Below are 57,441 nucleotides of genomic sequence, written 5' to 3' on the forward strand. Positions count from 1 at the left end.
TGACGTTGGCAATGTCCACTCCCGTGCCATCGCTCTTGACGCGCACTTTCACGTTGTAGTCCACCACGCGCTTGACGGGTACCAGTACTTTCATAGTCGCTATCCTCTAAAGTTAATCATCAAGATCATCAAGAAGCCTGTCATCACCCATCCATCAAGCGAAAACAGCTATCAAGTCAGAAGCATTCATTACGCAGAATCACTCGGGCAGCGTCAGCACGCCCTGCGCCTTCAAGGCCTGCAGTTGCTCGTCGGTCATGTTCAGCAGATTCTGCAACACTTCGCGCGTGCCTTCACCCAAGGTGGGCGGCGCATGGCGGATCGGAAGGCGCTCGCCATCCATGCGGTAGGGAGGCGCCATGACATGGGTCGATCCGGCTAACGGGTGCGGCATCTGCTGCACCACGCCGCTGTCCTGCGTGCGTTGCGAGGTGAGCGCCTCATGCAGTCCCAGCACTTCGCCGCCCGGGATTCCGGCTTTCTGCAGGCGGGAGAGCAAGGTGGCGCGCTCGAACGTGCCCAGCAGCTCGATGATCATCGGCAGCAGCAGCTTGCGGTGCTTGGCGCGTTCCACATTGGTGGCAAAACGTGGGTCTTCGACAATGTCGGGGCGCATCACCACTTGGCGGCAGAACTTCTCGAACTGCGCGTTGTTGCCCACAGCGATGATCAGCGGCCCGTCGGACGCATAGAACATGCCGTAGGGCACGATGGATGGATGGGCATTGCCGTAGCGCTCCGGATCCTTGCCCATCAGCAGGGCATCGAGCCCGTAGTAGCCGGTCACCATCACGCCGCTGTCGTACAGCGACATTTCTATCTGGCGACCCCGGCCGGTGCGCTCGCGCGCAAACAACGCAGCCAGCACGGCCTGCGCGGCGTACAGGCCGGTGGTCATGTCCACCACAGCCATGCCGAATTTCAGAGGCGGCTGGCTGGCCTCACCGTTCATCGCCATCAGCCCTGCTTCGCCCTGCACCAGAATGTCGTAACCAGGGCGCGCGGCCTCTGCCGTGGCGGTGTTGTAGCCGGTGACCGAGCAGTAGATGATGTCGGGCTTGACGGCCTTGATCTGCTCATAGCCCAGGCCCAGCTTTTCGGCACCACCGAACTTGAAGTTGTGGATCACCACGTCGAACTGCGGCACCAGCTCCAGAATCAGCGCCAGCCCTTCGGGCTTTTGCAGATCGACGGTGATGGACCGCTTGTTGCGGTTCATGCTGTTGTAGTAGGTGGTTTCGGTCTTGCCGATGCGCAGGCCCCAGTCGCGCGTGTCGTCACCTCGGCCAGGGTGTTCTACCTTGACCACATCGGCGCCGAAGTCGCCCAGCACCATGCCGCACAGGGGGCCGGCAAATACGCGCGAGAGGTCGAGCACCTTGACGCCGGTCAACGGCAAATCGGCATCGGCTTGAGTTTGGGGTTCACCCATTTGCATGTCTCCTTGTGATGAAATCGCGCGTTGGCGCTCGTCCCACCTACGTTATCAGCTATGGTTTTCGAATCTTCACGTAGTCTGCAGGGCGTTTTTCCAGAAAGGCGGTAATGCCTTCCAGCGCCTCGTCCATGCCCTGCGCGCGCACCATCAGCTCGGCTTCCATGTCGAGCTGCGCTTCCAGCGTCTGGCTGTAGGCGGCGCGGCACAGTTGCTTGATGCTGCCCATGGCCATCAGCGGCCCGCTGGCCAGCTGGGTGCCCAGGGCCACGGCCTCCTGCAAGGCGGCGCCGGGCTCGGTCAGGCGGTTGACCACACCCAGTTGCTGCATGCGCTCGCCGCTGACGCGGTCGCCAGTCAGGCACATCTCGGTCAGCAGCTGGCGCGACAGGTGTTCGGCCAGGAATGCCGTGGCACCGCCATCGGGCGAGAGCCCCACTTTCACATAGGCCACCGAAAACACGGCGTTGCGCGCCACCACCATCATGTCGCAGGCCATGGCCAGCGACAGGCCCGCACCGGCTGCCGCGCCTTCGACGGCTGCAATCACCGGCTTGGGGCAGTCGCGCAGCGCGCGTACCAGATCGTGCAGGCCTTCGAGCAGTTCGCGGCGCTTTTCGATGGGTTGCTCGCGGCGCGTGGCGATGCGACGCAGATCGCCGCCAGAGCAGAAATGCCCGCCCGCGCCGGTCAGCACGATGGCGCCCACCGTGTTGTCGGTGGCTGCGGCTTTGAGGGCCTCGGTCAGGCCCAGATAGAAATCGGGCGAGAGCGCATTGCGCGCGGCCTCGTTGTTGTTGGTGAGCACCAGCACGCCGCCTTCGCGGCGCGCCAGCAGCGCGGGTGGTGCGTTGCTGGCGGTGCTCATCACGCAGCCTTCCGGGTATTTTGCGCGGCGCGTTCCTGGGCCTGCAGTTCCATGTAGCGCGCCAGGTGGTGGTCCATGTCGCCCAACTGGTGGTCGATCATGATGAGGCGCTTGGCATAGTGCGCCAGGGGCAGTTCCCAGGTCACGCCGATGCCGCCGTGCATCTGGATGGCTTCTTCCGCCATCAGGGTGCCGATCTGGCCCACGCTGTACTTGGCGGCCGACAGCGCTTTCTCGCGCTCGATGGCATCGGGGCTGTCGATCGCCGCAGCCGCATTGATGACGGCCGAGCGCGCCTGCTCCGCTTCCAGCAGCAGGTCGGCCATGCGGTGCTGCAGTGCCTGAAAGCTGCCGATGGGCACGCCAAACTGTTTGCGCGTGCGCAGGTATTCGAGCGTGTGGTTCTTGGCTACGTCCATTGCGCCCAGCGATTCGGCAGCAAGCGCCAGCAGGCCGAAGCCGGTAATGCGCTCCAACAGGGCGTGGCCTTCGCCCGCCTTGCCCAGCAGCGCATCGGCGCCTACCTTCACGTTGGCCAGCGCCACCTCGGCGGCATGACCTCCGTCAATACGGCCATAGCCACGGCGGGTGATGCCTGCAGCATCGCCCGGCACCAAAAAGAGCGAGATACCGGCCTGGTCGTCCACAGCGCCCGCCGTGCGTGCAGACACCAGCAGCAATTGCGCCTCGTCGCCAAACAGCACCACGGCCTTGCTGCCGTTCAGCACCCAGCCGTCGCCGTCCTGCCTGGCCGTGGTGGTCACGCGGTTCAGCTCGTAATGGTTGGCAGGTTCGTCATGCGCCAGCGCGGCAATCGTCTCGCCGCCGATGATGGCTTCAAGCTGTGCCTTTTGCGCGTCGGTGCCCGCTTCGGTCAGCGCGCGACCCACCAGCAGCGCGCCCAGCAGGGGCTCGGCCACCAGATGGTTGCCCAGCGCCTCGAACACCACGCTGATGTCTACGCCTTCGCCGCCAAAGCCGCCATCGGTTTCTTTGAACAGCGCGCCGATGGCGCCCAGCTCGGCCAGCTTGGCATAGGTTTCGGCGCTGAAGCCCTTGGCCCCGTATGCAGCCTTGTTGCGGTATTCGGTGCCGTACTGCTCGCTCAGGTAGCGGCCCAGCGCATCCGCCAGCATGCGGCGGTCTTCGTCCAGTTGAAAGTTCATAACAATCTCCTTATCTATCCATGGCGCTTGCCCAGATCTCAGCGCATGAAACCTGCGGGGCACAACTAAGGGACGCCAGCAAGGGCCGCCCCGCAGCAAAGGCGTCGTCCCCCTACCAGGGGGAAGGCGCGCAGCGCCTCAGGGGGTGGTTCATTTCATAGACCCAAGATCATCTTGGAGATGATGTTGCGCTGGATTTCGTTCGAGCCGCCAAAGATCGACAGCTTGCGGTAGTTGAAGTAGGCCGCCGCCGCAGTGGCCGCCTCCTTGGGGCCCACCGGTTCATCGGCGTATTCGGCAAACTGAGCTTCTTCGATATACGGCAGCGCATAGGGGCCCATGGCACGGCGAACCAGCGACAGCAGTTCCTGGCGGATGACGGTGCCCTTGATCTTGAGCATGGAGCTTTCTGCGCCTGGCACACCGCCGCCCGCCACCGAGGCAATCACGCGCAGGTTGGTGGTGGCCATGTTCAGCAGCTCGATCTCGACCTTGGCCATGCGGGTGGCGAACTGCGGGTCTTCGATCAGCGGCTTGCCATTGCGCTGCACGCGCTGGGCGATCACCTTGAGCTTTTCGAGCCCGGCCATCGAAAAACCCACGCCAGCGATGCCGGTGCGCTCGTAGGTCAGCAGGTACTTGGCGTAGGTCCAGCCCTTGTTTTCCTCGCCCACCAGGTTTTCCAGCGGCACCTTCACGTCGGTCAGGAAGACTTCGTTCACTTCCTTATCGCCGTCCAGCGTGCGGATGGGGCGCACTTCCACGCCGGGTTGCTTCATGTCGATCAGCACGAAGCTGATGCCCTGCTGCGATTTGACCTCTTTGTTGGTGCGCACCAGGCAGAACATCATGTTGGCGTGTTGGCCCTGCGTGGTCCAGGTCTTCTGGCCGTTGACGATGTAGTGGTCTCCATTGCGCACGGCCGTGGTCTTGAGCGACGCGAGGTCGGAGCCCGCACCGGGCTCGGAGTAGCCCTGGCACCACCAGTCGTCGCCATTCAGGATGCGCGGCAGCCAATGGTTTTTCTGCGCGTCGTTGCCGTACTTGATCAGCACCGGGCCGAGCATGGACAGGCCAAACGGCACCAGGCGCGGGCCGCCTGCAATGGCGCATTCGTCGTCAAAGATGAACTTCTGCACGGGCGACCAGCCGGTGCCGCCATGTTCCTTGGGCCAGTGGTAGGCGAGCCAGCCTTTCTTGTTCAGGATGGCGTGCCAGTTTTCCTGGTCAAAGCGCGTCAGGCGCTGGCCCGCCTTCACCTTGGCGGCCAGTTCCTTTGGCAGGCTTTCTTTCAGAAACGCACGCACTTCGGCGCGGAACGCTTCTTCTTCGGGGGTAAATTGCAAATCCATTGCTATCTCCTCAGTAACCGTGGGCAGGCAAGGCCCGCACATCTCACACTCTCCGCTGCACGATCCAAGTGGCGCCCAGCAAGGGCCACCCCGCAGCGGTGGCGCCCCCCTGGGAGGAAGGCGCGCCGCACCTCAGCGGGTCAATAAATCTCGAACAAACCGGCAGCGCCCATGCCACCGCCCACGCACATGGTCACCACGCCCCACCTCACATTCTCGCCACGGGCCTTGCGGCGCTGGCCTTCGAGCAGGATGTGGCCTGTCAGGCGCGCGCCGGTCATGCCAAAGGGGTGGCCAATGGAGATGGCGCCGCCGTTGACATTGAGGCGATCCATCGGAATGCCCAGCTTGCGCTGGCAGTACAGGGCCTGCGAGGCAAATGCCTCGTTCAGCTCCCACAGGTCAATGTCCTGCACGGTCAGGCCGTGGCGCGCCAGCAGCTTGGGCACGGCAAACACCGGGCCGATGCCCATTTCATCTGGCTCGCAGCCAGCAATGGCCATGCCGCGGAAGGCGCCCAGCGGCGACAGCCCGAGCCGGGCGGCCTCCTTGGCTTCCATCAGCACGCAGGCGGCCGAGCCGTCCGACAGCTGCGAGGCATTGCCGGCGGTCACGAACTTGCCCGGCCCCTTGACCGGCTCCAGCTTGGCCAGGCCTTCGAGGGTGGTCGAGGGGCGGTTGCAGTTGTCCATGGTGGCCACCACGTCCTTATAGGTGACTTCGCCGGTTTCCTTGTTCTTCTCGGCCATGCGCGCGGCGCAGGGCACGATTTCGTTGTCGAAGGTGCCATTGGCCTGGGCGGCTGCCGTGCGTTGCTGGCTCTGCAGCGAGAACGCGTCCTGGTCTTTGCGGCTGATGCCATAGCGCTGTGCCACCACATCGGCAGTGTCGATCATCGCCATGAAGAGTTCGGGTTTGTGCTCCACCAGCCAGGGGTCGGCATCTGCCGGGTTGGTGTTGCTGGAGCGGATGAGCGAAATGCTCTCCACACCGCCTGCCACCATGGCGGGCGCGCCATCCACAATGATGCGCCCCGCCGCAAATGCAATCGCCTGCAGACCCGAGGCGCAGAAACGGTTGACCACGGTGCCGCCCACGCTGATGGGCAGGCCCGCACGCACCGCCGCCTGGCGGCCGATGTTGCGGCCGGTCGTGCCCTCGGGGTAGCCGCAGCCCAGCACCACGTCTTCGATCAGGGCCGGGTCGATGCCGGAGCGCTCGACCGCAGCGCTGATGGAATACGCAGCCAGCTGCGCACCCGGGGTGGCATTGAATTCGCCACGGTGCGATTTGGCCAGCGGCGTGCGGGCGGTTGAAACAATGACGGCTTCACGCATTGCGTTGTCTCCTTGGGTCTGTGCGACCGTTGATTTTGATGTTTGATGCCGCCAGCACTTGTTACATGCGCGCCAGCAGCTATTCTTTATATAGCAACCCAGGGTTTGGCGATTTGGAACGCCTCCGGGTTGCACCTCGGCGTCCTGGCCCGGTCATTCCATGGGCTCCATCCAACGAGCACGCGCAGGCAGAGCCGACAAGGTGATCGTTTGATCTAGCTATGGAATCAGACCGCCTTGTTCAGGCTCTCGAAGTTCTCGCCCTTTTCCACCAGCTCCACCAGCAGGGGCGAAGGCTTCCAGAACAGCGCATCTTCCTTGGCGAACTCGCGGATGTCGGCCAGGATCTTGTCCAGGCCCACCATGTCGGCCCACTTCATCGGGCCGCCACGGAAGCGCGGAAACCCGTAGCCGTACAGGAAGGTGACATCCACATCGAGCGGGCGCAGCGCAATGCCCTCGCGCACCACGTTGGCGCCCTCGTTCACCATGGCGGCCATGTAGCGGCGCATGATCTCCTCGTTGGTGAAGCTGCGGGGCGTGACACCGGCGCGCTGGCGTTCGGCATCGACGATGGCGAGCACTTCCGGGTCTTGCTGGCCGATGCGCGCGCCTTGCGGATACAGGTAGTAGCCGCGCTGGGTCTTCTGGCCGAACCAGCCTTTTTCGGCAATCCGGTCGGCAATCTGCACGTAGCGGGCCTTGGGGTCGCGGGTGGCGGCCTTGCGCTTGCGCGTGGCCCAGCCAATGTCGCCGCCCGCCAGATCGGCCACCTGGAACGGCCCCATGGGGTAGCCGAACTCGCGCACGGCTTCGTCAATCTGGTAGGGCGATGCGCCGTCTTCCATCAGGTAGTTAGCCGCCTCGCGGTACACGGCCAGAATGCGGTTGCCGATGAAGCCATCGCACACACCGGCGCGCACGGGTATCTTCTTCATGCGCTTGGCCAGTTCGAAGGCGGTGGCCACCACATCGGCGCTCACCTTGGCGGGCACCACAATCTCCAGCAGCTTCATGATGTTGGCCGGGCTGAAGAAATGCAGGCCGATCACATCCTGCGGACGCGAGATGCTGGCGGCAATGGCATCGATATCGAGGTACGAGGTGTTGGTGGCGATCACCGCGCCGCCCTTACAGACCTTGTCCAGCTCGGCAAACACGGCCTTCTTGACGCCCATCTCTTCAAACACGGCCTCGATCACCAGATCGACCTGGGCGAGCGCTGCGTAATCGGTGCTGCCGCTGTATCGCGCCATGATGGCGGCCTTTTTCTCGGCCGTCATGCGGCCCTTGGCGATCAGGCCGTCATAGACCTTCTCCACATTGGCCCGGCCCCGGGCAATGGATTCGTCGTCGCGCTCCACCATCACCACAGGAAAGCCTGCATCCAGCGCGGCTACCGTAATGCCCGCGCCCATGGTGCCGCCGCCCACCACGCCAATGGTGTTCAGCGCGCGGGGCGCTGCGGCCTTGGCCTCGGGAATCTTGGCCGTTTCGCGCTCGGCAAAGAAAGCGTGGATCAGCCCTGCACGCTGGGGGCTCTCCAGGCACTGGACGAACAGCTTGCGCTCGTTCTTCATGCCTTCGTCAAATGGCAGATCGAGCGCGCCCTGCACGCACTCGATGATCTTGCCGGGCGAGAACAGGCCACGGTTCTTCTTGGCCGATTCGGCTTTGGCGGCGTCCAGCTCGGCCTGCGCAGCTGCCTTGTCGGCCAGCGCTGCGGCCTCGCGGGTGCGGCGCACGGGGGCTTTGTCGTCCAGCAGCTGGTTGGCGTAGGCGAGGCCCGCGCTGCGCGCATCGGTACCCGCAGGCGCCACCTGGTCCACCAGGCCCATGGCCAGCGCCTCTTCGGCCCCGGCATGGCGGCCCGACAGCATCAGGTCTAACGCAGCCTTGACGCCAATCAAGCGTGGCGTGCGCTGCGTGCCGCCAGCGCCGGGCAGCAGGCCCAGCTGCACTTCGGGCAGACCCAGCTTAGCGCCCGACACGGCCAGACGATAGTGGCAGGAGAGCGCCACCTCCAGGCCGCCGCCCAATGCCGGGCCATGGATGGCGGCGATCACCAGCTTGTCGCTGCTCTCCAGCTGCATCAGCACATCCGGCAGGCTGGGCGGCATGGCGGGCTTGCCGAACTCCCGGATATCGGCACCCGCAATAAAGGCCTTGCCGCTGCCCACCAGCAGCACTGCCTTGATCTCGCCGTCGCCCTGGGCCTGGGCCACGGCATCGGCCAGCCCCTGGCGCACCGCCTGGCTCAGCGCATTGACGGGGGGATTGTTGATGGTGACGACCAGCACGCGCCCTTCACGGGCAGTGGTCACAACGGCGTTCTCTGCGCTCATGCATGTCTCCTGGGTATGAATGGAACCGAAGTTTCAACCCATTGTCAGCCACGGCAGGCTCATTTGACAATCACATAGATCATTGACAGACTGTCAAAGAAATTTGAACAATTGCTTGTTTTTGTTGCATGGATCACTCCGCCCTGACACTGCTCGTGGAAATCATCGACGCTGGCAACCTGAGCCGCGCCGCTTCCAAACTGAAGATGAGCCGCGCCAATGTCAGCTACCACCTGACGCAGCTGGAAAAGACCGTGGGCGTGCAGCTGGTGCGCCGCACCACGCGCCGGGTGGAGCCCACCGAAGTCGGTCTGCGCCTGTACGAACACGGCCACGCCATCCGCAACGAGCTGGCTGCGGCGGGTGAAACCATTCGCAGCCTGGGCAAGGGGCTGCAGGGCCGCGTGGGGCTGGCCGTGCCCAGCGGCTACGGCCAACTGGTGATGACGGACTGGCTGATCGCCTTCAAGCGCCAGTACCCCGACATCGTGCTGGACCTGATCTTCGAGAACCGCGTGGACAACCTCGTGCGCGATGAAGTGGACATTGCCGTGCGCGTGCTGCCCACACCGCCCGACAACCTGGTAGCGCGCCACATGGCCGAAATGAACTACGTGGCCTGCGCAAGCATCGACTACGCCCGCCAGAACATGCTGCCCCAGCAACCCGAGGACTTGCGCCATGTGCCGCTGATCACCAGCGGCGTCGTCGGCAAGCAGCTGCTGGTGCGCGCCTACCAGGGCGAGCTGCGCAAGGAAATCCGGCTGGAACCCACCTTGATCTCCGAGCACTTTCCGTTTCTGCGCCAGGGCATCATGGCGGGGCTGGGCGTGGGCATCGTGCCTGATTATGTGATCCGCGCCGAGGTGGAACGCGGCGAAGTCGTCACCACCCTGCGCGACTGGCGGCTGAGCATCTTTGGCAACAACATGTACTTGCTGTGGATGCCCAACCGCCACCAGACCAAGGCCGTGCGAACGATGATCGACTTTCTGCTGGAGCGGGCTGAGGTGGAGCGCCCTGCCTGAGTCTGCGAAATTACTATCAAAACAATAGCATCAAGCGTACACTGACACGGAATAAGCACCAGGATTGTTTTTTACATAAGCCCTGGTTGCACTCACAGCAGAATGCAGTCCTTCACCTCGGGTTGGGCCGTGCGCGGCGGCTCGCCCACCATCTCCAGCACCGATGACTCGATCGTGTAGCACAGGCTGCCCAGGGCCAGATCGTTGGCGGCCAGCCCAAAGGGGTGCTCCAGCTCGGCGCCCAGAGCCTCCAGCGCAAAAAAGGTATAGCCCAGAAAACAGACGATGACCGGCGTCATCGGGCCAATCGTGTCCAACAGGCCAAATGGCAGCAAAAAGCAGTAGATATATACGCAGCGGTGCAGGATGACCGAATAGGTGAACGGAATCGGCGTGCCCGAAATGCGCTCGCCCCCCCCCACCGCATTGCCCAGGCGCGCGAGCGACTGCTCCAGCGCAGGCACCACGGCCGCCGCCACCTTGCCGCTGCGCAACTGCTCGCCCACCCACTCCTGCACCAGCAGCAGCGCCATCGCGGCGGGAAAGCGCGCACCGGCAATGCGCTCCACATCGCCCGGCGGCAAGAAAGCCGACAACTCGGCGCGCGCATCGCTCTCGCGCAGCTGGTGCTTGAGCGCATAGGCCAATGCACACAAGCGCTGCGCCAGCAGCTTTGCATGGGCCCTGTCGTCCGCCTTGTCACCCACCACCGCCAGCGCCTGCGCCGTCAGGTGGCGGCTTTCCACCAGCAGCACGCCCCACAGGGTGCGGGCTTCCCAGAAACGGGCATACGAGGTGCTGTTGCGAAAGCCCAGAAAAATCGCCAGCGTCAGGCCGATCAGCGAGAAAGGCACAAAGTTCAGCGACACCTTCCAGTCCAGGATCGAGCCGTGGATCACGGTCACGACGATGGCCAGCACCGTGATGGTGATCAATTGCGGCAGGATCACCGGCAGGATGGAGCCGCGCCACACAAAGAGCATGCGCAGCCAGTGCACGGAAGGACGAACGATCATGGCCGGTATTGTCCGCCTTGCCGCCCACCTGCTGCGCAGAAATTGCAAAAAATCTGATGCTTTTGGCGGGCGCAGCCAGCGCCCTGGCTCCACTTCAGTCCTGCACGTCATCCTCAGCGGGCTTGGCAGCCACGTTACGCGCGCGCAGCTCATCCAGCTTGGCGCCGATCTTGATCTCCAGACCGCGCGGCACCGGCTGGTAGAAGCTGGGCGGCTCCATGTCATCTGGAAAGTACTTTTCACCGGCCGCAAAGCCGCCCTCCTCGTCGTGCGCGTAGCGGTAGGCCTTGCCGTAATCGAGATCCTTCATCAGCTGGGTGGGCGCATTGCGCAGGTGCAGCGGCACGGGCCAGGTGCCGTCCTGTTTGACGAAGGCTTTGGCCTGGTTGTAGGCCATGTAGCCCGCATTGCTCTTGGGGGCCACTGCCAGGTAGAGCACCGCCTGGGCCAGCGCCAGCTCGCCTTCGGGGCTGCCCAGGCGCTCGTAGGTGGCGGCGGCGTCGTTGCACATCTGCATGGCGCGGGGATCGGCCAGGCCAATGTCTTCCCAGGCCATGCGCACAATGCGGCGCGCGAGGTAGCGCGGGTCGGCGCCGCCGTCGAGCATGCGGCAGAACCAGTACAGCGCGGCGTCTGGGTCTGAGCCACGCACCGACTTGTGCAGCGCGCTGATGGTGTCGTAGAACTGCTCGCCACCCTTGTCGTAGCGGCGCATGCGCTCGCCCAGCACCTTGAGCAGCCACGCATCGGTGATGGTTTCAACCTTCGCCTGCTCGGCGGTGATGGCCAGCGTCTCCAGCGTGTTCAAGAGGCGCCGTGCATCGCCATCCGCGTAGGCAATCAAGCGCTCCATCGCTTCGCTTTCGATCGCTGGAACCGCTTGCAGCGCCTGCGCCTTTTCCACAATCTGCCGCAGATCGTCTGCCGTCAGGCTTTGCAACACATAGACGGCGGCGCGCGAGAGCAAGGCCGAGTTCACCTCGAACGAGGGGTTTTCGGTGGTGGCGCCGATGAAGGTGAATAGCCCGCTTTCCACATGCGGCAAGAACGCATCCTGCTGGCTTTTGTTGAAGCGGTGCACCTCGTCCACAAACACGATGGTGCGCTGCTGCATCAGGCCATCACGCGCGGATTGCGCCTGTTCCACGGCTTCGCGGATGTCCTTGACGCCGCCAAGCACGGCGCTGATCGAGATGAACTGCGCGTCGAAGGCATCGGCCATCAGGCGCGCAATCGTGGTCTTGCCAACGCCGGGCGGCCCCCACAGAATGCAGCTGTGCGGGCGGCCTGATTCAAATGCCAGCCGCAGCGGCATGCCTTCGCCCAGCACCTGCTGCTGGCCCACCACATCAGCGAGCGTGCGCGGGCGCAGGCGCTCGGCCAGGGGTTGGTGGGATGGATGCAAAGAAGGGCTACTCATAAAGTGTGCAGCGGGTGCAGTGCGCAGCGCCCGCCTTGGTTCAGAACATGGGTCTGGGTTGATGGTACGGTGTATCGTAGCGTGCCTGCAGCATTAGCGCGGCAAAGCAAGGTTCCGCACCCATCGCCAGGCCCGTGCAGTAGGCAGCGTTTTTCGCCACCTGTCGCACAAAACTCCGGCTCAGCCTCGTCGATTGACCGGTGTCACGGGCTTCTTTAGCATCAGACACGCCCCTTTGCGGCATTCCAAGGAGATACCCATGAGCGCAGATACCCCGGTGAAAGGCCCGGCTTCGTACTTTCCGTCCATCGAGAAGACGTACGGCCAGCCCGTCGCGCACTGGTTCGGGATTCTGGATACGGTCAAAGAGAAAAAGCACATGGAGCAGGTCGCGTTTCTGAAGGAGCACCACCAGCTCGGCCATGGGCATGCCAATGCGCTGGTGGCTTTCCATCTGGCCCGGCAGAAGGGTTAAGAACGTGTTTACGATCTCCCACAGAGCTGCTTGCCTGGGGTCTGCAGAGAGCCCCTAGCCGCCGTCCGGCATCCCTTGCCCGCGTGGGCCGGTTTCTCTATCATGCCGTCTGCCCTCGCGCACCAATGCGCAAACGTATACACGCACAAACGGGCCGTAAGCGTTCAACGTCAAACAACGCGCCACCATCTCCGGCGATGCCGGGGTGCTTGCCCTGCATGGGCGAAAGGCGCCTTTGCTTGACCGGTTCTTTGATATCGATATGAACGCTTTCAACAAATCAACCATTTTCTTTGGCATTCCCAAGCTTCCTGCGCGCTATGGCTCGCTGGTGATGCCCCTGCTGCTGTCCATTCTGATGACGTGCATCGTCTCGCTGATCAGCACCTTCAACGGCATCGGCCTCACCCCCGACTTTGCGTCCAAGTGGCTCAGGGCATGGGGCGTTTCGTGGCTGGTTGCGTTTCCGGTGCTGCTGCTTGCGCTGCCTGTGGTCCGCAAGGCAACGGCGGCACTGGTGCACACCTACTGAGCACTGCGCGTTTCTGGGCGCCAGCGCTTTCCCAACAGGCGCTGGCAGCTATATTTAGAATAGCACCACCTTTATCTGCCCATACATGATGCTGCACATCCAGGAAATTCCCGCCCAGGACGCGCCGATGGCGCTCCTGCTGCTTGCCGACCCTTCAGAAGACAAGATCCGCGCGTACCTGCCCGGGTCACGATGCTTTGTGGCGTCCAACGGTGCAGAGATGGTTGCTGCATGCGTGGTCAAGCCCCTGGGTGGCGGCTGTCATGAGCTGATGAGCATCGCCGTGCCGCCCACCCACCAGAAGCAAGGCCATGGCGCGGCACTGCTGCAATGGGTGATTGCCTTCTTCCGCAAGGCAGACGCGCATCAGCTGGAAGTGGGCACAGGCTCGTTCGGCTACCAGCTCGCCTTCTACCAGCGGTACGGTTTTCGGGTTTCCAGCATCGAGCGGGATTTTTTCGTCAACAACTACCCTTTGCCCATTATTGAAGACGGCATCGCGCTGTTGGACATGCTGCGCCTCACACTGCAATACCCTCGCCAGGCCTGATGATGGGCTTCTGCGATTGAAGCGACCCGTGATTTGCTGCTGGAAACCAGACTTTTCGGCAAGGATGAATGCATTTTGGGCCTGAGGAGCACATTTTTCACGGAAAATAAGGGTTTATACGGATCCATGAGCGCCCTGCAAAAGGTGGGCCACTCACCCGCAGGAAACTGTTCGAGGTGATGCCGCCACTGCACGGCCGCCCACTTTGGCGGGATTGCCGCTGGCTCCTGCAAAACAATGTGCCCTGCCAAGCCGGCAGCGTGCACGGCCTCCGTGAATGAATCTTTGAGGCGCTGCCGCTGCCAGCGTGCACCGCCCGATCTGCTTTGGAACCACCATGAAAACTCTCAAGACCAGGGATATCGTTGCCCTTGGGTTCATGACCTTTGCCCTGTTTCTGGGCGCTGGCAACATCATTTTTCCGCCGATTGTCGGCATGGCAGCGGGTGGCAATCTGCTGGGCGCCGCCATAGGCTTCCTGCTCACCGGCGTGGGATTGCCGCTTCTGGGCGTCGTGGCACTGGCGCGCGTGGGCGGCGGCCTCGACACCCTCACCCAACCTATTGGCCGTATTGCAGGCACAGCACTCGCCTGCGCGATCTATCTGACGATCGGCCCGCTGTTTGCCACACCGCGCACAGCCACGGTGTCGTTCGAGATGGGTCTGGCCCCCTTTGTCGGCAACACGCCCGTCATGCTGCTGGTGTTCACCATCGCCTATTTTTCGCTGGTGATGCTGCTGTCGCTGTTTCCGGGCAAGCTGATGGACAACATCGGCAAGCTCATCACGCCGGTGCTGATCCTGGCCCTCGCCATTCTGGGTGGTGCCGCCATTTTTGCGCCTGTGGGCGGCTACAGCACGGCAACGGCTGACTACAGCACCCAAATGGCAGCATTCGCCCAGGGCTTTCTGCAGGGTTACCAAACCATGGATGCACTTGCCTCGCTGGTCTTTGGCATCGTGATCGTCAACGCCATCAAGGCTGCGGGCGTGGCAGACCGGCGCCTGCACACGCGCTACGCCATCTATGCGGGCCTGATTGCCGCAACCGGCCTGGGCCTGGTGTATGTGTCGCTGCTCTACCAGGGCGCGACGAGCGGAACACTGGCCGGCAATGCGGCCACCGGCGTGCAGATCCTGACAGCCTATGTACAGCACACCTTTGGCAGTGCGGGCCTATACCTGCTGGCCGCCGTCATCCTGCTGGCTTGCCTGACGACGGGTGTGGGCCTGGTGAGCGCCTGCAGTGCCTTCTTCAGCGACCTGACCGGTTTTTCGTACCGTGGCGTGGTGGTGGCCCTCTGCATTTTCAGCGCCACCGTTGCCAACCAGGGCCTAGCGCAGCTGATTGCGGTTGCTGTGCCTGTGCTGGTGGGCATCTACCCCGTCGCCATTGCGCTGATTGCGCTGAGCCTGATGCACCGCTGGGGCCAGCCGAGCCGCGTCTACATTCCCGTGATGCTGGTGGCCCTGCTGTTTGGCCTGCTCGATGCCGCCAAGGCACTGCAATGGACCACCCTGGTGCCCGAGTGGCTGGAACACCTGCCCGGCGCTGCCCTGGGCATGGGTTGGGTGACACCCGTAGCTGCTACGCTTGCAATAGCGGCTTGCGCAGACTGGATAAGCGCCAGACAGCAAAAACCTGCCAAAGCCTGACTGCACTGACGCCCAACACGAGGGCCAAAGCCATCCCCACCAAAACCAAAGCCCTGGCCGCACTTGCTGCCAGGGCTTTTCCATGATCTGGATAACCGGTTTACTGCCGGATCACTTCCGCCCCCGAGGGAATACTGAATTCAAAAGCAGACGAAGGGAGCGAGGGCAGGGTTTTGAGCCCCACAAAACGCACCACAGAGCGCTGGCCAAAACCGTCTTCAATCTCCAGGGCCGTCAGCTCGTCGCCCTTGAAGCCGACCTTCACATTCTTGAGCTGGCCGTCCTTGCCCTTGGGCGTTGCCAGCACCCATTGCTGGCCATCAGCATCAGGGGCATTGGCCAGGTCAAATTCGCTCTTCAGGGCCTGCAGGCTGGCTGCCGATGCGAGCAGTGCAGCGGGCGTCTGGCCCAGTGCCTTGCTTTGCTGGCGTTGGGTGACCTGGTTCAAATCGGCGTCGAACAGGGTCAAGGTGGTGCCGTCGGCCACGATGGTCTGCTCAAACGGCTTCTTGTACAGAAACTTGAACTTGCCGGGGCGCTGGAATGCAAAGCTGCCACTGGAAGTCTTGACCCGCGGCGCCTGGCCTTCCTTGGCGGGCGATGTGACCGTCTGGGTGAAACTGGCTTCGCCAGCCTGCGAATTTCTCAGAAACTGTTCAAGACTTTGCAAGCCATCGGCCTGGGCCCAGCTGCTCAAACCAGCCAATGCGGCGGCGGCGATCCAATATTTCATCCGAATTCCTTTCTGGCACGGGCCGGTGCCTGTGCAATGGGGCAGATTATGGCGTTGGAATGCAAAAAGCACCGAAAGTGCCGACAATGCGACCCTTTCGGTGCTGTTTTGCGCTAATTTACATGGCGGAGATGCAGGTAACCACCTGCATCACTCGTCGCCACCGGGCCTGTGGGCCACCAGCACTTCGCGCTGGCCGCTGCCGGTGAGCGCACTCACCAGCCCCGCGCGCTCCATCTCTTCGAGCAGGTTGGCCGAGCGGTTGTAGCCAATGCGCAGCTTGCGCTGCACGTACGAGATGCTGGCCTTGCGATCCTTGAGCACGATCTCGAGCGCCTGGTCGTACATCGGGTCCTTTTCGCCACTGCCGCCGCCTTCTTCATCGCCAAAGCCGGAGTCACCGTCCCCGGTGCCGCCTTCGAGCACGCCTTCGATGTAATCGGGCTCGCCCTGCTCCTTGAGGTAGCTGACCACGCGGTGCACTTCGTCATCCGACACAAAAGCGCCGTGCACACGCACCGGGAAACCCGTGCCGCTGGCCATGTAGAGCATGTCACCCATGCCCAGCAGCGCTTCGGCCCCCATCTGATCGAGGATGGTGCGGCTGTCGATCTTGGAGCCCACCGAGAAAGCGATACGCGAGGGAATATTGGCCTTGATGAGGCCGGTGATCACATCGACGCTGGGGCGCTGGGTGGCCAAAACCAGGTGAATGCCCGCCGCACGCGCCTTCTGCGCCAGGCGGGCAATGAGTTCTTCGATCTTCTTGCCCACCACCATCATCAGATCGGCCAGCTCGTCGATCACCACCACGATGTGCGGCAGACGCTGCAGTGGCTCGGGGGTTTCGGGCGTCAAGCTGAAAGGGTTGGGAATGAACTCCTCGCGCGCCTTGGCCTCGTCGATCTTGGTGTTGTAGCCCGCCAGATTGCGCACGCCCAGCTTGCTCATCAGCTTGTAGCGGCGCTCCATTTCGGCCACGCACCAGTTGAGGCCATTGGCGGCCTGCTTCATGTCGGTCACCACCGGGCACAGCAGGTGCGGAATGCCTTCGTAGACCGACATCTCCAGCATCTTGGGGTCGATCATCATCAGGCGCACATCCTTGGCCTCGGCCTTGTAGAGCACCGAGAGGATCATGGCGTTGATACCGACGGACTTGCCTGAGCCGGTGGTACCGGCCACCAGCACGTGCGGCATCTTGGCCAGATCGGCGACCACGGGTTTGCCGATGATGTCCTTGCCCAGTCCCATGGTGAGCAGGCTCTTGGCCTCGTGGTACTCGTGGGAGCCCAGGATTTCGGTCAGACGGATGGTCTGGCGCTTGGCATTGGGCAGCTCCAGTGCCATGTAGTTCTTGCCGGGAATGGTCTCGATCACCCGGATCGACACCAGCGAGAGCGAACGCGCCAGATCCTTGGCCAGGTTGACGATCTGTGAGCCCTTGACACCGGTGGCCGGCTCGATTTCGTAGCGGGTGATCACCGGGCCGGGCGCTGCCTCGACCACGCGGACTTCCACGCCAAAATCCTTGAGCTTTTTCTCGATCAGGCGGCTGGTCATCTCCAGCGTCTCGTACGACACCGTCTCCTGCGTCTTGGGTGCAGGATCCAGCAGATCAACCTGCGGAAGGCGCGTATCGCTCAATTCGTTGAACAGCGGCTTCTGGCGCTCCTTCACGACGCGGGCACTGGGCTGGGCCTGCGGCTTGACCGGCTCGGCAATATGCAGCGCTGGCTCGGACTGCGCAGGACGCGAGGCCTTGCCCTGGGGCGGCAGGTCGAACATGCTGTCAAAGCCATCGCCCGAAGGCTCCACGCGGGCTGCGGCAGGCGCCGCACTGTTCACCTCGGCCTCGCGGGCCTGGGCAGCCTTTTTACCAACTGCCTTGTCGGCGGCCGCTTCCCGGCGCAGCATCAGTTTCTGGAAAAAGCCTTCAATACCGGCGCCCACCTTTTCGGTGATCTGCCCCCAGGAAAAGCCCAGAATCCACGACATGCCCAGCAGCAGCAGCATGACGCCCACGATGCCGGAGGCGGTAAAGCCCATCCATTTTTCGGCCAGCGGGCCCAGCAGGTAGCCAAGCACACCTCCAGCCGCGCCGGGCAGCTTGGGCTCAAAACGGTACAGACGCGACCACTCCAGCGCCGAGCTGGCCAGCAGCAGCACCACCAGCCCGCCCCAGAACACAATACGGCGCCACCACAGAGGGCGAGAATCTCCCGGTGGGTTTTCGCCAGCACGCAGCCAGCGCGCCAGCGACGAAAACCAGGCCAGCACAGCGGCCACCACCAGCCACCAGACGGAAAAACCGACCATGAAGTAGCCGCCATCGGAGATCATGGCGCCCAGGCGTCCCATCCAGTTGCTGACGTGGCCCGCGGCCTGCGTGCCCGAGGTAGACCACGCCGGATCCTTGGGCGAGTAGCTCACCATGGCCGCCACGCAGAACGCCATCATCAGAAAAGTGATGATGAGGACCAGCTCATGCCCAAAGCGGCGCACCCCCATGACCAGCGACGAGCCGGCGCTGGGGTGCGCGTTCGATTTTTTCGTTGAATTAGTAGCCATAACCTAAGGGCAAGAGCTTACCCGAAGAGCAATACAAATTCGATAGCAAAACAGACATGCCAGCCACAGTGACGCAGCACTGCGACGCAGACTACAGTGCGCGCCGACAGCGCAGGCGCCTGCCTGCGCTCGCCTTTTTCAGGCATCAGCATAGCAATTTTTAACAAAAGCAGTGCTTTGTGCCCAACATATAAGCGCTGCCAGCTATAAAAAAAGAAGCATCAATTTTGCACAGGAAACACTTTGTAATTGCGCCAGCAACTTGACACGCTTCGCAACAACCATGACCACCCGGTTTGCATTGGACGATTGTTGTCATTTGCTGCAGTGCACCACGCCGCGAATGCCTGCCCAAGATGGCTTGCGGCGATCAAGGACATTGATACAAACCATCCACGGCAGGGCCGTTGTGTTCGATACTCTTGGGTGTTACCGCCGACTGTGCTTGCCCGGTCGGCGCTGCCTTTTTTGACCGGCAGGTGCGCTGCGCCCGCCCCACGATATGCGATAGGAGTTCCATGTCTTCCGTCAACCAACACGCCAAGGTGCTGATTCTGGGCTCGGGCCCTGCCGGCTACACCGCTGCCATCTACGCCGCCCGTGCCAACCTCGACCCGGTGCTGATCACCGGCATGGCCCAAGGTGGCCAGCTGACCACCACGACCGAAGTGGACAACTGGCCAGCCGATGTGATGGGCGTGCAGGGCCCGGAGCTGATGCAGCGCTTTCTGGAGCACGCAGAACGCTTCAAGACGCAGATCATTTTCGACCATATCAACAAGGTCGATTTCAGCAAGCGCCCCTTCACCCTGACCGGTGACAGCGGCACCTATACCTGTGACAGCCTGATCATTGCCACCGGCGCCTCGGCCAAGTACCTGGGTCTGCCTTCGGAAGAGGCTTTCATGGGCCGCGGCGTTTCGGCCTGCGCCACCTGCGACGGCTTCTTCTACCGTGAGCAGCCCGTCTGCGTGATCGGCGGTGGCAACACCGCGGTGGAAGAAGCGCTGTACCTGTCCAACATTGCCAGCAAGGTGACCCTGGTGCACCGCCGCGATAAATTCAAAGCCGAGCCCATTTTGGTGGACAAGATGATGGAAAAGGTCAAGGAAGGCAAGATTGAGCTCAAGACCCATTTCACGCTGGATGAAGTGCTGGGCGACGCATCGGGTGTGAACGGCATCCGCATCAAGAGCACCCAGGACGGCCGCACCGAAGATATCCAGCTGCAGGGCTGCTTCATTGCCATCGGCCACCACCCCAATACTGACATCTTCCAGGGCCAGCTGGAGATGGAAAACGGCTACCTGGTCACGCAGATGGGCCGTGGCGGCTTTGCCACGCAAACGAGCGTACCGGGCATCTTTGCCGCTGGTGACGTGCAGGACCATGTCTACCGCCAGGCCATCACCAGCGCAGGCACGGGCTGCATGGCCGCGCTGGATGCACAGCGCTTTCTGGAACAGGAATAAGCAGGAATATAGAGCGCCGCAGAGCAACGGAGCGGCAGCAACAAAACCCCACACAACGCAAACTGGCCTGTTTTTGGCAATCGCGTTATAATGCTTGGCTTTGCTGCTTGCCGCCTTTTGCATCTCTTTCGCAATCCACGGCGCGTGAACAGGAAACTACTGCAGGCAGGGCTTGTCCGCTTGCAGTGAACATGGGCTACCGCCACCCTTTGATTGGCGAGGTGAGGCTGCAAGCCGAGCTGCTTCTGTTGGATGCAGCCAGGGCGCGCAGCTGTTAAAACTTTCGGAGTGTCCTGATGGCACGCGTTTGCGAAGTAACGGGCAAGAAGCCCATGGTGGGAAACAACGTTTCCCACGCCAACAACAAAACCAAGCGCCGGTTCCTGCCGAACCTGCAATATCGCCGTTTCTGGGTGGAATCGGAAAACCGCTGGGTGCGCCTGCGTGTTTCCAGCGCTGCCCTGCGTCTGATCGACAAGAACGGTATTGATTCTGTGCTCGCAGACCTGCGCGCACGTGGCCAAGCTTAAGGAGATACACCATGGCTTCCAAAGGCGGACGCGAAAAAATCAAGCTGCAATCGACTGCAGGCACCGGTCACTTCTACACGACCACCAAGAACAAGAAGACGATGCCTGAAAAGATGGCAATCACCAAGTTCGATCCCAAGGCTCGCAAGCACGTCGAGTACAAGGAAGTGAAGCTGAAGTAATTCGGCCTTGCTGATCAAAAAACCGCCCGGCGCAAGTCAGGCGGTTTTTTTATGGTCCTGTTGTCAGGGATATAGGCAGGTCCCCGGCAAGTTCCTTCCGCTCGCCATCAAGCCCTAGGCGGCATGCCCAGCTGGGCATGCATCATGCGGCCCAGGGTGCGGTAGCCCTCTTCCACCTGCGATGTGAATGGCATGCCGCAGCTCAGCCGCACAAAGTGGTCGTAATGGCCGGTATTGCTGAACATATCGCCCGGCGCAATGCGGATGCCGACCGCCAGTGCCTCGTCATACAGGCGGCTGGCCGAGACCTGCTCAGGCAGCTCCAGCCAGATGGCAAGGCCACCGGCTGGCAGGCTCAGCCGCGTACCGATAGGGAAATACCGCGCCACCGCCTGTGCAGCCGCCTGCCGCTGCACGCGCAATTGCTGGCGCAGGCGCACCAGATGGCGCATATAGGCAGGCGAGCCGACCGTGCGCGCACCCAGCAGTTGCGGCCACACCGGCAAGTTGCGCGAGCGGGCAAACTTGATCATCTGCACCCGCTCCTGCCAGCGGCCCGCGTTCATCCAGCCCAGGCGCAAGCCGGGCGCATAGCTTTTGGAGAGCGATGAGCAATAGATGACCGTGCCATCGGTATCCCAGGCCTTGCAGGGGCGCAGCACTTCATCGGTCTCGACAAATTCGCGGTAGATGTCGTCCTCGATCAGCGCCACGCCATAGGTGCGGCACAGCGCTACCAGCCGTTGCTTGTGGCTGTCGGGCATGGTGGCGCCCTGCGGCATCTGCAGGTGCGGCACCACAACAACGGCCTTGAGCTGCGGATGCGTGCGCAGCGCGAGCTCCAGCGCTTCGAGCGACATGCCGGTGTGCGGGCTCGATGGAATTTCGAGTGTTTGCAGCTTTTTCGCCTCAACAGCCTGCAAGATGCCGTAAAAAGCGGGCGATTCGATCGCCACCATGTCACCGGGCTGAGTGAGTGCATCCAGCGCCAGATTCACGGCTTCCGAATTGCCAAAGGTGGCGGCAACATCCATCGGGGCCACGCGCACGCCAAAACTGAGCGCGTAACGCGCCATGGATGCCTGGAACTCCGGGTGGGTGAACGGCGCCGATGGGCCATGCACCAGGATCTGCGGCTGCTCGCGCAACAGGGCCACAGCATGGTGGTTCAGCAGCTTGGCATCGAACAGCTCGGGCGCCGGCATGGCGCTTCCCAGATCAACCAGCAGCGGCCCCCGAAGCCGCGCCTTGTTCAGGTACTCGGCAGCGCGCGCGCCAATGCCTTCAAAGCGGTTGTCCTGCATGGGCATGGGCGCCAGGCGCAATGGCTCGCGCGCGGCGGGCATCTGCAAGGCGGTATCGCAGACAAAGTAGCCCACGCGGGGCCTCGCCTCAATCAACCCCCGCGACTCCAGCACGCGCAGCACCTGCAGCGCCGTGCTGTGGCTGACATGGTGCATGCGCCGGATCTCGCGCACCGAGGGCATGCGCGCGCCCACACCCAGCGTCTGCTGGGCAATGGCTTGCTCGAAATGCGCGGCGATGCGCTCATACAGAAAGGCGTCGTCGGCAGCATCCGATGCATCCAGTACCGGTAGCGCGGGTACTTGGCGATGGGTCGCCGGAGGCGCCAGCAGGCTTTCGTCTATCAGGGACATGGGAGTGATTCCAGGCTCGCAAGCTCTGTATCGTCCGCGTTTTCCATCAACCAGAACAGATACAGATGCTTTGATTTTGGACCAGAACAGCTGCAACTCCAATGCACTGTTCCGCATCACAGAGCACTGACCTGTGTCTGTTGCGCTGCAGCACGATTTTTTACGCTAGAGGCCTCTACCGTGAAAGCACCACCATGCGCCTCAGCCACCCTTACACCCTCTCCACATCGCGCGGCCAGACTGCCTCCGAGGCTTGCGGCGAACAGATCACCCCATTGCACATTGCGTCTGGCCAGGGCCTGTGGTGCCATCTGGAAGCGGGCAGCACACTCCTTTGCACCGGTGGCCGCCTGCAGATCAGCTCGCCCTGGTTCGCCGCACTGAAACTCAGCGCAGGCGATGCGCCGTACTGCAACGGCGCCCATGCAGGCTGGTACTGGCTCGAAGCCGAAGGCTCCGAACCTGCACAACTGCACTTGGCTGAACATGCCTACGCAGGCTGGCACAGCGCGCGGCTGGCGCTGACGCGCTGGATGGGGTTGAGCGACTGAGCGCAGCATCAAAGAAACGGGCCACATGACGTGGCCCGAATCACTTGATTTTTGATAGCTATCAGCGCTTACCTATCAAGCATAAGCAGACGTTTCCCCATTATTTTCTTTGCCACACGGCGGCAAAGAAGCCATCGGTCCGGTGCAGATGCGGCCACAGACGCAGGTACTGGCTTGCGGTGTCACCGCCACTACACAGGCTGGCGGAATTCTCCACCTTCAAGCCAGCAAGCAGCTCACTCGCATCCAGCGGCACAAAATCGGGGTGGGCTGCGCCAAACGCCTCGGCGATGGCTTCGTTTTCGGCCTGCAGAATGCTGCAGGTGGCATACACCAGACGCCCGCCGCTTTTGACCATGCGCGCAGCGCTGTCCAGAATCGCTGCCTGCTTGACGGTCAGCTCGTCGATCGCCTTCTGGCTTTGGCGCCATTTGAGATCGGGGTTGCGGCGCAAGGTGCCTAGGCCCGAGCATGGTGCGTCCACCAGAACGCGGTCCATCTTGCCAGCGAGGCGTTTGATGCGCTCGTCGCGCTCGTGCGCAATGGCAGCGGGGTGCACGTTCGACAGCCCCGAGCGGGCCAGGCGTGGCTTGAGCGCCTCCAGCCTGTGGGCCGACACGTCAAATGCGTACAGGCGCCCGGTGCTGCGCATGGAGGCGCCGATGGCGAGCGTCTTGCCTCCCGCACCTGCACAAAAATCGGTCACCATCTCGCCACGCTTGGCGTCGAGCAGCAGCGCCAGCAATTGCGAGCCTTCGTCCTGCACTTCCACGCGGCCTTTTTGAAAGGCCTCCAGACGCGAGAGCGCTGGCTTGTCGGCCACACGCAGGCCCCAGGGCGAATATGGCGTGGGCTCGGCGGCAATGCCTGCAGCCTTGAGCTCCTTTTGCAGGTCTGCACGCTTGGTACTGAGCGCATTGGCCCGCAAGTCAAGCGGCGCCATCTCCAGCATGCTGGCGGCCAGTTGCTCGAACTGATCGCCCACCTGCGCCTTCAGCGGCTCCACCAGCCATTCGGGCAGGTTGTGGCGGTGCTGGGGCATCAGGCTTTCAGGCGCTGTGGCGTCACATTCGTCCAGCCATTTCACTTCGGCGGAATGGAGTGCGCTTTTGACAAAGCTGCGCGGACCGGCAAACCCCAGGATCGCCAGGCGCCGCTCACGCGCGCCGCTGCCCGAGCGGGCCAGCGTCTCAAACAGGGTTTTCTTGCGCAACACCGTATAGGCCGTCTCGGCGAGAGTGGCCCGCTCGCGCGGGCCCAGGTTGCGGTGGTCTCGGAAATATCGCGACACCACGGCATCTGCCGGGTGTTCAAAAGTCAGGACCTGCGCCACCAGCTCGGCGCAGGCATCTAGTAAGGCTTTGGGATGCATGGGCGCTATTGTCCCATTGCACCAGTATCCGGGCACCGCTACCGACTACCCCGCGTTGGGTTAGACAGCAGTGCGGTCGTAAAACAAAGCGGCAGGAATGCCCGCCAACACCGCATTGGCCTTGTCGCCCAGTTCATCCAAACTGGCCAGCCACAGGGGCATCAGCCGGGTGGCGAGCAACTCGCGCTCCAGGTAGCCCCGCAGCTGGGCATGCCACAGACGGTCTTCCTGGTAGCTGACCCCGGGGCGGTCCAGCACCAGCAGCAAGGCCTGCGAGCCGCGCATCGACTGCAGCGGCCGTGCCAGCAACCACGCGCGGCGCAGCCGTTTGGCAGCGGTCAGGTGCAGCTGGATCACCGCCAGCTCCGATTCCCACAGCGGCTCACTCAACTCTGCGTACGACTTGGCCTGGTAGAGCAGACCCAGATCCTTCACCTCATCAGACATGCCAAGGCGCAGCTGCTGGGCCAGTTCCTCGCGTCTGGCCCATTCCAGCCTGGCGCGGCGGATCGACGCCTCATAGTGTTCGTCGGCTTCCAGCACATCCAGCACACCGCGCGCCAGGTTGCACCACTGGCCGCGCATGGCCGGCAGCAACTCAAAAGCCTGGGCCAGATAAGGCAGTTGGGCCTCGGGGTCCATATCGATATACAGGCTTGCCGCCGCGCCCACCGCGCGCTTGCAGTCGGCCTGCAGATCCAGCGCCCGCTGGTAGAAGGGCTGCGGATCGTCACGGTAGGCGCCTGCCTGCATGTACCAGCCCAGCTCCACCAGGCTGTCGGCCTGCAGGTAGGGCTCGCGCGGCATCAGCGCCTCCACCCGCGCATGGGTATGCTGCAGCACTTGCCGGTGTACCTGCCAATCGGCACCGAACTGCAGGCACCAACGGGCATCCAGCAGTTCAATCCAGCGCTCCGAACGCTTGCCCAGCCATGCCAGGCTGTTGCTGCTGGACATGGGCGTCAAGCCGGGCGGTACATCGAGGGCATCCAGCCGCTCGCGCAGGCTGGGGGCGGTGTCTTCGTAGCCCGCTGGCGCCTGGTATTCCTGCTTCCAGGCCTGGTACACCCAGTTCACGTCCATGCTGTGGTTCATCACTCCGGCCATCAGGCTGAATGGGCCTATGGCCTGGGGCAGTTCGCGGGCCCGCGACCAATGCATGGCCCAGAACCGCTCGCGCATCCAGCGCCCGCGCACAGCCACTTCGGAAAGCGCATCGCCCATCAGTTGTTTGCTCACCAGTCTGGCTGCCATGCGGTCTGCCACCAGTTCATCGTCCCGGGCCACCACAAAGCTGGCAGCCCACCAGCGCGGCAGGTACCAGCGCATGAAGCGTTCGTTGAGCCAGCCCAGATGCGTCATCTGGCGTGCATCGGCCAGCCGGTCGCGCAAGCCCTGCATACGGCGGCGCGCGCGGTACACCCAGGCACCAAGCCAGGCGGGGTTGCGGCGCAGATGGGCGTATTCCTGCGTCAGCACCGCAATGAGGCGCGGGCGGTCAATCGCCATGGCCAGGGGCAGGCCGAGCAGCAGGTAGTTGCGCTCAGGCAGCAAACCACCCAGCCGCACCTGCTGCACGATGCGCGCACCGTAGTCCTGCGTGATCACCAATTGGTGGATGCGGCGGCCGCCGTTTTTTTTGCGGATGCGCTCCAGCGCTTCGTACAGGCGCGGGCACTCGGGCTGGGGCACATGAATGCCATCCGGCGCCACCCAATCGGAGCGGGTGAGGCGCAGAATACTCAGCACCAACGCGAGGCCGCCGAAAAAACCAAAAATCTGCAGCCCCTGAAAGCCGTTTTTGACGAATGACAATGCCGTCCAGGCCAACAGAGCCAGCCCCACCAACAGGCCGCCCCAGACCCATGCAACAGCAAGCAGAGTCAACCCAAGAACCCGCCAGCGAAAAGCCTCTGGCTGATCCGATCTGGCGTGCTCATAGGCATCTACCCGCTGCACAAATACGATACGCTCCACCCCACCCTCCGAATACTGTTATCGGGAGGCCTGCAACCGCAGACAATGCTGCCTCCTGCGGCTTATGAACCAACCCTTTTTAGATGCAAGGCTTGATAGCCTCAGACAATTATCAGATTATGGAACAGAGCTCTTCTCCCGCACCAGACATTTCGCCCGGGTTGTATCGTCACTACAAAGGACGCCTTTACCAGGTGATGCAGATGGCTCGGCACAGCGAAACCCGTGAATGGCTGGTTGTATACCAAGCGCTGTATGGCGAATATGGGTGGTGGGTCAGGCCTGCCGCCATGTTTACCGAAACGGTGGAAGTGGACGGCCAGCGCCAGCCACGGTTTGCGGTCTGCCACCCGCAACAGCTCGCAGACAACTGAATTACATGCGCTCCAGCAGACTGCGCACGGCCTTGGGGTAGATCTGGTGCTCCTGCACCAACACGCGAGCAGCCAGCGTAGCGGCTGTATCTCCCGGCAACACAGGCACCAGGCCCTGCTCAACAATCGGCCCGGCATCCAGATCGGCCGTGACCAGATGCACCGAAGCGCCAGCAAACTTGCAGCCCGCATCAATGGCGCGCTGGTGGGTATGCAGCCCGGCAAATGCAGGCAGCAGTGATGGATGAATATTGACCAGCCGCCCGGCAAAATGATTGACAAAGCCGGGGGTAAGAATGCGCATGAAGCCCGCAAGCACCACCAGGGCTGGCGTGTAGTGATCGATCTGCGCCATCAGTGCATCGTCAAACGCTTCACGGCTGGCATAGGCCTTGTGATCGACGACTGCGGTGGCAATGCCATGATCGCGGGCAAATTCCAGCCCCCCAGCGTCTGCCTTATTGCTCATCACGGCCACTACCCGGGCGCCCAGGCGGGTGTCCCAGCGCTCTTGCTGCGCAGTGCGCACAATGGCTGCCATGTTGGAGCCGCCGCCGGAGATGAGGATCACGATGTTTTTCATGGAGGCGGCATTATCGCAGGCAGCAACATCCGCAAACGCAGCCGCGGGCCAAATGTCGGATAATCAAAGGCTTTACTGATTTCCATACAGCCATGTACAGCTGTGTACATGGATCCATCCCGGATTCACTTCATGAGCGCCAAAGCACCTGTCGATCCCATCCGCAAATACCTTGAAACGGCCCGCCACCAGATTTCGGTGGGCAACCTCACCGGTGCCGCGCAAACCCTGAACGATGCCCGCCAGCGTTCGCCGCGCGATGCTCGCCTTTTCATGCTCGCCGCACTGATGGCCGAGAAGTCCGGCAATCTCAATGGCGCCTTTGATGCCATGCAGCGCTGCGTCACCATGGCGCCGGAATGGGGCCCGGGCCTGCTCGAACAAGCCTTGCTTTATGCCCGCCACGACCACGACAACGAGGCCATGGCGGCGGCAGAGAAAGTCATTGCGCTGGAGCCCAACAACCCGCATGTCATTGCCGGCGTCATCGACATTGCCCACCGCGTCGGCAATATCGAAATGGCGATCCGCCACTTGCAGCGCGTGCTCGAACTCACGCCGGGCGACCGGACTCTGCGCCGCCATCTGGCCGTCGACCTGGGCCATATCCACAAGTGGGACGAGGCCCTGGCCGTTTTTGAGTCGCTGATCAACGAGCAGCCTGGCGACCATCTCGCCCGCATCGCCCGCGTGCAGATGCTGCAAGCACGCGGCACCATGCAAGACGCCCTACCCGACACCGAAGCCCTGCTCGCGCTCAAGGCCGATGACAAGGTCTACCAGTACTACCACCAGTTGGCCAAGGGCGAAGTGCCCGCCCATGTGCCTGTGGAGCTGACCACCCGCATGTTTGACGACATGGCGGGCACCTATGACAAGCACATGGTGCGCGCTCTGGGCTATCGCCTGCCCAAGCTGGCGGCCGATCAGCTGCTGGAAATCTTCCCTGACCGGCGCTTTAACCTGCTGGACCTGGGCTGCGGCACCGGACTGCTGGGCGCCGTACTGGGCCCCATTGATGGCTATATCCTGGGTGTGGACATGTCATCCAAGATGCTGGCTGAAGCCGCCAAGCACAAGGTGTACTACAAGTTCCACCAGGTCAATCTGCTCGAAGCGCTGGCAGCTACACCGGCCAACACCTTTGAAGCCATCACCGCGCTGGATGTGCTGATCTACGTGGGTGACCTGCAGCAAACGCTGGCGGATGCCTATCGCGTGCTGGCCCCTGGCGGGGTGCTGATCTTCTCGTGCGAGCACGGTGACGTGACCGGCCCCGACAGCAAGCTCCAACCATTTGGCCGCTATACCCACACGCTGGCCAGCACCGTGCGCCTGGCCAAGGCGGCCGGTTTTGAGCGCGTCGACACCAAGGATGTGGATCTGCGCATGGAAGCGGGCCAGCCGGTGGACGGTTTCGTGGTGACGGCTTTCAAGCCCAAGGAAGGCTGATCGTCCCGCCCCCAGGCAAAAGGCCTTGCATGTCTGCAAGGCCTTTTTTTATTCAATGGGCAAGCATCGACGAGGCTATGCCGCCAGGCGCGAGCTTTTGGGCACATGGGCCATCAAAAACTCCATCTGGTCCGCCAGAATGCGGCGGTTGCGCAGAATAAAGTCTTCCCACAGGCTTGGCGTGTAGGGTGCATACAACAACGGCATGTGGGCTTGTTCTGGTGTGCGGCCTGCCTTGCGATGGTTGCATGATGCACATGCTGTCACCACATTCATCCAGGTGTCGGGCCCTCTTTGCGATACAGGAATCACATGCTCGCGTGTCAAATGGTCTTCGGCAAACCACTGGCCGCAGTAGGCGCAGATCTGGCGGTCCCGGCAGAAAAGCTTGCTGTTGGTGAGCGCCATGCGCATGGCAAACGGATCGATGCTGGGCTTGCCACGCGTGCCAATGATGCTGGCCACCTCAATGCGCGATTGCAGGCCGGTGACTGCATTGTGACCACCACGAAAACACGCTACATGCGAGCCCGCTTCCCAGCGAACATCGTCTGCTGCGTAATGCGTCACCGCCTCCTGCAAAGTGATCCAGGATTGGGGGACGCCGCTTGCCGATAGCTTCAACACCTTCACAATGGGCCTCCTGCACATTGGGAATCGATCCAGATACCGCAGAGCCCGCATGCCATCAAGACACTGGCACCACCATGCCTGCCATGCAGGTGCCGGGCTCCAAGCCATAATGGTCAATATACACTTTTATTGTGAAATTTGACACCAGCGCGCGGCCAATGCGCGCAAGCCGCTATAAAAACTAAAGCAACGATGAAAATCTTCCGAGGATTCGATCACCCACAGGTCACCCGCCATTGCGCTGTCACCATTGGCAACTTCGATGGTGTGCACCGCGGCCACCAGGCCATGCTTGCCTTGCTGCGCAGCGAAGCCCAGCGCCGGGGCCTGGCCAGCTGCGCGCTCACCTTCGAGCCCCATCCACGCGATTACTTTGCCCAGGTCCTGAACAAGCCGGACATGGCGCCCGCCCGCATCTCCACGCTGCGCGACAAGCTCGATCAGCTCGCCCAGTGCGGTATCGACCAGACCATTGTGCTGCCCTTCAATGCCCGGCTGGCAGCACAGGCGCCTCAGGCCTTCATTGACGATGTGCTGCTGGCGGGCCTGGGCACCGGCTACCTGCTGGTCGGCGATGATTTCCGCTTTGGCCACAAGCGTGCGGGGGACTATGGCATGCTGGTCAGTGCGGGCCGCCAGCAAGGCTTTGACGTAGCACGCATGAACAGCTACGAATCCGATGGCCTGCGCGTTTCCAGCACAGCGGTGCGCCAGGCGCTGTCGCAAGGGGATATGGCTGCGGCCGCCAAACTGCTGGGCTACCCGTATGCGATCTCCGGCCATGTGGTGCACGGGCGCAAGCTGGGCCGCCAGTTGGCCGAGAGCCAGGCAGGAGCCGGTGACGGTTTTCGGACGCTGAACCTGCGTTTTGACCACTGGAAGCCAGCTGCCAGCGGCATTTTTGTCGTGCTGGTGCATGGCTTGTCCGAGCATCCGTTGCCCGGCGTGGCCAATCTCGGCATTCGCCCGTCGCTCGACCCCAACGACGTGAATGGCGGACGTGTGCTGCTGGAAACCCATTGCCTGCAATGGCCCGCCGAACTGGGTGGGGACGGCGCTTACGGTAAAATCATCCGAGTGGAACTCCTACACAAATTGCACGACGAGCTCAAGTACGACAGTCTCGATGCCCTCACAGCCGGCATTGCCAAAGATTGCGCGGACGCCCGTGCCTACTTCAACACCCCCACGCACGCCGAAACGCGTCGCCAGACCACGCGCGACCGAATTTGACGCTGACCTTGCTGCGCCCCGCCGCGCAGAAGTCGTCGAAAAAGTGCGTGCCTGCACGCGTCCTGCATCACTTCTGCGCTCACCTATCTCAACCTGACCGGCCCCATGGCTCTGCCCCGGATCAGGACCGTGTTTTGCTTTGAAGGTTTCTATGTCCGACAAAACGCCCCATGCAGAAAAAGCCTCTGCATACCGTGCAACCCTAAACATGCCCGATACGCCTTTCCCGATGCGCGGCGATCTGCCCAAGCGCGAGCCGGGCTGGGTCAAGGAATGGGAAGACAAGGGTCTATACAAGAAGTTGCGCGATGCCCGCCACGGCGCGCCCATGTTCATCCTGCATGACGGCCCGCCCTACGCTAATGGCAAGATCCACATCGGCCATGCGGTCAACAAGATCCTCAAGGACATGATCGTCAAGAGCCGCCAGCTCGAAGGCTACGACGCGCTGTACGTCCCCGGCTGGGACTGCCACGGCCTGCCGATCGAAAACGCCATCGAAAAGCTCCATGGCCGCAACCTGCCGCGCGATGAAATGCAGGCCAAGAGCCGCGCCTTTGCCACCGAGCAGATCGAGCAGCAGATGGTGGACTTCAAGCGCCTGGGCGTACTGGGCGACTGGGATCACCCCTACAAGACCATGAACTACGCCAATGAGGCGCAGGAGTTGCGCGCGCTCAAAAAGGTGATGGAGCGTGGCTTTGTCTATCGCGGCCTCAAGCCCGTGTACTGGTGCTTCGACTGTGCATCGTCACTCGCCGAGTTCGAGATCGAGTACGCCGACAAGCAAAGCCAGACGCTGGATGTGATGTTCCCCGCTGCCGAGCCTGCCAAACTGGCCGCAGCATTCGGCCTGGATAAGCTCGACAAGGAAGCCTTCATCGTCATCTGGACGACGACGGCCTGGACGATCCCCGCCAACCAGGCGCTCAACGTCAACCCTGACCTGGAATACAGCCTGGTCGATACCGAGCGGGGCCTGCTGCTTGTGGCGTCTGCCCTGGTCGAGAAATGCCTCGCGCGCTGGAAGCTTGAAGGCAAGGTACTGGCCACCGCCAAGGGCGAAAAGCTGGACCACATGCCCTTCAAGCACCCCCTGGCGCATGTGGACAAGGGTTTTGACCGCATCTCGCCCGTCTACCTGGCCGAATACGCCACCGCCGACGACGGCACTGGTATCGTGCACTCGGCGCCCGCTTATGGCGTGGATGACTTCAACTCCTGCATGGGCAACGGCATGGACTACAAGGACATCCTCAACCCCGTGCAAGGCAATGGCGTATACGCAGCCGATCTGCCCATGTTTGGCGGCCAGCACATCTGGAAGGCCGTGCCCGTCATCATCGATGCACTCAAGGTGGCAAACCGCCTGCTGGACACCACGACCATCACGCACAGCTACCCCCATTGCTGGCGCCACAAGACGCCGGTGATCTACCGTGCCGCCGCCCAGTGGTTCATCCGCATGGATGAAGGCGAAGGCGTGTTCACCGACCCGGCCCAGAAGCCCGAGAAGACTCTGCGGCAGATCGCGCTCGAAGCCATCGACCACACCAGCTTCTACCCCGAGAACGGGCAGGAACGCCTGCGCGCGATGATCGCGGGTCGCCCGGACTGGTGCATCTCGCGCCAGCGCTCCTGGGGCGTGCCGATTCCGTTCTTTCTACATATGGACACGGGCGCTCTGCACCCCCGCACCATGGAAATCATCGATCAGGCAGCCGCCATGGTCGAAAAAGGCGGTATCGAGGCCTGGAGCCGCGCCACGGCCGAAGAAATTCTGGGCGCCGAGGACGCAAAGAACTACACCAAGAGCACCGACATCCTGGAGGTCTGGTTCGACTCGGGCAGCACCTTCTGGCACGTGATGCGCGGCACCCATGCCAACATGCACCACGACCAGGGGCCCGAGGCAGACCTGTACCTCGAAGGCCACGACCAGCATCGCGGCTGGTTCCACAGCTCGCTGCTGCTGGCATCTGCCATCTTTGGTCGTGCGCCCTACCGCGGCCTGCTCACGCACGGCTTTACCGTGGACGGCCAGGGCAAGAAGATGTCCAAGTCGCTGGGCAACACCGTCGCGCCGCAGGATGTGAGTGGCAAGATGGGGGCCGAAATCATCCGCCTGTGGGTGGCCTCTACCGACTACTCGGGCGACCTGGGTATCGACGACAAAATCCTCGCTCGCGTGGTGGATGCGTACCGCCGCATCCGCAATACGCTGCGTTTCCTGCTGGCCAATACCAGCGATTTCGATCCCGCGACCGAAAGCGTTGACTACAAGGACATGCTGGAGATCGACCAGTATGCTCTGGCGCGCGCAGCCCAGCTGCAGAAGGAAATCATCGGCCACTACCAGGTCTATGAATTCCACCCTGTGGTTACCAAGCTGCAGCTGTTCTGCTCCGAAGACCTGGGCGGCTTCTACCTGGATGTGCTCAAGGACCGCCTCTACACCACGGCGCCCCAGAGCCTGGCGCGCCGCTCGGCACAGACCGCGCTGCACCAGATCACCCAGGCACTGCTGCGCTGGATGGCGCCTTTCCTGTCGTTCACGGCCGAAGAAGCCTGGAAGATCGTGGGCAACAGCGACACCATCTTCCTGGAAAAATTCACCGACCTGCCCGAAGGCGACGACGCCCTGCTCACCAAGTGGACCCGCATCCGCGAAATCCGCGACGTGGTCAACAAGGACATCGAGACCGTGCGTGGTGAAGGTAAAGTGGGGGCATCGCTGCAGGCAGAGGTCACCGTGGCAGCCCAGCCTGAAGATCTGGCGCTGCTGCAAACACTGGCCGATGACCTGAAGTTCGTCTTCATCACGTCCAGCGCCCAAGCCGTGGCAGGCAATGAACTGGCGGTCACCGTCACGCCTTCGGAGCATGCCAAGTGCGAGCGCTGCTGGCATTACCGCGCCGATGTGGGAGCGAACCCCGAGCACCCGAGCCTGTGCGGCCGTTGCGACAGCAACCTGCATGGCAGTGGTGAAGTACGCACCAAGGCATAAACGCCTTGCTGCAAAAAAAGTGAGTTGTTTGCGCCTGCTCGCCAATATTCTCCATATCAAACGATTTTGAAAATATTGCACAGCAAGCGCTGACAGCTATCAAAACCATTGCACCCAAAGTGACATGAGCAACAAGCAGATGACGGGAAAACGCGCTTTCGCGCTGTGGCTGGCCCTGGCCGCCGTGCTGTTCTGGCTGGACCAGTGGAGCAAGGAATGGATTCTGTCCCACTACCAGCTGGGCGAATACACCACCATCACCAGCTTTTTCAATATCGTACGTGCACACAACCCTGGTGCGGCATTCTCATTTCTCGCCACCGCTGGCGGCTGGCAGCGCTGGCTGTTCACCGGCATCGGCGTCGTAGTGGGCGTCGTCATTGCATGGCAACTGTACAAATACAGCCATAAAACGCTGTTCTGCTTGTCACTCAGCTGCATTCTGGGCGGTGCCATTGGCAATGTGGTTGACCGCATGCGCCACGGCTACGTGGTGGACATGCTCGACTTCCACTGGGCGGGCAGCCACTTTCCCGCCTTCAACCTGGCCGATACCGCCATCACCATTGGCGCCATTCTGCTGATTCTGGATGAATTGCTGCGCATGAAGCGCGGAGACACAGCCTAAAGACTTGGCCGCGCGCACCTCGCCGCACCCGCATTCAAAACCGCCCTCGCCCAACGATGGCGGTTTTTTTACATCTGCTGTCCTCGCAAAAAGCCACCCAGCGGCCCTCTGCGCCCTCAACTGCGAGAGCCAGTCGCTATCCAGGTAAAACGGCCGATCTGCAGCTGCGGTTGCAAGCGCATTGTCAAAAACAAAGAAAAATGACTGCTATGGCGTACGCCCTACAACAATTTGCTGCTATCAGGGGTATAGTGTTCGGTTCGCTTTATGAAACACCTGCTCAATCTTCTTGCCGCCATTGCGCTGCTGGTCTGGGGGTCTCATATGGTGCGCACAGGGGTGTTGCGCGTCTTTGGCGCCAACCTCCGCAACCTGCTCGCGCGCAGTATGAGCAACCGTTTCACCGCCATGCTTTCGGGCATCGGGGTGACCGCACTTGTGCAATCGAGCACCGCCACCTCGCTGATGACTGCCTCCTTCGTAGGGCAAGGCATGATTCCGCTCACCGCTGCCCTGGCCGTGATGCGGGGAGCCGACGTGGGCACCGCCTTGATGGCTGTGCTGTTCTCCACTGACTTGTCGTGGCTGTCGCCGCTGCTCATCTTCATGGGGGTGGTGCTATTCATCTCCAAGCAGGATTCCACCGCTGGCCGTGTGGGGCGCGTCTTCATTGGCCTGGGCCTCATGCTGCTCGCGCTGCGCCTGATTGTGGAGGCGACGGAGCCGCTATTGGCATCCGAAGCCGTGCGCACCTTGCTCGTCAGCGTCAAGAGCGACTTCTTCATGGAGCTGCTGCTGGGCGCCATTCTGGCCATCGTCGCCTACTCCAGCCTGGCCATCGTGCTCCTGATTGCCGCCATGGCCGCCTCGGGCGCCATCACGGCCGACATGTCGCTGGGCCTGGTACTGGGCGCCAATCTGGGCAGCGGCGTGCTCGCCGTGCTGCAAACCGCCAAGTCGTCCATCGAAGTGCGCCAAGTCACCGTAGGCAACCTCATCTTCAAGATCCTGGGCATTGCCATCGTCGCGCCATTCTCCGGCCTGTGGACAATCTACGCCGCGCCCTATATCAATGATGCCGGGCGTTCGGCCGTTCTGTTCCACCTCGCTTTCAACATTCTCAATAGCCTGGGCTTCATCTGGTTCACCGGCATCATCAGCGACTGGATGCGCAAGCTGCTGCCCAAGGAAGACGCCGCCAAGAGTGGCCCGCAACGCCCGCGCCATCTGGATCCATCTGCGCTGTCCACACCCTCTCTTGCCATATCGTGCGCGGCCCGCGAAGCGCTGCACCAGGCAGACGTTGTCGAATCCATGCTGATCGGCCTGCACAACGTGGTGCAGACCGACAACCAGCAGCTCTCGCAAGACCTGCGCAAGCTCGACGACACCGTCGATGAACTGTACTCGGCCATCAAGTACTACATGACCAAGATCTCGCGCGCCGAACTGGACGAGCGCGAAAGCCAACGCTGGACAGAAATCATCAATTTCACCATCAACATGGAGCAGATCGGCGACATCATCGAACGCGTGCTCACCGATGTGGAAAACAAGAAAATCAAGAAGCGCCGCCAGTTCAGCAAGGCGGGTATGGAAGAGATCAACGAACTGCACGCCCACCTGCTGGACAACCTGCGCCTGGCGATGAGCGTTTTCCTGACCGGCAACGTGCGAGATGCGCAAAAACTGCTGGAAGAAAAGGCGCGCTTTCGTGATCTGGAGCTGGCCTACTCTGCGTCACACCTGGAGCGCCTGTCGCACAACACTGTGCAAAGCATCGAAACCAGCTCGCTGCACATTGACCTCATCAGCGATCTGAAACGCATCAACTCCCTGCTGTGCTCGGTGGCCTACCCCATTTTGGAATCCGCCGGCGCCCTGGCCCACAGCCGCCTCAAGGACGACCCCGAGCCCACGCGCCACTGACGGGAGGTCAGTTGCCAGAGTCAATCCTGGAAGCAAGGCCGATTTGGCATACAATGCCAGCTGTTTTCTGCGCCCCACTCGCGCAGCAATGACAAGGAAGCGTGGCAGAGTGGTTGAATGCACCGGTCTTGAAAACCGGCGATGGTGAAAGCCATCCGTGAGTTCGAATCTCACCGCTTCCGCCAGAAATTTGAAAAAAGCACTCGGCTTGCAACAGCGGCGAGTGCTTTTTGCATTTCTATAGCCTCCGAGAAGACTTGCTCCCTCTCAAGCGCCAAACTGCAGACAACGCATGCTAAGCGTGCCGCTCTGAAACCCCTCGTACATCTGCATGGGTGCAGCGCTGCCCTGTGCCGCTCCAAGTGCGTACAGCAAAGGCCAGTAATGATCTGGTGTAGGCACTGCCATCTTGGCGGAAGCCTGCAACTGCTGGTAATTCAGCAGCGCCTGATCATCGCGTGCCAGCAAAGCCTTCTTGACAACATCATCGAACTGCTGCGCCCAGTCGCGCGCCGCCATCAGGCCTTCAGGAGCGCCCCGCACCGTTGCCCGCAGGTTGTGCACGATATTGCCACTGCCGATGATCAGCACCCCCTTTTCACGCAGGGCGGCCAGTTCGCGCCCCACGGCGTAGTGGTACGCAGCGGGCTGGTCGTAATCGATCGACACCTGGAACACCGGCACATCTGCCTGGGGGAACAGATGATGCAGCACCGTCCAAGTGCCGTGGTCCAATCCCCACTGATCCGTCAGCTGGGCCTTGCCCGTGCGTACCAATGCAGCAGCTTCGGCAGCCATGGCGGGGTGGCCCGGGGCGGGGTACTGCATCTCCTGCAAGGCAGCAGGAAAGCCTGAAAAATCATGAATGGTGCGTGGCTTTTCGTTGACAGTAACCCCCGTGGAGCCGCGCGTCAGCCAATGGGCGGACACCACCAGAATAGCGGCGGGTTTTGCCAGCTTGCTGCCCCAGCTAGACAGCGTATGGGTAAAGGTATTGCTGCTGACCGCATTCATCGGACTGCCATGACCAATGAACAACACTGGCATTTTGCCGGCAGGCACGGGCGCACTGCGCGCCAAAGCCTCGCTCAAAGGCGTCAGCCCGGCCATGACAGCACCAAGGCTGCCAGACAACAGAAGAGAACGGCGGGAGTACATAGAAAAGGAAAGTAGCAGACGGCCCCGGTCAGAGCCAGGGCTGCGATGCAAGTTCCCGCCCCAAAAAACAAAAGGCCTGCCACTGGCAAGCCTTGTTCTTCTCCCAGGCAGCGGTCACTGGTAGGGCGTGACAGACTTGAACTGTCGACCAAAGGATTATGAGTCCTCTGCTCTAACCAACTGAGCTAACGCCCCAGCACCACCACCCTTGCAGGTGAAGCTAGGCATTCTAGCGTCTATTTGGAATGGCTCAGCGCGTTGGAAACCAGCTTTGAGGTGATTCCAACAATCTGGATCATCTTTTCATACGGCATGCGCTTGGGGCCAATCACCCCCAGAGTGCCTACAATCTTGCCGTTGACTTGGTAAGGCGTGCTCACCACCGACAGCTCCTGCACCGGCAGAATCTGGCTTTCGCCGCCGATATAGATCTGCACGCCTTCGGCACGGTTGGAACTCTCGAGCAGATGCAGAATCTGCGTTTTCTGCTCAAACAGGTCAAACGCGCGGCGCAGATTGGTCATGTCGTTGCTGAAATCGCTGACGGCCAGCAGATTGCGCTCGCCAGCAATGACCAGCTCGTCCTGCGCCTGGTCCTCATCCGCCCCGACATGAACCGCTGCCAGCATCAGTGCGCCAATCTCGTCGCGCAGCTTTTCCACCTCTTTGCGCAACAGCTGGCGCACCTGGTCAATCGCCAGGCCCGCATAGTGTGCGTTCAGGTAGTTGGCCGTCTCGATCAGCTGGCTTTGCGAGTAATCGGATTCGGTAAAGATCACGCGGTTCTGCACATCGCCATCAGGCGAGACCAGAATCACCAGAATGCGCTTTTCAGACAACCGCAAGAATTCGATATGCCGAAAGGATGAGCTTTTGCGCGGCGCCTGCACCACGCCCACAAACTGAGACAGATCGGAGAGCACGCCAGCGGCACTCGCAATCACCTTTTGAGGCTGTTCAGGCGCAATCTCCGCCGATACCACCTGATCCTGTTCGACCGTCAGCATCGTGTCGACAAACAAGCGGTAGCCCTTCGCAGTAGGCACCCGGCCAGCAGAGGTGTGGGGGCTGGCGATCAGGCCCAATCCCTCCAGATCAGCCATCACATTGCGGATGGTGGCAGAAGACAGATCGAGGCCAGACGCCTGCGTGAGCGCACGCGACCCCACCGGGTGGCCATCCGCTATGTAGCGTTCCACCAGGGTTTTCAGCAACAACCGGGCGCGATCATCGAGCATGGGGGCATTTTACTTGTGTAATTTAGTCACCAATCTGCCACGTTACACACTCATTTGATGCCCGAGATCGGCGATGAACGGCCATCTAGTCATTGGTCTTCTGTCCTCACCAAAGGCCTAGATCAAAATTTTTAGGTTTTTCTAAACACTGCAACATCCAATTCACCTGTCGAACCGCAAGCTCATACAGTTAGGTGAACTAGACATGACCGTTGCATGTCTTCTACATCTAGTCAGCCATCATGAGACCACTGCAATCTGATCGCTTGCCGAGCAAGGCTCGAATGATCTTCGTTCTGTCTGTTTGCGGGGTTGGATATGCCACTCTTGAACTGCTGGGCGTCATTCAGATGAAGGATGTTTCCGCTGCCACCAAGCTCTTGCTTACTCGATTGGGAGTCTTATTCGCTTATGTGGGTGCGCTGCTGGCAGGCCTACAGTTCTACTGGGACGCACGAGCGGAACGCATCGCCGCAGAGGCCGAACAGAAGAGAAACCGCGCACAACGTGACAACGATCTTCTCCGGAGCCTTGGCGACGAGTTGCAGAAGGAGTATCAGGCAATACTCGACCGCAACGACACAGAAGCTCGATTGGCCGAAGCTGAGCTGAAAGGCACCTCCCTCTATCTCCGAAACAAGAACTGGCTTGGGAAGGTCGCGCTAGTTGGCGTATTTCTGGGGGCGGTTCTGCAAATTATGGGCTCGACCTGATGGCCAATCCTTCCATCGAGAGGACATTGAGCGGCCGCGTATCCATAAATCGCCATAGTCAAATTCAGATACCGAACACACAAACGGTCAAAAGCCGCGATGCATCCCCGAAAGCGGTGCCCCTTTCTGGGTTTTTCGCCCTGTCTATGGATAATGCGATGAAAATATAACAACTGAATAGACATGAAGCCATTGGCACACATTCTTATCGTTTTAGCAGGATGGGCGACGTCGCCTGTGCAAGCGCAGGAGGTCTACCGATGCGGAAACACCTATTCACATGAGCCATGCAAAGGAGCGAAGGTCGTAGACACGGCACCAGCAATTACTGACCCCCAAGGCCCTAAAACCAAGTTAATTTACCTGTGCAAGCGACCAGACAAGAGCGAGTTATGGTGGATTCACGAAGAGTGTTCACGCCGCAGCTGGACAGTGGTCGATAGCGTGCGTGTGCCAGCTGATATTTCATGGGACGAACAGGTGGAAGTAGCGAGGCAAAAGAGGTCTGAAAATAGCTACCGCCCAACCGTCAGGCCCAGCTACAACAGCGCAGCAAGCAGCAGTAACAGTTCGGAATGTGACGCACTCACTAGACGGGTGAACGAACTCGACAGCATGGCAAGAGCCGGAGGAACAGCCCAACGGATGGAGTAGATTCGGCAAGAAAGGCAAAGCACGAGGGACAGGCAGTTTCAAATAGGATGCTAGCCCTTGAGACTTAGGTTCACGCGATGGCAGCAACCAGGATTTGGAATGGGCAACCACATGTCGGATGACAAGTTGCTGTGTCGCCCTCGGCTATCCTCCGAATCACCGCTCCAGGGCTGCGGCCAAACGAGCGTCGATGCGGGAAGCCCCAATTAATGATGTAATTTGCGTATGCAATCTCGCTTTCAACACATTGCCCTGATTGGCAAATACCATGCGCCGCCTTCTGCGGAGGTGCGCCAGCAGTCCATTGTCGCCTTCAGCCAGATTGCCAGCTATGTCGAGGCCCGGGGCGGCACCGCCTATCTGGAGCAGGAAACTGCCAACTTCACCGGCATGGACCATTACCCCACGCTCAGCCTCGATGAAGTGGGCAAGCGCTGCGATCTCGCCATTGTGTTGGGCGGCGACGGCACGATGCTGGGTGTGGGACGAGAGCTGGCCAAGTACAACACGCCGCTGGTGGGCATCAACCAGGGGCGGCTGGGCTTTGTGACAGATATTCCACTGCAGACTTTTCTGGCGCCCTTATCTGCCATTCTGGCGGGCGAGTACGAAGAAGAGATTCGCTCGATGATCCATGCGCTGGTGATCCGCGATGGCGAGTGTGTGTTCCAGGCCCTGGCGTTCAATGACGTGGTCGTCAACCGTGGCGGCACATCGGGCATGGTGGAGCTGCGGGTAGAGGTGGATGGCCAACTGGTGGCCAACCAGCGCGCCGACGGCCTGATCATTGCTACTCCCACCGGCTCCACCGCCTATGCGTTGTCGGTGGGTGGGCCGATTGTTCACCCGGCACTGGCGTGCTGGGTCATGGCGCCGATTGCGCCGCATACGCTCTCCAACCGTCCGATCGTGGTGCCCGATACGCAGGAGATTTCGATCGAGGTGATTGGTGGGCGCGACATAGCGGCCAATTTCGATATGCAGTCGCTGGCCTCCATCCTGCGCGGCGACAAGATTCTGGTGCGCAGCGCGCCCCATAAAACACGGTTTCTGCACCCCCGCGGCTGGAACTACTACACCACTTTGCGCAAGAAACTGGGCTGGAACGAAGGGGGCATCACACCATGAGCCTCAAGCGCATTGCGCTGCGCGATTTTGTGATCGTCGAGCAGTTGGAGGTTGATTTTTCGCCCGGCTTCACTGCCTTGACCGGAGAGACCGGCGCTGGCAAATCGATTCTGATCGACGCATTGCAACTGGTACTGGGCAGCCGCGCCGATACCGGCTTTGTGCGCCAGGGGGCTGCCAAATCAGAATTGATAGCAGAGTTCGATACACCACCTGCGCTGAAGCCATATTTGACTGAGAACGAGCTGCAACCCGATGAATCAGTGCTGCTGCGCCGTGTGATCGACGCCCAGGGCAAAAGCAAGTTCTGGATCAATGGCGTAGCGGCGACCGCAACCCAGCTGCGCAGCATTGCACCAGCCTTGGTAGATATACATGGCCAGCACGCCTGGCAAAGCTTGATGCAGTCAGAGCCCGTGCGACGCCTGCTGGATGCCTATGCCAACGCCGATTGCAGCAGCGTTCAGGAGGCGTATCTTTCCTGGCGCGCCGCAGACAAGACGCTGCAACAGGCCCGCAGCATGGAAGCCACACACCAGCGCGAACGCGAGCGGTTGCTGTGGCAGATATCAGAAGTGGACAAACTCGCCCCTACCGAGCACGAATGGGAAGAACTCAACGCCCAGCACACGCGGCTGTCCCACGCACAGACACTGATGGATGCGGCCACCCATGCCCTTGCCGCCCTGGAAGATGAAGACAGCGGCGCCAGCGTGCAAGCCAATCGCGCCCTGCACACCTTGCAGGCGCAGGCCCATGTCGAGCCGCAATTTGCTGCGATGGCTGAAACGCTGGAAGGCTGCGTTGCGCAGCTGGAAGACCTGGCGCGCTCGCTGGGCGGCTATTTGCGGCATGCAGAGCTAGACCCTGACAAACTCGAACAACTGGACGAGCGCCTGGGCAGCTGGCTCAGCCTGGCCAGGCGTTACAAGCGCCCTCCGGAAGATCTGCCCGCGCTGCTGCAAGGCTGGAAAAACGAATTAAAGGCGCTGGATGCGTCTGCAGACATCCATGCGCTGGAGAATGCCGCCGCAGCGGGTTGGAAAGCCTACGAAAAGGCTGCCCAGGCGCTCAGCAAGATACGCGCGCGTGCTGCAGAGCGCCTGTCGCAAGCCATTACCAGTGCCATGCAAGAGCTGGGCATGGCTGGCGGCCGCTTTGTCGCCACCATTCACCCTGCCAAGGAGCCCCGCGCCGATGGCATGGACGATGTGGAGCTGTTGGTGGCCGGGCACCCTGGCACCGAGCCCAAGCCCATTGCCAAGGTCGCCTCGGGCGGTGAGCTGTCTCGCATCTCGCTGGCCATTGCCATCTCCACCAGCCAGCTCGGCCAGGCTCCCACCTTGATTTTTGACGAAATCGACTCCGGCATTGGCGGTGCCGTTGCCGACGCGGTGGGCCGCGTCATGCATGCGCTGGGGCAGGATCGCCAGGTGCTGGCAGTCACCCATCTGGCGCAGGTTGCTGCACGCGGCGACACCCATCTGGTGGTCACCAAGCAGCGCAGCAAATCCGGCACCAGCAGCCATATCAGCGCAGTGACAGAGAATGGCCGGGTTGATGAGATTGCGCGCATGCTGGGCGGGGAACATATCTCTTCCACCAGCAGGGCTCACGCACGAGAAATGATTGCAGGAGGTGTACATGACCAATAGTGCAGACCGGCGACCGCCGCTGCAGGTAGTGGTGCTTACAGGCATGGCCGGCTCGGGAAAGTCGGTCGCGCTGCATGCGCTGGAAGACATTGGCTATTACTGTGTGGACAACCTGCCGCCAGAGCTGCTGCCCTCGCTGGTGTCGCTGGAGCATTGGCAGCATGGCAACCGCGTTGCCATTGCCATTGATGCACGCAGCGCCAAAGCCTTGTACCTGGTGCCTGAGCAGCTCGACAAGCTGCGTGCCACAGGCGCCCAGGTGCAACTCATCTACATGGATGCGCTGCGGGACATCCTGATCCGGCGATTTTCCGAAACGCGCAGGCGCCACCCGCTGACCAATGAAACGCTGCAGGCCGGCCCGCGCGCATTGGTGCAGATGATTGACGAAGAACGCGCCTTGCTGGCCGATCTGCGCGAGCAGGCACATGTAATTGACACCAGCAACCTGCGTGTCTCGCAACTGCAAGCCTACATCAAGCAGTTCATGCAGGCGCCTACCTCCAGCCTGACCCTGGTTTTCCAGTCGTTCGGCTTCAAGAACGGCATCCCCATGGACAGCGACTACATGTTCGATGTACGCATGCTGCCCAACCCTTATTACGAGCCGGATCTGCGCAGCCACACGGGGCTGGAGGCGCCGGTTGCGCAGTTTCTGGCACAGCAGCCAGCGGTGCTCAAAATGCAGGAAGACATCATTCGCTTCCTGGACAACTGGCTACCCGAGATGGTGCTCAACCACCGCAGCTATGCCACCGTGTCCATCGGGTGCACCGGCGGCCAGCACCGCTCGGTCTACCTCGTCAACGCATTGGCGCAGCACTTCCAAAGCCGGTGGACGACACTGCAGCGCCACCGCGAACTGGACCAGAGAGCACATTGATGGCAGCGCAGCAGTGCGCCCCGTTTGGCGCACTGCATGCATACGTGCGAACACAAGCGTGCTTGCTACTGCCGGGCTCCAAAACGAAGCGCGCAAACAGCTCTCTTTTCAGAGAGCTGCGCCCACATCATTTCAAATCACCGCTCAGCCCTGCAGCAAATTGCGCACGGGCGCAGGCAAACCCAGCGCAGACAGCTGCTCGGGCCGGTACCACCCCCCGGCTGCCGCTGGTAGCGGTGGGTTTTCGGCGCGGATCCGCTCCGGGTGCAAATGCAAATCCTTGTGGGTGAGCACATGCAAAAACGGTGCGAGCGGCTCTGGCGCAGTACCGCCACACTCCTGGGCGGCTTGCCGCAACTGAGCCTCGGTTTCGTAAACCGGCAAGCAATACAAGCTGGCCCAGATGCCTTTGGGCGGGCGCTTTTCCAGCCAGATGGCGCCGTCGGCGCGTTCCGCCCACAGCAGCCACCAGCTGGCAGAGCTGCGCTTGAGCTTTTTTGTCTTGACCGGATAACGTTCGGGCGCTCCTTCGCGCCGCGCCGCACAGCTGCCGTGCACGGGGCACAGCAGGCAACTGGGCTTTTTGGGCGTACAAATGGCCGCACCCAGATCCATCATGCCCTGGGTGTAGCGCGGCATGGCGGTGGAGAGATCGGTGGTAGGCAACAAGTCTTCCGCCAGTGCCCAGAGCTTTTTCTCGGCAGCGCTGCTGGCCAGATCGTCCGAAAAACCCAGCGCCCGCGTCAGCACCCGTTTGACGTTCGCATCGAGAATGGCCGCGCGTGCAGCAAAGCAGAACGATGCAATCGCACTGGCAGTCGATCGCCCAATGCCGGGCAGAGAAGCGAGCTCCTCAACCGTGCGGGGGAAAGCACCGCCAAAACGCGACATGACCTCCTGTGCACAGCGATGCAGATTGCGGGCCCGGCTGTAGTAGCCCAAGCCGCTCCACAGCGCCATCACCTCTTCATCACTCCCTGCGGCCAGGTCTGCGACGGTTGGAAAATGCTGCAGGAATCGCTCGTAATAGCCCAGAACGGTGGTGACCTGCGTTTGCTGCAACATGATTTCGGACAGCCATACGCGGTACGGGTCGCGGGTGTTCTGCCAAGGCAGGTGGTGGCGTCCGTGGCTTTGCTGCCAGGCGACGATCTGTTGTGAAAATTGGCTCAAATCTAGACTCAAAAAGAAAGAACTGCGGGGGGTGCGTATCGGGGTGAGCCAAGGCTGCGCTCTATGCCAAAGCCTGGTCAAAAATGATCAATGACGGGCAATGGCCTGGTCTTGGACGGTCTTCAACACCTCCCGCTATTTTTGGCACTTGCGGCAATAGTATGTGCTGCGCTGGCCTTGCTTGATCGCAACCACGGGGGTTCCGCACTGTTTACAAGGCTCTCCTGCCCTTCCGTACACATTGGCCTGTGCCTGAAACGCGCCAGCATAGCCGTTGACCTGAACAAAATCCCGCAAGGTGCTGCCCCCCAGCTCAATGGCTTTCCCCAGCACCAGGGGAATGGCCGTGTGCAAGCGCTGCGCCTGGGGCTTGGTCACCTTGTTTGCAGGTTTGGAAGGCAGAATGCCCGCGAGAAACAGCACTTCACTCGCGTAGATATTGCCAACCCCGACCACCAGTTGCCCACCCAGCAGCAACTGCTTGATCGGCGTGCTGGAGCGTTTGAGTCCCTTAGCGAAGTAACGCAGGCTGAATCCCTCGTCAAATGGCTCCATGCCCAGATGGTTAAGCAGCTTGGCCGCCATCGCCGACTCCATATCCGGCGCCCATACCACCGCTCCAAAGCGCCTGGGGTCATGCAGCCGCAGAGTGCCACGGTCCGTCACCAGATCGAAATGATCGTGGGGCCCGGCAGGCGGCAAGGCTGGTGCGGTCTGCAGGCTGCCCGACATTCCCAGATGCAACAGCAAAACGCCCTGGTCCAACTGCAAAACAATGTATTTGCCGCGCCGCAGAACATGCTGCACCATGCGGCCGGCCAGCGCCGCTGGTTCAACCCCCAGCGGCCAACGCAAGGGCTTTCCAAGCGTGATGCGCTCAATGGTGGCACCCTGCAGGGGCTGGATCAACCCGCGTCTTGTCACTTCCACTTCTGGTAACTCAGGCACTGTTTTCCTTCTGCATGGCTCGTGGGCTATCGTTTATTATGGGCTGATGAAGCACGCTCTCCGATATTTGGCATATTTTCTGGCAACCGGTTTGACCGTGCCCGCACTGGCAAATGCAAGCCCCAGTGCGCAATCACACCCTTCCGTCAAAAAGCAGAGCCTTGCAGCTGCAGAACGCGCGGAAGACGCCCAGTCCCAACTGGATGCAGAGCTCTTCTATGAGCTTTTGCTCGGCGAAATGTACGCAAGCCAAGGCGACGCATCCACCAGTGTGGAGCTACTCCTGGACGCGGCGCGCCGCACCGGCGACGAAAAGGTTTACCAGCGCGCCGCGCAGATTGCGCTACTTTCACGTTCCGCCCAGAAGGCCAACATGGTTGCTCAGGCGTGGCGACAAGCCCACCCGCAATCGCGCCAGGCCAGCCGCTACTTGCTCCAGGTCATGTTGTCCACCAACCATGGTGAAGAAACGGGAGCGCTGCTGAAGCAGGAAATTGCCCTGGCCAAGCCCGATGAAAAGCTCGAATGGATTCGCGCCATTCCCAGCATCTACCGCCGTGTCAGCGATCAGGCGCAAGCTACGCGCATTGTGCGTGAAGCGCTCACGCCGGAATTGGAGAACCCGGCCACCGGGCCTGATTCCTGGGCCGCCATCGGCACCATGGAACTTGCAGCAGGAGCGCCTGCTGCGGCGCTGGAGGCCGCCCGCAAGGCCCTGTCATTGGACGCTGGCAACCAAGCAGCAGGCAGGCTGGCTGCAGCCCTGGTAGCAGCCAACGTGCCCGAGGCCGAGTCACTGGTGACCGATTTCCTCAGCAATGCCAAAAGCGCCGATGCACATCTGGCCTATGCCCGCAGCCTGATGAATGCAGACCGTCTGGAGGAAGCGCAAACCCAGTTGAACGAAGCAACGCGGATCGATCCCAGCTCTGCCGATGCATGGATCCTCAAGGCGGCGCTGCAGGCCCAGCTCAAGCAATACTCGGACGCCGATGTATCCCTTCTCAAGCTCGACACCTTGATCGACAAGTTTCCGTCCCAGGTTCTGCAGCGGGAAGTACGCATCCAAAGCCTGATGCTGCGCGAACAGATGGCCGAAGCCCAGAAGAAATGGGAAGAAGCCGAGCACTGGGCCGATGAAATCGCCAAAACCGGCAACCAGCCCCTGGCAACACTGCGCAAGGCTTCCATCCGCATGCAGCAAGGCCAGTTTGACGCGGCAGCCGCCTTGCTGAACGATTTGCCGGAAACCAGCCCCGGAGAAACTCGCACCAAGCTGTCTGCACAGGTTCAGCTGTACAAAACCGCGAAGAATTACGCCCAGGCGCTCGAAGTGCAATCCAAGCTGCTGGAAATGCTGCCCAACGATCCGGATCTGCTTTACGAGCAGGCGATGCTCGCCGAGCGCGCAAACAAGATCGAGGAGGCAGAGACGCTGCTGCGCAAGCTCATCGCGCTCAAGCCCGATCACCACCATGCATACAACGCGCTGGGTTACCTGCTGGCAGACCGCGGGCTCAAACTTGGCGAAGCCAAATCCCTGATCGAAAAAGCGCTCAGCTTGGTGCCTGGTGACCCCTTCATCACCGACAGCCTGGGCTGGGTGGAATACAAACAAGGCAACCTGGAGCAAGCTGCGCAATTGCTGGAAAAAGCCTACACCAAGCAGCCCGATCCGGAAATCGGAGCTCACCTGGCCGAAGTCTGGTGGAAACAAGGCAAGACCAAGCCCGCAGAAGAGCTGTTGCGTGCAGCCAGGAAAGACGCACCGGACAACGAAACCGTGCTCAAGACTTTCCAACTGCTGGGCATTCAGCCATGACGCCTGTGACGGGTCTGCGTACGCCCCTCACCAGAAGGCGCCTTTGCACGATGTTTGCAGCAGGGACTGCACTGGCCCTGCTGGAAGGTTGTGCAACGCCCCAGCGGCAATTGACACCCCCGGCCGGCGCAGGCTACTGGAGTGGGCGCATGTCCGTCCAGGTGCAGAGCGCGCCGCCACAGTCGACCAGCGGCAGCTTTGAACTCTCTGGCAACCCGCAACAGGGCGAGTTGGTATTGCTCAATCCATTGGGAAATATCGTAGCCCGCGTCCATTGGTCTGCGGAACAAGCCAGTGTCACCCAAGGCAATACCGTCCGCGAGAAAGCCTCGCTTGATGAACTGACCGAGGAGCTCCTGGGTACCAGCCTGCCCATTGCGGCACTGTTCGACTGGCTGCAGGGCCGCAACACGCTTACGCAGGGCTGGCAAGCAGATCTGGATGCCTTCAACGATGGGAAAATCACTGCCCAACGCACCTCGCCGCTCCCTGAAGCCAGCTTGCGCATCGTGCTTGAGCGCCCTTAGCCTTTTGTTGAATTGATCCGCACCATGCGTACGCTGTACGACGTTCCAGCCCCTGCCAAACTCAACCTCTTTCTGCACATCACGGGGCGCCGGGCCGATGGCTATCACCTGCTGCAGTCCGTCTTCATGCTGATCGACTGGGCCGATGAACTGCATTTTGAAATCAGCCCCTCCGGAGCCGTCACCCGAGAAGACCTTGGCACACCCCTGCCCGCAGACGACCTGATCACCCGGGCAGCGCGGGCGCTACAGCAAGCCACAGGCTGCATGCAGGGCGTTCACATCGGTGTTCGCAAGAACCTGCCAGCGCAGGCTGGCATGGGGGGCGGCTCGTCCGACGCTGCCAGCACCCTGCTGGCACTCAATCAGCTGTGGAATCTGCAGCTGAGCCGCGATGAGCTGCAACGCATCGGACTGAGCCTTGGCGCAGATGTTCCGTTTTTTATTTTCGGAAAGTCGGCTTGGGTGGAAGGAATCGGTGACATAATACGGCCACTCGAAAACGAGCAGCAGCTAGCAGACACCGCGCTGATAGTTGTGAAGCCGCAAGAAGGCTTGGATACGAAATTAATTTTTTCAAATCCCAACCTGAAACGCGATTCAAAAGCTGCTACAATTTCGGACTTCGCTGCAAAGCACTTTGACTTCGGTCAAAACGACTTGCAGCCGGTCGCAGAAAGCCTGTGCCCTTCGATAAAAAAAGTCAGTGACTTTCTTAAATCGCAAGGATTGCATGCTAGAATGACGGGCTCAGGCAGTGCAGTGTTTGCAGTGAAAAAGCAAGCTATTAGCTGCCAAAGCAGTTTTTCACAAGACTGGACAGTGAAAGATTGCAAAAGTCTTATTGAGCATCCATTGATTGGATGGGCAAAAGATTAAAAGTTTTTAGGAATCAGTGTTGCTTAGCATTGGTTCTTGTAGGGGAGTCGCCAAGCTGGTTAAGGCACCGGATTTTGATTCCGGCATGCGAAGGTTCGAATCCTTCTTCCCCTGCCAATTTCTTACCGCGCAAAAGCAGCGCTCACAGCTAACCCATACCCACTGGGACGCTATGCAAAACCATCATCCAGACTTCATGGTTTTCAGTGGTAATGCCAACACAGGCCTTGCCACCGAAATTGCACAACACCTCCACACCTCTCTGGGCGCAGCCGATGTAGGCCGCTTCTCCGACGGAGAAGTCACGGTGGAAATCAAGCAAAACGTCCGTGCCCGCGACGTTTTTATCATTCAGCCCACCTGTGCTCCCACCAATGACCACCTGATGGAATTGCTGGTGATGGTGGACGCATTGAAGCGTGCATCGGCTGAACGCATCTGCGCCGTGATTCCCTATTTTGGCTATGCCCGCCAGGATCGCCGCGTGCGCTCCACCCGCGTGCCCATCACCGCCAAGGTGGTTGCCAACATGCTGCAGGCCGCTGGCGTGAGTCGCGTGCTGACCATGGACCTGCATGCAGACCAGATCCAGGGCTTCTTCGATATACCGGTGGACAACATCTACGCTTCGCCGGTGCTGCTGGGCGATCTGCGTCAGAAGAACTATGAAGACTTGATCGTCGTGTCGCCGGATGTTGGCGGTGTGGTGCGCGCCCGCGCCCTTGCCAAGCAACTGCAATGCGATCTGGCCATCATCGACAAGCGCCGCCCCAAAGCGAATGTGTCTGAAGTGATGCATGTCATCGGCGATATCGATGGCCGCAACTGCGTCATCATGGACGACATGATCGACACCGCAGGCACCTTGGTCAAGGCTGCCGAAGTGCTGAAGGAGCGTGGCGCCAAGAAGGTTTACGCCTACTGCACCCACCCCATCTTCTCGGGCCCCGCCATCGAACGCATCGGCAATGGCGCAGCTCTGGACGAAGTTGTGGTTACCAACACCATTCCCCTGTCAGCGAACGCCCGCGCTTGCGGCAAGATTCGCCAACTGACCGTGGCCCCGCTGTTTGCAGAAACCATTCACCGCATCGCCACGGGTGAATCGGTGATGAGTCTGTTCCAGGACGCCTGATTGGTTTTGCGGGCATTGCCCAAAAAATCATCATCTGCTAAAATCGATTGTTTTCGCTGGCCGCTGCAAATGCAGCGGCCTTTTTAACCGGGTAGGCTGGTCGCGGCCTGTCCCCATTGGAGTATTGAAATGAACGTTGTCGCTTTTGCGCGCGCTAAGCAAGGTACGGGTGCGAGCCGCCGCCTGCGTAATTCTGGCCGTACGCCTGGCATCATCTACGGTGGTGCAGCCGAGCCTCAATTGGTTGAAGTGGACCACAACACCCTGTGGTACGCCCTGAAGAAGGAAGCTTTCCACGCATCCGTGCTGGAAATGGATCTGGACGGTGCCAAGAGCCAAGTGCTGCTGCGCAATGTGCAGTACCACCCCTTCAAGCAACTGGTTCTGCACGTTGACTTCCAACGCGTGGACGCCAACACCGTGCTGACCATGAAGGTGCCTGTGCACTACTCTGGCGCTGAAGAGTCGCCTGCAGTGAAGATCGACAAGTGCATGGTTACGCCAGTCGTGACTGAAATCGAAGTCCGCTGCATGCCCAAGGACCTGCCTGAATTCATCAGCGTGGATCTGAGCAAGCTGGAAAAGGGCGCTACCCTGCACCTGAACGATGTGGTGCTGCCAAAGGGCGTGACGCTGGTTTCCCACAGCAATGCTGCTGTGATCTCCGTGGCTGCACCTGCTGGTGGCGCCGCTGACGAAGAAGCCCCTGCTGCCGAGTAAGCGCAAGTATGTGCAGCGCGTCAGCGCTGCAGCAATACCCAAAGGCTGCATTGTGACCAATGCAGCCTTTTTTCATCTCCATGCTGCATCGAGACGAAAGCGCTTCCCACGAAGCCCTTCACCCGCACACTACAGCGTTTGCGGAATGCCCCTTCACTGCACCGATAATCCTCGCCCATGATCAAGTTGTTTGTTGGCCTCGGCAACCCCGGACCGGAATACGAAGGCACACGCCACAATGCAGGTTTCTGGTGGATCGATGCGCTCGCCAGCCATTTGCGCGTGCAACTCGTCCCCGACCGCAACTATTTCGGCCTGGTCGCCCGCACAACGGTGCAAGGCGAATCCATCTGGTTGCTCGAACCGCAGACGTTCATGAACCTCTCTGGCAAGTCGGTAGGCACCCTGGCACGCTTTTTCAAGATCAAGCCAGAAGAGGTTCTCGTGGTGCATGACGAATTGGATCTGCCCCCTGGCCAGGTCAAGCTCAAGAAGGGTGGCGGCCATGGTGGCCACAATGGCTTGCGCGATATCCATGCGCAACTGGGCTCACCCGATTACTGGCGCTTGCGCATCGGCATTGGTCACCCCGGCAACAAGGAAGAAGTGCCCCACTGGGTGCTGCGCAAGCCGGCGCCGGATCAGCGCACTCTGATTGAAGACAGCATCATCCACTCCATGCAGGCCGCCCCGGAGCTCCTGTCTGGCGATATGGAAAAGGCCACCCTCAAGATCCACACCACCAAACCGGCACGCCCCAAGCCTCCGCGGCCCGCAGGCACATGATCTGAATACGCCCCCAACACCGAAAAAGCGCCCTGGAGGCGCTTTCTTCGTTTTGAGTGCAGGGCGAAGCAACAGGCTACAAGCCCTTCTCCGCCTGCAGACGCAGGTACTTTTGCATCAGCGTTTCCCGGTTTTCCACAAATTCGGGGTTGACCGGAATACACGCGACCGGGCAAATCTGCACGCATTGCGGCTCATCAAAATGGCCTACGCACTCGGTGCATTTGTGCGGATCGATCTCGTAATACGCCTCGCCCAGGTAGATGGCATCGTTGGGGCATTCTGGCTCGCACACATCGCAGTTGATGCACTCATCGGTAATCATCAAAGCCATGGTTGCACCTCCATGTCGAAATGGAGCAAAAAGTGTGACATGAGCGACATTATCCCGCCTTCGCCTTCGCCATACTCGCGTCTTTGCGAGTAAGCATGCATGGTGTGCCGGAATTTTTCGCGTTATGCTGGCAGCGCTTGCCAAGACAAGAGTCTTCGCTATTGTTTTTGAGAACACTTAACCACGACAGCCGACCATGGGTCTTTTTTTCCTCAAGCGCACCCTCACGCTGCTGCTCACACTGCTGGGTACGTCCATCGTCGTGTTTCTGGTGCTTGAAATACTGCCTGGCAACGCTGCCCAAATGCTGATGGGGCCTGATGCCGCGCCCGAAGCCGTGGTAGAACTCGCCGAACAGCTGGGGCTCAACCAGCCCGCCTGGGAACGCTACTGGCACTGGATCAGCGGCCTGGTGCAATTGGATCTGGGCAACAGCTACAGCTACGGCACGCCGGTGCTGGAGCTGATTTCCGAGCGCCTTGCCCTCACCGTTCCGCTGGCGGTGATGGCCATGGTCATCACCACCGCCGTAGCCCTGGTTGCCGGTATCTATGCTGCCAGCCACCATAACAAGATTGGCGATGTCAGCGTCATGGGCCTGGCACAGCTGGGTATCGCCATTCCCAATTTCTGGTTTGCCATTTTGCTGATCCTGCTGTTTTCGGTGCAGCTCAAGTGGTTTTCGGCAGGCGGTTTTCCGGGCTGGACGGAGGCATCGGGCGGCTCGTTCTGGGGCGCCATCAAGGCACTGATGCTGCCCGCCGTTTCCCTGGCCGTGGTGCAGGCCGCCATTCTGGCCCGTATCACGCGGTCTGCCGTGCTGGAGGTGCTGCGCGAGGATTTCGTGCGCACCGCACGCGCCAAAGGCCTGTCCCAGCGTGCAGCGCTCTACAAGCATGTGCTGCGCAACGCGCTGATTCCTGTGGTGACCGTCATGGGGCTGCAGTTTGCCAACCTGTTGGCAGGCACCATCGTGGTGGAAAACGTGTTCTATCTGCCAGGCATGGGTCGGTTGATTTTTCAGTCGATTGCCAACCGCGACCTGATGGTGGTGCGCAATTGCGTCATGCTGCTGGCCGCCATGGTGGTGGTGGTCAATTTTCTGGTCGATCTGCTCTACGCGATGATCGACCCCCGCATCAAGGCCAGTGATATCTAAGCTATGAGCCAGCCCCCTTCCCCCCTGGCAGCGCCACTGCCACTGCCTACTACGGCTCCCCCGGCGTACACAGCACCCGCAGCGCCCGGTTTCTGGCGCCGAGCACGGCGCAACCCCAGCTTTGTCATCGGCATAGTCCTCACGCTCGTGCTTCTGGTGGCTGCGGCCATTTCGTACCTGTGGACGCCATGGTCTCCCTACGATATCAACATGGAAGCCAAGCTCCAGGGCCCAACGCTTGCGCACTGGCTGGGCACGGATGCCTATGGCCGTGACGTGGCTTCGCAATTGCTGGTGGGTGCGCGCAATTCGATTCTGGTGGGGCTGGTGGCTGTCGGCATTGGCCTGACCATCGGCACCGCCCTGGGGCTGCTGGCGGCTGCCAAGCGCGGGTGGGTAGAAGAGGCCATCATGCGGCTGTCCGACTTCACTTTTGCATTTCCGGCCATTCTCTCGGCCATCATGATGACGGCCGTGTTCGGGGCGGGCATTGTCAACTCCATCATTGCCATTGGCATCTTCAACATTCCAACCTTTGCACGCATCACGCGTGCTTCGGCCAACGCCATCTGGTCACGAGAGTACATTCTGGCGGCTCGCTCCTGTGGCAAGAACAGCTGGAGCATCACCTGGCAGCATGTGTTGCCCAATATCCTGTCGGTGCTGATCGTGCAGGCCACCATCCAGTTCGCGCTGGCGATTCTGGCCGAGGCCGCGCTGTCCTATCTGGGCCTTGGCACACAGCCGCCGCAGCCATCGTGGGGCCGTATGTTGAGCGAAGCGCAGACCTTGATGTTCCAGGCGCCTCTGCTCGCCGTGTTTCCTGGCGTGGCAATCGCGCTGTCGGTGCTGGGCCTCAATCTGCTCGGCGACGGCCTGCGCGATCTGCTCGATCCCCGTCTTGCCCGCAAACGCTAAGGATTGGCCATGGCTTTGATAGATGTATCCAACCTCAGCATCCAGCTGCAAACGCACCGCGGCCCGGCTCGGGCCGTGCGCGACATCAGTTTCCAGATTGAGCGTGGACAGGCGCTGGGGCTGATTGGCGAATCGGGCTGCGGAAAATCCATCACCGCCATGGCGCTGATGGGATTGCTGCCCGAATCTGCGCAGGTGAGCGGAAGCGCTCTGTTTGACGGCCACAGCCTGATTTGCCAGCCCGACCGCTGGTGGCGCACCGTACGCGGCAACCGCATCGGCATGATCTTTCAGGAGCCGATGACGGCATTGAACCCTGTGCAGACCATTGGCCACCAGATCAGCGAGCCCCTGCGCCTGCACAAGGGCATGAGCGCCCGCCAGGCCCGCAACGATGCCATTGCCATGCTCGATCGCGTCGGTATTGCCCAGCCAGCGCAGCGTTACGATGCCTACCCCCACCAGTTCTCCGGCGGCCAACGCCAGCGCATCACCATCGCCATGGCGCTGGCCTGCGGGCCCGATCTGCTGATTGCCGATGAGCCCACCACGGCGCTGGATGTGACCATCCAGCAGCAGATCCTCGATCTCATCAACAGCCTGGTGGCCGAGCGCAACATGGCACTGCTGCTGATATCGCACGACCTGGGGGTGATCTCGCAGAACGTCGACAAGATGGTGGTGATGTACGGCGGCACCGTGGTCGAATCGGGCAGCACCGAGGCGGTGTTCGAGCACATGGCCCACCCCTATACCCGCGGCCTGCTGGCGGCGCGCCCCAGCATGCAGCCCCGCGTTGGTGGCAAACCGCAGCGCCTGCAGACCATCGCCGGCACCGTGCCGGAGCTGGTAGACCTGCCCGCCGGTTGCACCTTTGCCGGGCGCTGCAGCTTCACCCAGCCCGCCTGCGCCGTGCAGGTGCCGCCTTGTATCGATCTGGGAGCAGCAGTGCCAGCGGAGCCCGGCCACGCACACCAGGTACATTGCCTGCGCCCCGAAGCCTATGCAGCAGCCACCACAGATGCAGGAGCCACCATATGAGCCATACCCCTTTGCTGGAGGTTCGTGACCTGGTGCGCACCTACACGCTGCCCCGCGAAAAACTCTTTGCCGCGCCGCCCACGGTAGAGGCGCTCAAGGGCGTGGGCTTTTGCCTTCAGGCGGGCAAGAGCCTGGGCGTGGTCGGTGAGTCGGGTTCGGGCAAATCGACCCTGGCGCGCCTAGTGATGGCACTTGATGCGCCGACATCCGGCCAGGTTCTGCTGCAGGGCCAGGATCTGCACCGCATGCCAGCGAACGACCTGCGCCGCGCGCGCAAGGATTTCCAGATGGTGTTTCAGGACCCTTATGGCTCGCTGGACCCGCGCCAGACGGTGGAGCGCATCGTCAGCGAGCCATTGCAGGCACAAGGCGACAGCAGCCGCGCCGAGCAGCGCGCCCGCACCATCGAGGTGTTGCAGCAGGTGGGACTGCGCCCGCAGGATGTGGACAAATACCCGCATGAATTCTCTGGCGGCCAGCGCCAGCGCATTGCCATTGCACGCGCGCTCATCACCAAACCCCAGCTGATCGTGGCCGATGAACCGGTCAGCGCACTCGATGTGTCGGTGCAGGCCCAGGTGCTCAACCTGATGCAGGACCTGCAGACCGAGTTCGGCATCACCTACATGCTGATCAGCCACGATCTGGCCGTCATCAACCATCTGTGTGACGAAGTGGTCGTGCTCTACAAGGGCGAAATCGTGGAACGCGGCACGCCCGCGCAACTGTTCCAGCATGCGCAGCACCCCTACACGCAAAAACTGGTGGGCGCGGTGCCGCAGGTACGGCCCCGGCGCCGCCATCCACAGGCCACACAGACCGCGCAGGCACAGGCCATGCCAAGTCCTGTATAACCTGGGTCTCAAGGTTCTGTTTTGCGAAAGCGCGGCGCGCCTCCTGGGGGCAGCACACAAAAATCATAGCTGCCAGCGCACAGTGCTCTTGGCTTTAGGCCATAAAGTGTTTGACGCAGAAACAGCTGTGCGCGCTACCCCGCTCTTATTTTCAGAGCAGAACCGAAGACCATGAATCCGTCATCCGCCATAAAACTGTTCCAAGGAGTCCCTGGATGCTGAACCGTAGAAATCTGCTTGCCGCAGGCGCACTGGCCCCGCTGCCGCTGTGGCTGCCTGCCACCGCCCAAGCGCAGAACAAGAAAGACACCGTTGTGCTCGGCATGACGCTGGAGCCGCCAGGGCTCGATCCCACGGCCGGTGCTGCCTCTGCCATTGCCGAGATCACCCACTACAACATCTACGAGACGCTCACCAAGGTCAACCCCGATGGCAGCGTATCGCCCCTGCTGGCCGAAAGCTGGGAAGTCTCGCCCGATCTGAAGACCTACACCTTCAAGCTGCGCAAGGGCGTCACCTTCCACAACGGCGAGGCCTTCAACGCCCAAGCGGTCAAGTTCTCTTTCGACCGCGCTGCTGGCGAGAAAAGTACCAACAAGGACAAGCGCACCTTTGCCAATCTGACGGCACAGGTGGTGGATGATCACACCGTCGTGATCCTCAACAAGGAAATCGACCCTGACCTGCTCTTTGTACTGGGCCAGGCCACCTCCATCATCGTCGAGCCCAAGAGCACCGACACCAACGCCACCAAGCCGGTGGGCACCGGCCCCTACAAGCTGGGCAACTGGAGCAAGGGCGCATCGATCACCCTGGAGGCCTGGCCCCAGTACCGCAATGCCAGCACCATTCGCATTCGCCGCGCCACCTTCCGCTTCATCTCGGATGCGGCGGCGCAAGTGGCTGCGCTGCTGGCAGGCGATGTCGATGTATTCCCGCGTGCAACGCCCCGGGGCATCGACCAGTTCAAATCCAACCCGCGCTACCAGGTGGTGACCAGCGGATCGCGCGCCAAGACCATTGTCGCCATCAACGAGCGCCGCAAGCCGCTCGATGACGTGCGCGTGCGCCGCGCGCTGTCGGCCGCCATTGACCGCAAGGCTGTGATCGCGGGCGCCGCCGAAGGCCTGGGCGTGCCCATTGGCAGCCACTACGTGCCCGGCGCGTTCGGCTACGTTGACACCACTGGCATCAACCCCTACGACGTGGAAAAGGCCAAGAAGCTGCTGGCCGAAGCCGGTGTCAAGACGCCGCTGCAGCTGACCATGACGCTGCCGCCCACACCGTACGCGCGCCAGGGCGGCGAGATCGTCGCAGCCCAGCTGTCCAAGATTGGCATCGATGTGAAGCTGCAGAACGTGGAATGGGCGCAGTGGCTCTCGGGCACGTATACCAACAAGAACTACGACCTGTCGATCATCTCGCACGTCGAGCCATTTGACCTGGAAAACTACACTCGCACGGATTACTACTGGGGTTACAAGTCGGAAAAATTCAACAAGCTGTTCGAGCAGATCAAGCTGGAAGCGCGCCCTGCCGACCGCGCCCGCCTGCTGGGCGATGCGCAGCGCCTGCTGGCCGAAGATGCCGCCAACGTCTACCTGTACCAGCCGCAGTGGGTCACGGTTGCCGCCAAGAACGTACGCGGCC

General features: G+C 61.2%; 50 protein-coding genes, 3 tRNA genes and 1 pseudogene (1 of these 54 only partly in view). 32 read left to right on the plus strand and 22 right to left on the minus strand.

The genetic code is table 11. The features are described from left to right. The 7 genes and pseudogenes from HNP33_RS13870 to HNP33_RS13900 all read right to left on the minus strand — a co-directional run. A pseudogene (locus tag HNP33_RS13870) lies at window positions 1–94 on the minus strand (electron transfer flavoprotein subunit beta/FixA family protein); the annotation flags it as partial. A gap of 105 nt (window positions 95–199) precedes the next feature. Beyond that, window positions 200–1,432, minus strand: coding sequence for a CaiB/BaiF CoA transferase family protein (locus HNP33_RS13875; RefSeq protein WP_184709581.1), 1,233 nt, complete (start codon window positions 1,430–1,432; stop codon window positions 200–202). 58 nt (window positions 1,433–1,490) lie between these two features. Beyond that, a complete protein-coding gene (locus HNP33_RS13880; RefSeq protein WP_184709579.1) occupies window positions 1,491–2,303 on the minus strand; it encodes an oxepin-CoA hydrolase, alternative type in 813 nt (270 codons plus the stop codon). After that, entirely contained in the window at window positions 2,303–3,469 is a 1,167-nt protein-coding gene (locus HNP33_RS13885; RefSeq protein ID WP_184709577.1) for an acyl-CoA dehydrogenase family protein, read from the minus strand. The genes HNP33_RS13880 and HNP33_RS13885 overlap by 1 nt, the downstream gene beginning before the upstream one ends. Before the next feature lie 155 nt (window positions 3,470–3,624). Continuing rightward, window positions 3,625–4,821, minus strand: a complete 1,197-nt coding sequence (locus tag HNP33_RS13890) for an acyl-CoA dehydrogenase family protein (RefSeq protein ID WP_184709575.1) — start codon at window positions 4,819–4,821, stop codon at window positions 3,625–3,627. Between the two features lie 140 nt (window positions 4,822–4,961). Continuing rightward, entirely contained in the window at window positions 4,962–6,158 is a 1,197-nt protein-coding gene (locus tag HNP33_RS13895; RefSeq protein WP_184709573.1) for an acetyl-CoA C-acyltransferase, read from the minus strand. Window positions 6,159–6,385: 227 nt separating this feature from the next. Further along, window positions 6,386–8,503: a 3-hydroxyacyl-CoA dehydrogenase NAD-binding domain-containing protein gene (locus tag HNP33_RS13900; RefSeq protein WP_184709571.1), complete on the minus strand. Its 2,118-nt coding sequence runs from the start codon at window positions 8,501–8,503 to the stop codon at window positions 6,386–6,388. Between the two features lie 128 nt (window positions 8,504–8,631). Between HNP33_RS13900 and HNP33_RS13905 the strand changes: the two genes are divergently transcribed. Beyond that, complete coding sequence (locus HNP33_RS13905; RefSeq protein WP_184709569.1) at window positions 8,632–9,531, plus strand: LysR family transcriptional regulator; 900 nt, start codon at window positions 8,632–8,634, stop codon at window positions 9,529–9,531. Between the two features lie 92 nt (window positions 9,532–9,623). On the opposite strand, the gene HNP33_RS13910 is transcribed toward HNP33_RS13905, so the two are convergent. Both HNP33_RS13910 and HNP33_RS13915 read right to left on the minus strand, forming a co-directional pair. After that, the gene (locus tag HNP33_RS13910) at window positions 9,624–10,547 is read right to left on the minus strand and encodes a bestrophin family protein (RefSeq protein ID WP_184709567.1); all 924 of its coding nucleotides are present in this window, start codon (window positions 10,545–10,547) and stop codon (window positions 9,624–9,626) included. 94 nt (window positions 10,548–10,641) lie between these two features. After that, window positions 10,642–11,967, minus strand: a complete 1,326-nt coding sequence (locus HNP33_RS13915; protein ID WP_184709565.1) for a replication-associated recombination protein A — start codon at window positions 11,965–11,967, stop codon at window positions 10,642–10,644. A gap of 259 nt (window positions 11,968–12,226) precedes the next feature. Between HNP33_RS13915 and HNP33_RS13920 the strand changes: the two genes are divergently transcribed. The 4 genes from HNP33_RS13920 to brnQ all read left to right on the plus strand — a co-directional run bounded on the left by HNP33_RS13920 (window position 12,227) and on the right by brnQ (window position 15,181). Then, window positions 12,227–12,442 carry a DUF4287 domain-containing protein gene (locus HNP33_RS13920; protein WP_184709564.1) on the plus strand — a complete coding sequence of 72 codons (216 nt, stop codon included), beginning with the start codon at window positions 12,227–12,229 and terminating at the stop codon, window positions 12,440–12,442. Window positions 12,443–12,704: 262 nt separating this feature from the next. Continuing rightward, window positions 12,705–12,974: a DUF2798 domain-containing protein gene (locus HNP33_RS13925; protein ID WP_184709563.1), complete on the plus strand. Its 270-nt coding sequence runs from the start codon at window positions 12,705–12,707 to the stop codon at window positions 12,972–12,974. A gap of 85 nt (window positions 12,975–13,059) precedes the next feature. Continuing rightward, complete coding sequence (locus HNP33_RS13930) at window positions 13,060–13,524, plus strand: GNAT family N-acetyltransferase (protein WP_221452081.1); 465 nt, start codon at window positions 13,060–13,062, stop codon at window positions 13,522–13,524. Window positions 13,525–13,861: 337 nt separating this feature from the next. After that, entirely contained in the window at window positions 13,862–15,181 is a 1,320-nt protein-coding gene (gene brnQ / locus HNP33_RS13935) for a branched-chain amino acid transport system II carrier protein (protein WP_184709559.1), read from the plus strand. Window positions 15,182–15,281: 100 nt separating this feature from the next. Here the strand turns inward: brnQ and lolA are convergent, their stop codons facing one another. Both lolA and HNP33_RS13945 read right to left on the minus strand, forming a co-directional pair. Next, the gene (gene lolA, locus HNP33_RS13940; protein ID WP_184709557.1) at window positions 15,282–15,914 is read right to left on the minus strand and encodes an outer membrane lipoprotein chaperone LolA; all 633 of its coding nucleotides are present in this window, start codon (window positions 15,912–15,914) and stop codon (window positions 15,282–15,284) included. Between the two features lie 150 nt (window positions 15,915–16,064). Continuing rightward, window positions 16,065–18,485 (minus strand): DNA translocase FtsK, encoded by a 2,421-nt coding sequence (locus HNP33_RS13945; protein WP_184709555.1) that lies wholly within the window; start codon window positions 18,483–18,485, stop codon window positions 16,065–16,067. Window positions 18,486–19,003: 518 nt separating this feature from the next. On the opposite strand from HNP33_RS13945, the gene trxB reads away from it, so the two are divergent. The 3 genes from trxB (at window position 19,004) to rpmG (ending at window position 20,669) form a co-directional block, all read left to right on the plus strand. Continuing rightward, a complete protein-coding gene (gene trxB, locus HNP33_RS13950) occupies window positions 19,004–19,957 on the plus strand; it encodes a thioredoxin-disulfide reductase (protein WP_184709553.1) in 954 nt (317 codons plus the stop codon). 296 nt (window positions 19,958–20,253) lie between these two features. Then, on the plus strand, window positions 20,254–20,487 hold the full coding sequence (rpmB, locus tag HNP33_RS13955) for a 50S ribosomal protein L28 (protein WP_012207163.1): 234 nt from the start codon (window positions 20,254–20,256) through the stop codon (window positions 20,485–20,487). Between the two features lie 11 nt (window positions 20,488–20,498). Beyond that, a complete protein-coding gene (gene rpmG, locus HNP33_RS13960) occupies window positions 20,499–20,669 on the plus strand; it encodes a 50S ribosomal protein L33 (RefSeq protein ID WP_184709551.1) in 171 nt (56 codons plus the stop codon). Between the two features lie 107 nt (window positions 20,670–20,776). Here the strand turns inward: rpmG and HNP33_RS13965 are convergent, their stop codons facing one another. Beyond that, window positions 20,777–22,327 carry a PLP-dependent aminotransferase family protein gene (locus HNP33_RS13965; RefSeq protein WP_184709549.1) on the minus strand — a complete coding sequence of 517 codons (1,551 nt, stop codon included), beginning with the start codon at window positions 22,325–22,327 and terminating at the stop codon, window positions 20,777–20,779. A 194-nt stretch (window positions 22,328–22,521) separates the two neighbouring features. On the opposite strand from HNP33_RS13965, the gene HNP33_RS13970 reads away from it, so the two are divergent. Beyond that, entirely contained in the window at window positions 22,522–22,878 is a 357-nt protein-coding gene (locus HNP33_RS13970; protein WP_184709547.1) for a hypothetical protein, read from the plus strand. 100 nt (window positions 22,879–22,978) lie between these two features. Here the strand turns inward: HNP33_RS13970 and HNP33_RS13975 are convergent, their stop codons facing one another. Further along, the gene (locus tag HNP33_RS13975) at window positions 22,979–24,250 is read right to left on the minus strand and encodes an RsmB/NOP family class I SAM-dependent RNA methyltransferase (RefSeq protein WP_184709545.1); all 1,272 of its coding nucleotides are present in this window, start codon (window positions 24,248–24,250) and stop codon (window positions 22,979–22,981) included. Between the two features lie 60 nt (window positions 24,251–24,310). Continuing rightward, entirely contained in the window at window positions 24,311–26,227 is a 1,917-nt protein-coding gene (locus tag HNP33_RS13980) for a M48 family metallopeptidase (RefSeq protein ID WP_221452082.1), read from the minus strand. Between the two features lie 119 nt (window positions 26,228–26,346). Here HNP33_RS13980 and HNP33_RS13985 point away from each other — a divergent pair, with 119 nt between their 5' ends. Further along, a complete protein-coding gene (locus HNP33_RS13985) occupies window positions 26,347–26,601 on the plus strand; it encodes a DUF1653 domain-containing protein (RefSeq protein WP_184709541.1) in 255 nt (84 codons plus the stop codon). 1 nt (window position 26,602) lies between these two features. Here HNP33_RS13985 and purN read toward each other — a convergent pair whose 3' ends face one another. After that, entirely contained in the window at window positions 26,603–27,184 is a 582-nt protein-coding gene (purN, locus tag HNP33_RS13990) for a phosphoribosylglycinamide formyltransferase (protein ID WP_184709539.1), read from the minus strand. Window positions 27,185–27,316: 132 nt separating this feature from the next. Between purN and HNP33_RS13995 the strand changes: the two genes are divergently transcribed. Continuing rightward, window positions 27,317–28,636: a methyltransferase gene (locus HNP33_RS13995; protein ID WP_184709537.1), complete on the plus strand. Its 1,320-nt coding sequence runs from the start codon at window positions 27,317–27,319 to the stop codon at window positions 28,634–28,636. 75 nt (window positions 28,637–28,711) lie between these two features. Here the strand turns inward: HNP33_RS13995 and HNP33_RS14000 are convergent, their stop codons facing one another. Then, window positions 28,712–29,269: an HNH endonuclease gene (locus tag HNP33_RS14000; RefSeq protein ID WP_184709535.1), complete on the minus strand. Its 558-nt coding sequence runs from the start codon at window positions 29,267–29,269 to the stop codon at window positions 28,712–28,714. Window positions 29,270–29,461: 192 nt separating this feature from the next. Here HNP33_RS14000 and HNP33_RS14005 point away from each other — a divergent pair, with 192 nt between their 5' ends. The 5 genes from HNP33_RS14005 (at window position 29,462) to HNP33_RS14025 (ending at window position 36,251) form a co-directional block, all read left to right on the plus strand. After that, window positions 29,462–30,502 (plus strand): bifunctional riboflavin kinase/FAD synthetase, encoded by a 1,041-nt coding sequence (locus HNP33_RS14005; RefSeq protein WP_184709533.1) that lies wholly within the window; start codon window positions 29,462–29,464, stop codon window positions 30,500–30,502. A 151-nt stretch (window positions 30,503–30,653) separates the two neighbouring features. Then, window positions 30,654–33,509 (plus strand): isoleucine--tRNA ligase, encoded by a 2,856-nt coding sequence (gene ileS, locus HNP33_RS14010; RefSeq protein WP_184709531.1) that lies wholly within the window; start codon window positions 30,654–30,656, stop codon window positions 33,507–33,509. Window positions 33,510–33,633: 124 nt separating this feature from the next. Continuing rightward, entirely contained in the window at window positions 33,634–34,137 is a 504-nt protein-coding gene (gene lspA / locus HNP33_RS14015; protein WP_184709529.1) for a signal peptidase II, read from the plus strand. Window positions 34,138–34,404: 267 nt separating this feature from the next. Further along, window positions 34,405–36,066, plus strand: a complete 1,662-nt coding sequence (locus HNP33_RS14020; protein WP_184709527.1) for a Na/Pi cotransporter family protein — start codon at window positions 34,405–34,407, stop codon at window positions 36,064–36,066. Between the two features lie 95 nt (window positions 36,067–36,161). Next, window positions 36,162–36,251: transfer RNA gene (locus HNP33_RS14025), tRNA-Ser, on the plus strand. Window positions 36,252–36,333: 82 nt separating this feature from the next. On the opposite strand, the gene ygiD is transcribed toward HNP33_RS14025, so the two are convergent. From ygiD to hrcA, 3 genes are all read right to left on the minus strand, one after another. After that, a complete protein-coding gene (gene ygiD, locus HNP33_RS14030) occupies window positions 36,334–37,224 on the minus strand; it encodes a 4,5-DOPA dioxygenase extradiol (RefSeq protein WP_184709525.1) in 891 nt (296 codons plus the stop codon). 118 nt (window positions 37,225–37,342) lie between these two features. Beyond that, a tRNA-Ile gene (locus HNP33_RS14035) sits at window positions 37,343–37,419 on the minus strand. 41 nt (window positions 37,420–37,460) lie between these two features. Beyond that, window positions 37,461–38,462, minus strand: a complete 1,002-nt coding sequence (gene hrcA, locus HNP33_RS14040; RefSeq protein WP_184709523.1) for a heat-inducible transcriptional repressor HrcA — start codon at window positions 38,460–38,462, stop codon at window positions 37,461–37,463. 284 nt (window positions 38,463–38,746) lie between these two features. On the opposite strand from hrcA, the gene HNP33_RS14045 reads away from it, so the two are divergent. The 4 genes from HNP33_RS14045 to rapZ all read left to right on the plus strand — a co-directional run bounded on the left by HNP33_RS14045 (window position 38,747) and on the right by rapZ (window position 43,495). Continuing rightward, window positions 38,747–39,175, plus strand: a complete 429-nt coding sequence (locus tag HNP33_RS14045; RefSeq protein WP_184709522.1) for a hypothetical protein — start codon at window positions 38,747–38,749, stop codon at window positions 39,173–39,175. 879 nt (window positions 39,176–40,054) lie between these two features. Further along, a complete protein-coding gene (locus HNP33_RS14050) occupies window positions 40,055–40,957 on the plus strand; it encodes an NAD kinase (protein ID WP_184709520.1) in 903 nt (300 codons plus the stop codon). After that, window positions 40,954–42,612: a DNA repair protein RecN gene (gene recN, locus HNP33_RS14055; RefSeq protein WP_184709518.1), complete on the plus strand. Its 1,659-nt coding sequence runs from the start codon at window positions 40,954–40,956 to the stop codon at window positions 42,610–42,612. Before HNP33_RS14050 ends, recN begins: the two co-directional genes overlap by 4 nt. Next, window positions 42,602–43,495, plus strand: coding sequence for an RNase adapter RapZ (gene rapZ / locus HNP33_RS14060; RefSeq protein ID WP_184709516.1), 894 nt, complete (start codon window positions 42,602–42,604; stop codon window positions 43,493–43,495). Before recN ends, rapZ begins: the two co-directional genes overlap by 11 nt. A gap of 144 nt (window positions 43,496–43,639) precedes the next feature. On the opposite strand, the gene mutY is transcribed toward rapZ, so the two are convergent. Continuing rightward, entirely contained in the window at window positions 43,640–44,668 is a 1,029-nt protein-coding gene (mutY, locus tag HNP33_RS14065) for an A/G-specific adenine glycosylase (RefSeq protein ID WP_233464528.1), read from the minus strand. Between the two features lie 135 nt (window positions 44,669–44,803). Beyond that, the gene (gene mutM / locus HNP33_RS14070) at window positions 44,804–45,616 is read right to left on the minus strand and encodes a bifunctional DNA-formamidopyrimidine glycosylase/DNA-(apurinic or apyrimidinic site) lyase (RefSeq protein ID WP_184709512.1); all 813 of its coding nucleotides are present in this window, start codon (window positions 45,614–45,616) and stop codon (window positions 44,804–44,806) included. A gap of 97 nt (window positions 45,617–45,713) precedes the next feature. Between mutM and HNP33_RS14075 the strand changes: the two genes are divergently transcribed. From HNP33_RS14075 to pth, 7 genes are all read left to right on the plus strand, one after another. Continuing rightward, window positions 45,714–47,438, plus strand: a complete 1,725-nt coding sequence (locus HNP33_RS14075) for a tetratricopeptide repeat protein (RefSeq protein ID WP_184709510.1) — start codon at window positions 45,714–45,716, stop codon at window positions 47,436–47,438. 50 nt (window positions 47,439–47,488) lie between these two features. Further along, window positions 47,489–47,965 carry an outer membrane lipoprotein LolB gene (locus HNP33_RS14080; RefSeq protein ID WP_233464529.1) on the plus strand — a complete coding sequence of 159 codons (477 nt, stop codon included), beginning with the start codon at window positions 47,489–47,491 and terminating at the stop codon, window positions 47,963–47,965. 24 nt (window positions 47,966–47,989) lie between these two features. Beyond that, complete coding sequence (gene ispE, locus HNP33_RS14085) at window positions 47,990–48,844, plus strand: 4-(cytidine 5'-diphospho)-2-C-methyl-D-erythritol kinase (RefSeq protein WP_184709506.1); 855 nt, start codon at window positions 47,990–47,992, stop codon at window positions 48,842–48,844. 40 nt (window positions 48,845–48,884) lie between these two features. Then, window positions 48,885–48,961: transfer RNA gene (locus HNP33_RS14090), tRNA-Gln, on the plus strand. 55 nt (window positions 48,962–49,016) lie between these two features. After that, on the plus strand, window positions 49,017–49,979 hold the full coding sequence (locus tag HNP33_RS14095; RefSeq protein WP_184709504.1) for a ribose-phosphate pyrophosphokinase: 963 nt from the start codon (window positions 49,017–49,019) through the stop codon (window positions 49,977–49,979). 129 nt (window positions 49,980–50,108) lie between these two features. Beyond that, entirely contained in the window at window positions 50,109–50,699 is a 591-nt protein-coding gene (locus tag HNP33_RS14100; protein WP_184709502.1) for a 50S ribosomal protein L25/general stress protein Ctc, read from the plus strand. Window positions 50,700–50,876: 177 nt separating this feature from the next. Next, entirely contained in the window at window positions 50,877–51,485 is a 609-nt protein-coding gene (gene pth / locus HNP33_RS14105; RefSeq protein ID WP_184709500.1) for an aminoacyl-tRNA hydrolase, read from the plus strand. 76 nt (window positions 51,486–51,561) lie between these two features. Here the strand turns inward: pth and HNP33_RS14110 are convergent, their stop codons facing one another. After that, window positions 51,562–51,819, minus strand: a complete 258-nt coding sequence (locus HNP33_RS14110; RefSeq protein ID WP_184709498.1) for a YfhL family 4Fe-4S dicluster ferredoxin — start codon at window positions 51,817–51,819, stop codon at window positions 51,562–51,564. A 196-nt stretch (window positions 51,820–52,015) separates the two neighbouring features. Here HNP33_RS14110 and HNP33_RS14115 point away from each other — a divergent pair, with 196 nt between their 5' ends. The 5 genes from HNP33_RS14115 to HNP33_RS14135 form a co-directional block, all read left to right on the plus strand. Beyond that, window positions 52,016–52,978 (plus strand): ABC transporter permease, encoded by a 963-nt coding sequence (locus HNP33_RS14115; protein WP_184709496.1) that lies wholly within the window; start codon window positions 52,016–52,018, stop codon window positions 52,976–52,978. Window positions 52,979–52,981: 3 nt separating this feature from the next. Beyond that, entirely contained in the window at window positions 52,982–53,896 is a 915-nt protein-coding gene (locus HNP33_RS14120) for an ABC transporter permease (protein ID WP_184709494.1), read from the plus strand. A gap of 9 nt (window positions 53,897–53,905) precedes the next feature. Further along, entirely contained in the window at window positions 53,906–54,937 is a 1,032-nt protein-coding gene (locus tag HNP33_RS14125; protein ID WP_184709492.1) for an ABC transporter ATP-binding protein, read from the plus strand. After that, complete coding sequence (locus HNP33_RS14130; protein WP_184709489.1) at window positions 54,934–55,791, plus strand: ATP-binding cassette domain-containing protein; 858 nt, start codon at window positions 54,934–54,936, stop codon at window positions 55,789–55,791. The genes HNP33_RS14125 and HNP33_RS14130 overlap by 4 nt, the downstream gene beginning before the upstream one ends. A 215-nt stretch (window positions 55,792–56,006) precedes the next feature. Next, window positions 56,007–57,441, plus strand: the 5' portion of a protein-coding gene (locus HNP33_RS14135; RefSeq protein WP_184709487.1) for an ABC transporter substrate-binding protein. It continues 56 nt past the right edge of the window; 1,435 of the gene's 1,491 nt are visible here — the first part of the coding sequence; the start codon lies at window positions 56,007–56,009; its stop codon lies off the right edge, out of view.

It is taken from the genome of Comamonas odontotermitis (assembly GCF_014207855.1).
Taxonomy (GTDB): Bacteria; Pseudomonadota; Gammaproteobacteria; order Burkholderiales; family Burkholderiaceae_C; genus Comamonas; species Comamonas odontotermitis_A.

Bases quoted from the DNA above. Each gene is read 5' to 3' on its own strand.
- rpmG (WP_184709551.1), top strand. From the start codon at position 20,499: ATGGCTTCCAAAGGCGGACGCGAAAAAATCAAGCTGCAATCGACTGCA.
- HNP33_RS13970 (WP_184709547.1), top strand. From the start codon at position 22,522: ATGCGCCTCAGCCACCCTTACACCCTCTCCACATCGCGCGGCCAGACT.
- HNP33_RS13925 (WP_184709563.1), top strand. From the start codon at position 12,705: ATGAACGCTTTCAACAAATCAACCATTTTCTTTGGCATTCCCAAGCTT.
- HNP33_RS13895 (WP_184709573.1), bottom strand. From the start codon at position 6,158: ATGCGTGAAGCCGTCATTGTTTCAACCGCCCGCACGCCGCTGGCCAAA.
- HNP33_RS14050 (WP_184709520.1), top strand. From the start codon at position 40,055: ATGCAATCTCGCTTTCAACACATTGCCCTGATTGGCAAATACCATGCG.
- brnQ (WP_184709559.1), top strand. From the start codon at position 13,862: ATGAAAACTCTCAAGACCAGGGATATCGTTGCCCTTGGGTTCATGACC.
- HNP33_RS13885 (WP_184709577.1), bottom strand. From the start codon at position 3,469: ATGAACTTTCAACTGGACGAAGACCGCCGCATGCTGGCGGATGCGCTG.
- hrcA (WP_184709523.1), bottom strand. From the start codon at position 38,462: ATGCTCGATGATCGCGCCCGGTTGTTGCTGAAAACCCTGGTGGAACGC.
- HNP33_RS13915 (WP_184709565.1), bottom strand. From the start codon at position 11,967: ATGAGTAGCCCTTCTTTGCATCCATCCCACCAACCCCTGGCCGAGCGC.
- rpmB (WP_012207163.1), top strand. From the start codon at position 20,254: ATGGCACGCGTTTGCGAAGTAACGGGCAAGAAGCCCATGGTGGGAAAC.
- HNP33_RS14020 (WP_184709527.1), top strand. From the start codon at position 34,405: ATGAAACACCTGCTCAATCTTCTTGCCGCCATTGCGCTGCTGGTCTGG.
- purN (WP_184709539.1), bottom strand. From the start codon at position 27,184: ATGAAAAACATCGTGATCCTCATCTCCGGCGGCGGCTCCAACATGGCA.
- HNP33_RS14080 (WP_233464529.1), top strand. From the start codon at position 47,489: ATGTTTGCAGCAGGGACTGCACTGGCCCTGCTGGAAGGTTGTGCAACG.
- HNP33_RS13930 (WP_221452081.1), top strand. From the start codon at position 13,060: ATGATGCTGCACATCCAGGAAATTCCCGCCCAGGACGCGCCGATGGCG.
- ispE (WP_184709506.1), top strand. From the start codon at position 47,990: ATGCGTACGCTGTACGACGTTCCAGCCCCTGCCAAACTCAACCTCTTT.
- recN (WP_184709518.1), top strand. From the start codon at position 40,954: ATGAGCCTCAAGCGCATTGCGCTGCGCGATTTTGTGATCGTCGAGCAG.
- ileS (WP_184709531.1), top strand. From the start codon at position 30,654: ATGTCCGACAAAACGCCCCATGCAGAAAAAGCCTCTGCATACCGTGCA.
- lspA (WP_184709529.1), top strand. From the start codon at position 33,634: ATGAGCAACAAGCAGATGACGGGAAAACGCGCTTTCGCGCTGTGGCTG.
- HNP33_RS14110 (WP_184709498.1), bottom strand. From the start codon at position 51,819: ATGGCTTTGATGATTACCGATGAGTGCATCAACTGCGATGTGTGCGAG.
- HNP33_RS14130 (WP_184709489.1), top strand. From the start codon at position 54,934: ATGAGCCATACCCCTTTGCTGGAGGTTCGTGACCTGGTGCGCACCTAC.
- trxB (WP_184709553.1), top strand. From the start codon at position 19,004: ATGTCTTCCGTCAACCAACACGCCAAGGTGCTGATTCTGGGCTCGGGC.
- rapZ (WP_184709516.1), top strand. From the start codon at position 42,602: ATGACCAATAGTGCAGACCGGCGACCGCCGCTGCAGGTAGTGGTGCTT.
- HNP33_RS13910 (WP_184709567.1), bottom strand. From the start codon at position 10,547: ATGATCGTTCGTCCTTCCGTGCACTGGCTGCGCATGCTCTTTGTGTGG.
- pth (WP_184709500.1), top strand. From the start codon at position 50,877: ATGATCAAGTTGTTTGTTGGCCTCGGCAACCCCGGACCGGAATACGAA.
- HNP33_RS14095 (WP_184709504.1), top strand. From the start codon at position 49,017: ATGCAAAACCATCATCCAGACTTCATGGTTTTCAGTGGTAATGCCAAC.
- lolA (WP_184709557.1), bottom strand. From the start codon at position 15,914: ATGAAATATTGGATCGCCGCCGCCGCATTGGCTGGTTTGAGCAGCTGG.
- HNP33_RS13975 (WP_184709545.1), bottom strand. From the start codon at position 24,250: ATGCATCCCAAAGCCTTACTAGATGCCTGCGCCGAGCTGGTGGCGCAG.
- HNP33_RS13880 (WP_184709579.1), bottom strand. From the start codon at position 2,303: ATGAGCACCGCCAGCAACGCACCACCCGCGCTGCTGGCGCGCCGCGAA.
- HNP33_RS14045 (WP_184709522.1), top strand. From the start codon at position 38,747: ATGATCTTCGTTCTGTCTGTTTGCGGGGTTGGATATGCCACTCTTGAA.
- ygiD (WP_184709525.1), bottom strand. From the start codon at position 37,224: ATGTACTCCCGCCGTTCTCTTCTGTTGTCTGGCAGCCTTGGTGCTGTC.
- HNP33_RS13995 (WP_184709537.1), top strand. From the start codon at position 27,317: ATGAGCGCCAAAGCACCTGTCGATCCCATCCGCAAATACCTTGAAACG.
- HNP33_RS13965 (WP_184709549.1), bottom strand. From the start codon at position 22,327: ATGTCCCTGATAGACGAAAGCCTGCTGGCGCCTCCGGCGACCCATCGC.
- HNP33_RS14120 (WP_184709494.1), top strand. From the start codon at position 52,982: ATGAGCCAGCCCCCTTCCCCCCTGGCAGCGCCACTGCCACTGCCTACT.
- HNP33_RS14005 (WP_184709533.1), top strand. From the start codon at position 29,462: ATGAAAATCTTCCGAGGATTCGATCACCCACAGGTCACCCGCCATTGC.
- HNP33_RS14125 (WP_184709492.1), top strand. From the start codon at position 53,906: ATGGCTTTGATAGATGTATCCAACCTCAGCATCCAGCTGCAAACGCAC.
- HNP33_RS13900 (WP_184709571.1), bottom strand. From the start codon at position 8,503: ATGAGCGCAGAGAACGCCGTTGTGACCACTGCCCGTGAAGGGCGCGTG.
- HNP33_RS13945 (WP_184709555.1), bottom strand. From the start codon at position 18,485: ATGGCTACTAATTCAACGAAAAAATCGAACGCGCACCCCAGCGCCGGC.
- HNP33_RS13890 (WP_184709575.1), bottom strand. From the start codon at position 4,821: ATGGATTTGCAATTTACCCCCGAAGAAGAAGCGTTCCGCGCCGAAGTG.
- HNP33_RS13985 (WP_184709541.1), top strand. From the start codon at position 26,347: ATGGAACAGAGCTCTTCTCCCGCACCAGACATTTCGCCCGGGTTGTAT.
- HNP33_RS14100 (WP_184709502.1), top strand. From the start codon at position 50,109: ATGAACGTTGTCGCTTTTGCGCGCGCTAAGCAAGGTACGGGTGCGAGC.
- HNP33_RS13905 (WP_184709569.1), top strand. From the start codon at position 8,632: ATGGATCACTCCGCCCTGACACTGCTCGTGGAAATCATCGACGCTGGC.
- HNP33_RS14115 (WP_184709496.1), top strand. From the start codon at position 52,016: ATGGGTCTTTTTTTCCTCAAGCGCACCCTCACGCTGCTGCTCACACTG.
- HNP33_RS13920 (WP_184709564.1), top strand. From the start codon at position 12,227: ATGAGCGCAGATACCCCGGTGAAAGGCCCGGCTTCGTACTTTCCGTCC.
- HNP33_RS13875 (WP_184709581.1), bottom strand. From the start codon at position 1,432: ATGGGTGAACCCCAAACTCAAGCCGATGCCGATTTGCCGTTGACCGGC.